The following is a 56833-nucleotide window of genomic DNA, read 5'->3' as shown; positions in this document are numbered from 1 at the left end:
CCTGCGGATTCTACGGCAATCGGCTCGTGGTCTGGCCGGCGCCGCCATCGCGGCCACCTGGCTGGGCGAGTATGCGCGAGCCAGCGAGCTGCTGGCCTCGGCACCGAAGCTGGCCGCCCGCAACGGGCAAGGCTGCGTCCAACAGATGACTCCAGGCACGTCACTGCTGCTGAGCATGATGACCGGCCACTGGGCGGGTCTGCCCGACAGCGCCCGCACACTGCTGGCACAGGCGGATGAGATGCCGCACCCTGCGGGCGACGCCAGACTGGTCCTCGGCCTGCTCGCCCTGGCCAAGGGCGAGTGGTGCCAGGCGGGCACCTGGCTCTCCGGTGCCAGCGTCTCGGGAGACGACGGCACCGTACCGCGAGTAGCGGCGGCCTCGGGCGGCCGCATCAGGCTCGCGATGGCCCGCCAGGACCTGACAGGCGCGGCCCGGGAGGCAACCGAGAGCTGGGCCAGACTGCGGGCCAAGGCCGTGTGGGTATGGGCGGCCGAACTGGCCCCCTGGGCTGTGGAAGCAACCATGCAGACCGGGCAGCTGACGACGGCACGGGAGATGGTCAACGAGTTCGCGGCAGGCATCGAGAGCCGACAGGCACCCGCAGCGGCAGCGGCACTGATGTGGTGCCGAGCGCTACTGGCCGAGGCGGACGGCGAACACTGCGCAGCAGCCGAGCACTACCGACAAGCCCGCACTCACCTCCAAACGCTCCCGCGGCCCTACGAGGCGGCCCTCGCCGCCGAGGCCATCGGACGGTGCACCCTGGCAGGCAGCACGGAGACCGCAGCCGGCATCTCCGAACTGACCACTGCCGCGGACGAACTGGAAACCATCGGCGCGACGTGGGACGTGGCCCGAGTACGGGCGCAGCTACGAGCCCATCCCAGCGCCAGACGACGCCCACCAGGCCGTCCCGGCTACGGTGACCGGCTCTCGCCACGCGAACAAGAGGCGGCAGAACTCGCCGGCGCCGGTATGAGCAACCGCGAAATAGCGTGCACCCTGCACCTGTCCCCACGGACAGTCGAACAGCATGTGGCCCGCGCCATCAAAAAGCTGGGGATCCCCTCCCGGCAAGCCCTGGCCTCGTTGAGACACAACGACCAGCCGGAGAACTGAGTACACGACAGGCCCAGGGACCAGACTGTCTACACGGAACCAGACGGCCCCGACGACCAGGAGGGCAGCAGGCAGATCGCTTACGGCAGCTAGTGCCGTGCCCGCACAGACACCTCAGGCGCTTAACTGTCAAGCGGCAACCGCGAGTTCGGAGAGGAAGGCCGTGTTTCCGTCGAACAGCTGGCGCTTTTGGAGACAGTGATAGAGCTGGCCCAACATGCGGTTGAAAAGGCTACCGGGATCCCGCACCTTCAGGAGCAGCCCTCGCCACCGGCCTCGGACAGCGGCCCTTCGCTCGCTCCTCGATCCCGCTGTCCACGGCGCGCGCCGCGGGCGCGGACCTGGCGGCGAAGACCGGCTGCGGCCCTGGGGGCAGGTCGGTATTGGTGGTGTACCAGGGAGGCGTGCTCGCGGCGGTCGGCGGCGTTGGCGGTGGCCGTGACGCGGCCCGTGTGGTTGCTGTGTCCGTTGCGCCCACCGCGTTCCGTCCTCCTGCCCGACCCGGCGCGATGGCAGGACCGGGCCGGGCTGGCTCCCTGGACGATCAGGGCAATGGGTGGTCGCGGCGCTGCAGCCAGCGGCGGCCGAGGAGGGCGACGGCGAGGTGGGCGGCCAGGCCGGCCGCGGCGACGGCAAGGCCGACCTCGGTGCCGAGCCACAGGTGGATGCCGAGCCCGTCCGCGATGACGGGCAGGGCGGCGATCCGCAGGGCGCGGATGCCGGCGGGCGGGCGGCTCACGAGGCGCGCCCCGGCGCGGCGGGCCTGCGGGCGGTAACGTAGCGGATCCACGGTCGCAGGTCGCCGACCGCCATATCCGTGAATCCGGCATCCCGGACGAGGGTCTCCAGCCGGTCGATCGGGTTGTTCTCCATGGCCGGGCCGGTGGCGGCCCCGACGAGGTGGCGGCCGATCCGGCTCTTCGGAGGCCGGAAGTCGGCGACCATCAGCCGCCCGCCGCGTCGGCAGACCCGGTACATCTCGGCCAGCGCCTGCGGCCGGGCGGGGGGCGGGCGGGCGGGCGGGCGGGCGGGCGGGCGGGCGGGCAGATGGTGGACCATCAGGCTGCTGACCACCACGTCGAACGACGCGTCCGGCGCCTCCAGCTGCTCGGCGATGCCGCGTTCGAAGGTGCAGCCGGGCCGGTCGGCGGCGAGTCGGCGGGCGTGCTCGATGACCTGGTCGGACGGGTCGATGCCCAGGGGGGTCCCGCCCGGTGTGACGGCGGCGGTCATGCGCTGAGTGAGACAGCCGGTGCCGCAAGGTCGAGCACCCGGTCGCCCGGGGCGGGCACCGCTGAGCGCTGCGAGCCGGGTGAAGACCTGGTCGCGGCGGCCGCCGAAGGCGACGGCGCTGAACAGTTCGTAGCTGCGGCCGTGGCCGATGGCCGTCCCGTCGGTGTCGTGTTGGGGATCTCCGCGCAGAAAGCGTCCGAGCGCCGTCTTCGCTCCTAACTCGCCGAGCGCGGCTACCAGCGCGGCAAGGTCTCGGAGGTGGCCGCGCGCGTCGGGGTCACCGAGCCGGTGGTCTTCCAGAACTTCAAGTCCAAGGCCGCGCTGTTCGCCACCGTGGTGGAGCAGGCGGCCGAGCGGATGTGCGCCCAACTGGCCGGTGCCGCCGCCTCGGGCATCTCGGTCTCCGTCCTGCTCACCGGGCTCACCTCGCCCGCTCACCTTGACCAGTTGCACGCTCAGGGTTCGCTCGGCGTGCTGTTCGCCGACTCGGTCGCAGCCACCGCCGAACCGGCCGTCGCCGAGGCGGGCCGGGTGGCGGTGCGTCGTATCGCCCAGGAGCTGGCCGACCTGTTTCAGCAGGGCCAGGCAGCCGGAGAACTCCGCGCGAGCGTCGATGCCGATGCCGCCGCCTGGCTGCTGATCTCCCTGATCTCCGCCAGGCCGCTCCGGCTCGCCGCGCTGCCCAGTGACGCCCGCGAACGCCTCGAACGCGAACTCGCCGCCATGGCTACCGGGCTGCTCACTCCGCCCGAAGGCTAGGAACGTATCTCGGTAACGGGCAAGCGGTCGTTGTCCGTGACCGATGGGATCGAGGGCGTCGGTGGACATGGCCCCCAGCACTCTTCGAGCCTTGATCCGTACCTCGGTCTCGATGACGCGCCCAGGGGCCGGCAACAGCGTGGGCCGTCTGCCAGTGGACGACCGGGCCGCCCTCCGCGGGATCGTCTACGTGCTGTGCAAGGGAGTGAGCTGGGCCGATGTTGGTCCGAGGATCGCTGCCTTCCGGGCACCGTCGCCTTCACCGTGCACAACTCGATCGCGACCTCCGCATCGCCCGCCACCACCGCCGTGGGCTGTGACCCAGCGCGGTGCGCGCCACTTCGGCCCGCGGTGATCTACGGGAGGGCGCCCGTGCTTTGTGCTCCGCCGCGTCAGCGAGCGAACACCTCCACTTCGGCCAGCGACAGAGGCGTGTTGTTCGCTTCCAGTTGGACACGCACGTAGCGACCGCGGCCGTTGAGGCTCACGACGCGCATGTCCCCGGCGGGCCCGTCGATGCGGACCGCGGTCGCCCCCGGGGCGGTGCTGGACTCGGTCAGGTCCCCTGAGGTGAACCCAGTGTCGGATGCCATCACCCAGAAGTTGTTCAGGCGCTCGCTGCAGCACGGGTCGGTCCGGTTCCACAGCCAGACCTGTCCGATATCGGTCGAGGAACCCAGGTCGACCTGCCACCACGCTTCCGTCGCGTCATTGGTGTGCGTGATGGTCCCGGACGACCAGGCACCGTCGGTGTTGCCGTCGACCGCGCGCTCGGGCACCCCGCCGAAGGCGGTCGAGTGCTGCTTCACCGGCTTGCCCGCGGCGAGGTTCCTACCGGGCCTGACGATGTCCCACGAGATGGCCCCGGACGTGACGTCCTCAACGGTCAGCTTCCGGTCGGCGGCGAGCGTGAGGACCAGGTCCGGCCCGGTCCTCGTGAGCTTGCTCAGGTCCAGGAGCAGGTCTCCCTTGTCGTCCTTGATGAACGGCACGGCCCGTTCGTCGGCGAGCGTGGCGACACTCTTCACCGTGGCCTTCAGGGCCGGCAGCCGCAGCGGGAACGGGTGCGTGTCTCCCGTGATGTGCAGGTAGATCGTCCTGTCACGGTAGGTCGCCCCGCCGATGTTACTGGGGTGGTACGGTCCGCCGCGGGTCCCGATGATCGCGCGCTTGTACGTGGCCATCCACCGGCCGACCTCGCCCAGGGTCTGGGTGACCTCGTCCTCCGGGTAACCGGTCCGCGTCGGCGGCACATTGAGGAGCAGGGTGCCGTCTCCGACAGCCGTCGCGACGATGGTCTTGACCACGGTCGTGACGTCTGACGTGTCGTGGTCGGGCTGCCAGGACCAATCCGGCGGCGTGATCGTGATGCAGGATTCCCACGGCCGAGTCGGATCGAACGCACCGACCTGCTGCTCGGGTGTGAAATAGTCCCCGGCCAGGTCGTCCGGCAGTGGTTCGAAGCCCATGGTGTTGTAGCCGCGGTCGTTGATCAGGACGCCCGGTTGCAGCTCCCTTGGGACCGTGAGGAGCTCTGGCGGGCGGAAGTGCGCCATGGGCGCGTAGGGGATGTGGTCGTACCAGAGGAAGTCGATCTTCCCGTACTCGGTGAGCAGCTGCTGGAGGTGCTCCATCATGTAGCCGTAATAGGTGCCGTAGTCGCCCTTGACGTAGTCGGGCTGGGTCCAGTCGCGGGGCGAGTAGTAGAAGCCGACCTTGAGCCCGGCGTCTCTCGCAGCCTTGGAGATCTCGCGGGTGAGGTCCCGGCCCGATCGTCCCATCGACGTGTCGGCGTAGTCGGCGTAGAAGGAGTGGGTGACGTTGCTCGTGCGGAAGTTGGGGTATCCGTCGTGGTGCTTGGTCGTGAAGACCAGGTAGGTCATGCCGGCGTCCTTGGCCGTGGCGGCAAGCCTGCTCGCCCAGTCCCGCTCGGGCAGGAAATCGCGGTAGGCGACGTCGTACACCGGATCGGACACCACCGACGGGTCCGGGTACTGATTCCCCGGGGGCTCACCGGGCCGGTAGGCGTTGCGGCCCCAGCCGATCTCCCGGCCGACCACGGAGGACGGGTTGAAGTGCACGAACATGCCGAACCGAAGCGAGGCGAGGATAGTACCGACGGCCTCCGGGTCCGACCCGTCTGCGGGGGGCTTCTCAGCCTGACCGCCGCTCAACGCCCACACCCGGGAACCGGTCGCGACGATGACGGGCGCACGGCGGCCATACCCGCGAGCAGTCGGCGATGGCCGACCCGCGTGGATCCGCGCTCGTCTGATCTTGTACGGCGCGGCTCTGCTGCTGACATGGGATCGTCCTCTCGACGTGAGTGCGGGTTGCCTGATCGTTTCGACCGGGCCGACGGCGCCGTCGACACAGACCTACTCGGCCTGGTCGTGCACCGAAAAAGCCGAACGGAGGAGCACCTGTGATGACGGGGCGTCAGCCGACGAGCCGGGCGTCGGCAGGTTGATCCACGCCTTCCGCGGCAGTTTCGGCGGGGACCCGCGCTGCCGTCGTGCGCGGATGCGGGCGTGTGCCAGCCGATGCCCGAGTGCCGGGGGCAGCCCGTGCCGCGCAGCCGTGCCGCCCGCTGCGCGGCCCCGTCGCGGCCCCGTTTGAGGAGGGCGAGGGCTTCGGCGAGGATCAACGCGTCCGCGATGCAGCGGTAGTCGACCTGGTCGGCCAGCCACTCGGGCTCGGCGTCGGTGAGGAACCGCCACAGCGGCTTGTCCGCCCGTTTGGCTGCCAGCCGGCCAGCTCGGATCGGCCTTCCCCTGGGTGTTGATGGTGTCGACGCCCTCCTGGATCGCCGTCGGCCGCGGCGAGTTCCAGTTGCCGAAGTTGTATCCCGCGGACCCCGGTCCTCCTGTCCACAGCGTCTTCTCGTTGAACTGCAGCTTCTCCTCGCCCACTCCCCCGGAGACCATGGCGCCCATGGCTCCATTGCCGATCGGCAGCGCTTCCTGCTCCCAGTCGGCGGCCGGTTTGGCGTACCACGGTGTGTTGGGGTCGGCGGCCGCGACCGCGGTTTTGCTGTCAGGCCGAGCTGGGGCCGCGCTCGAGGCTGGGGGGGATGCCCAGCGCCCCCATGACCGCGAGGGGAGTTGACAAGCCCCCACCCCAGCGTTCCGCGTCTTCTACGTCTTCTGCTCATCGCACGTATGTCTCCTCTGCTCGCAGGACCCGAGTCGCCCCGCCGAGGGGCGGGACGACTCGGCTTGCGCTCCCCCGGTGAGGTCCTTCCGCGTCAGTTCGGGTTGAGCTGCTGCTGCGGCACGACCTGCTGGTCCTGGCCGGGGCCGGACCAGAGCAGCTTCATGTGGGCTTCGCCGGTCTGCTCGACATACTCGATCTTGATGGCGTGGTGGCGGCCCGAGGTCAGGTCCACCTGGGCCTGGTCAACCTGCACGTTGTGCGGCTGCCAGTTGTCGATGACCAACTTGCCGTCGATCCAGACCCGTACGTTGTCGTCCGAGACGGTGCTGAGGGTGTAGGTCTCAGTGCGCCGCGGTTCGAGGGTGCCACTCCAGCGGACGCTGAAACCGTCTGCCGGAACGTCCGCATGCGGAGACCCGGTGAACTTCCACGAGTGGTTGACCGTCGGGTCCGTACGCGTGAGCTTCGGCTCGCCCGACAGATCCGGGTTGTCGAAGACCTCCTGCTTCAAGCCGGTGCCGCTGCTTGGCGACGCCGTGGCTCCGGGGTCGACGGTCAGCTCGATGACGGTGGCCATCTCATTGGTGGCCGCGCCGGAAGGCTGGATGTCGTAGCCATCACCGGACTTGGTGACAGACACCGCCTGGCCGGAGCCCAGCACGCGGACCTGCTTCACGGCGAAGCCGGTCCGGGTGGTCAGGTGCAGTGTGCCGCCCGACTGGGGCCACTGGGTGACGGCCGCGTACAGCTTGTCGCCCTTGCGGCTGACCGTGCCCCACTGCGGCTGCTCGACCAGCCCACCGTAGCCGGCACCGTAGACGGCTTCGCCCTGGCCCGCGGTGCGCAGCCAGTCACCCATCTCACCCAGGCGCTGGAGGGAGGGGCCGGGAATACGCCCGCGGGCGTCGGGGCCGACGTTGAGCAGGTAGTTGCCACTCCGTGACGACGTGGCCAGCAGGTTGCGCACCAGGTCGCTGCTCGACTTCCAGTTGTCGTCGTACCGGGCGTATCCCCAGTGGTCGTTGAGGGTCCCGCAGGACTCCCACAGCTGACCTGCGACCGGTGCTTCCGGAATCTCCCGCTCTGGGGTGCTGAAATCGCCGTCGGTCACCCGAAGCTTCCCGACCCGGTTGTTCACGACCAGATCAGGCTTCAGGCCTTGCAGATACGCCTCCAAGCGCTCACCGTCCCCTGCCCTCCAAGGCTCTTCCGCTTCCCCGTCGAACCACAGCAGCGCCGGATCGTAGGTGCTCACCAGCTCCTTGAGCTGGGCGTACATGCGCTTCTCGTACGCAGGGAAGGTGGCCCGGTCCGGGTAGTCCGGGTCGTGCCAGTCTTTGATCGAGTAGTAGAGGCCGAGCTTGATCCCCGAGTCGTCGGCGGCCTTCTTCAGCTCGGCGATGATGTCTCGGTTCTTGTCGAAGGCCGAGTGGTCGCGCAGGTTCCACGAGTTGGTCTTTGTCGGCCACATCGCGTAGCCGTCGTGGTGCTTGGCCGTGATGACGATGTACCGCATCCCCGCGTCCTTGGCCGCGGCGACGACGGCCTTGGCATCGAAGTCGGCGGGGTTGAACGTCGCGGCCTGCTTCTCGTACTCCTCCATCGGTATGCCGCAGTTCCGCACGATCCATTCGGCGTCGCGGCAGACGGTGCCGTCGGGACGGGTGTACTCGCCTTCAAGGTTGGAGTAGGCGCCGAAGTGGATGAACATGCCGAAACGGCCCTGCCGGAACCAACTCGTTCGATCCGCCGTGAACGGATCATCGACAGCGAAATCCGTGCCAGGGCCGGCCGCGCGTGGGGCCGACGCGACGGCAGCTTGCGCGGCGGTGGGCTGCGCGGCGGTCAAGGCTCCGGCGGCGAGCGCGGCGGCAACCAGCAGGGGCAGCGCGGTAGCTCTTCGTGCGGTGCGGACGTGGAGGGTGTGCATCGCGGCTCCTCATTCATCGGATGGCTGGAACGTAGAAGCAGATACATCGGAGGTACATCGGCCTCACACTACGAATCACGCATCAATTGCCTCCCCAGATAGGGCGGCATGACGCGAGGCGGAGGAGGTGTCTCAGCATTGATCCGATGTATAGCGGGACTGACTCAAGACGAGAGCATGTAGGTCCCACCGGCCGTCGTGGTGAAGGTGTAGCGGTCGTTGTTCTGGCTCGTGCCGACCGCTGCTCCGGCCGCATCGGTGACCTTCATGGTCCGGCCGGGCCATGGATTCAGTACGGTCACGGGCCCGCCCACGTTGTCCGCGGTCAGCGAGACGTCGGACACATTGGTGCCGTCGTAGTCAGCGGTGACCAGGAAGCCGCCCTGGGCGCGGAGGCGGCTGAAGTGCGCCTTCTGGCCTGCGGGGTAGTTGGGGAACAGACGTATGGTGCCGTTGGTCGACTGCAGCAGCATCGCGTTGATCGCGTCGGTCGCGGCCACCGACTCAAGGCCGCCGCCTTCCTGTTCCACGCTGAGGTTGGCCCGCATCTTCGAGGCGATGAGCGACTTCAGGCGCGCTTGGAGCGACGCGGCCGGATAGCCGACGCGTGCCGCCACCCCGTAGCTCTTGGCGAGGTTGTTCCCCTGCGCCCAGGAGTTCATCGCGTCGAGCGTGTCGATCGCCGCCTGGCGCCGGGCAGCCGAAGAGTCCAGGTCCAGTTGGTCGAAGGGATGGATGAACTCCAGGTTGCAGATGGTCCTTCCGACCATCGCCGAGAAGTCGGTGTTGGTGTAGTCCCGGTTGTAGACCGTCTTGCCGTTGTAGACCACGGTCGGGAAGTCCGGCAGGCCGGCCAGGATGTCCTTCCACTTCACCCGGTCCGAGTCGTCGACTCCGAGCTGCTCACTGAACTTGACAGCATGGGTGAGGACATACCGGATCGCGGCGAGCCCCAGTGCGTCGTCCTTGGCCCAGTCGCCCTCGAAGGCGGCACCCATGGAGTGGTACTTGCCATCGGCCTCCCTCGGACCGAGGTAGTCCTCCCAGAACTCTGCCAGCTGCCGCAGATACGGATACAGGGCGTCCTTGAGGAACGTGGCGTCCGGCGCGTACTCGTACGTGGACACCAGGGTGACGGAGGCGTACGTCGCGTTGGTCGGCTGATTCCAGAAGTACCACTCGCTGCAGGCCCCCTGGGGACCGATCGCGACCGGGTAGAGGTAGCCGCGGGTCGACGCGGGGACGGCGTCCTTGAATTCCTGGCTCACCCCGGAGCCGACGGCGGCCGTCTGGAGGCGTCCGATGTTGGCCGAGCCCTCGGAGCGGTAGTCGAGGACCGCCTGGTTCAGCGGATCCGCCACGTCGGCGCGGTTGCTGGAGAAGGTTCCGTAGTACGGGGCCTGGACGTTGTAGTTGAGGTGGTAGTCGCCGTTCCACTCCGGGTCGTCCCGGGTGACCCACGGCCCCCACAGGCCAGGCCCGGTCGATCCCCGACGCGCGGCGCTGCCGAGCAGGTACTGGGAGCCGTAGTAGTACTGCTCCAGCGTCGGGTCGTAAACACGGACGTAGGACTTGAGCCAGAACTCCTTCCACCAGGCCCGGTGCTTGGTGCCCAGGTCGGCCACCGATGAGGCAGTCAGTGCGTTCACGGTGGCCACGGCGCGGCTGACGTGGTCGGTGACACCGAGGCCGCCTTCGACGGCCGAGACGATGGTGACGGTCTCGCCGGGCTTGAGGGTGAACACGGCGACGGAGGTGCCAGTGGAGTCCGTGCCTGTGCCGGCCGAGGCTCCGATGATCTTGGTGGCGAGCCCCATGCGCGATACCCACTGACCGGACGAGCCGCTCTCGGTGCTCCGCTCCGCCCAGAGCGTGGAGCCCTCGGTGCCGGACTTCGCCGGGTACCTCGAGTCACCGGACTTCGTCCAGGCGTCCAAGGCGAGCCTGACCTCGGTGGAACCGGTCGTGCTGACCTCGGTGACCACGATGTCCGCCGAGTCCGCGACATAGGTACGAGCCGTGATGGGCGCGCTGTTGATGGTCAGCTCGGTGCGGACTTCGGCGTTGAGGATGTCCTGGGTCATGGCGTAGGCCGTGCCGACGTCCGCACCTGAGACCCTGCGCAGCGTGAGCCCGCCCAACGTGATCGGGTGCGCGCCCTGGGCTCCCGGGCTGGTCCAGAAGTCGTTCTTGCCCAGGTACAGCCTGAGGGTGTTGCGGTCCCCGCCGACGACCACGCCGAGCTCCCCGTTGCCCAGCAGAGCCCCATCGGTCATCTTCCTCGCCAAGTGATCGGGGTCGGTCGTCGCGGGCGGCGAGGTCCAGTGGCCGGCGTAGCCGGCCAGCAGGTTGCTGAGCGTGTCCCAGTCGTCGGCTCCACCGTCCGCTGCTTCGGTGCGGCTGACGATCGCTCCGGTGTCGTCGGCGTGGGCGGAGGCCGTTCCCATGGCGCTTGCGAGTGGCGCGACAGTGATCGCGGTGAGCAGGGTCCTGCGCTTCATGACGAGGGTGTCCATTCCTTGAGCCGGTGACGGAGGGCATGCGTCGGGTCCCGGGGCGAGCCAGGTGTGGCGCGCCCTGGGCCTCTTCATTCGTCTGACGGTTCGGGTCATGCGCCCAGTCGCCACTGCTGGCTGCTGCCACCGTGACAGGCATGGATGATCAACCGCGTGCCGTCGCCGGTGCCACCGCTGTCGACGTCCAAACACTTGTCGAATGCCTTGAGCTGCTTACCGACGGGGTCGTACGTCCACTTCTGGGCCTTGGTGCCGTTGCATTGGTAGAGCTGCACCGGGGTGCCGTCGCTGGTATCGGCCTGCTGGACGTCCATGCACTTGCCGAGCGCTCGGACCTCACCGGTGGCGGAATCGAAGGTGAACTTCTGGGCGGCGGTCTTGTTACAGGTGTGCAGCTGCAGGTCGTTGCCGTCTTCGGCACTGGCCTGCGGCGCGTCTGCGCAACGCTCACTGGCGACCCCGGTGATGGCGTTGGGGTGGGGGTCGATGACGAACCGGTCGATGGTGACCCAACGGCTGCTCTCGGTTGTGATCTTGATGGTGTGGGTGCCGTAGGGCAGCGCGGGGCTGAGGTAGGCCGGAACGTCGACGCTGCGGGCCTCGTCGGCGAGGTTGACGGACGTGGCCGGACCGCCGTCGATGGATACGGTAGCCGTGCCCTGGTCGGGCCCTGTGACGCTGTTCCAGGTGATTCCGGTGCCGGTGAACTTGTACGTGGCGGTGGAGCCTTCCGTGTTGGAGTTGTGGCAGGTGTTGTTGAAGCAGCTGCCGGGGTTGGAGCTGGAGAACCCGTTGTAGGTGATTGCGGAGTCGGAGTCGTCGACGTCAGGCATGGTCGTGGTGTCGACTTCGAAGGCGTCCACGGACACGACGCCCGCCGTTGTCGGGGTGATGGTGATGGTGTGTTTGCCGCGGCTCAGCCCGTAGCGGGCGAAGACGACGTCATTCCCGGTCGGAGGCGAGGAGGCTAGGTCGACGGTCGTCGGGGGGCCGCCATCGATGCGAACCTCTGCCGTGCCCGCGCCCGCCTCGCGTGCGCCGACCCATTTGACGGAGGTGCCGTCGAAGGTGAACGACGCGGAGTTTCCGGTCGCCGTCGAGGTACGGGCCGATCCGCCGAAGTACTGGCTGCCGCTGGCGGTACCCCACGCGCCGTTGTAGTTGATCGAGGAGGAACCGCTGTCGGTTCTTCCGCCGTTGCCGGGGAGGGTGCCGGTAGCTTCGCCGACGGCGGCGAGTTGCGCCATCGACGAGTCGGAGATGCGGCCGCTGGCCCAGTCGTAGCCGACGTCCCAGGTCATCGCGCCACCCTGGCTCGCCGCGCCGACGGCATGGTTCACCAGTGCCTCGGTGCTCATGGACATCGCGGCGTTCGGGGGGTTGCCCCAGTGGCCCTGGATGCGGTTCAGGCCGTGGTTGAGCACCTGAGTTCCGTTGTAGTCGCGCCAGCGGCCGTCCAACGAGAGCTTGTCCTCGCCGGAGACGACATCGGACTTCGCGGCGGCGTTCTTGTTCGTCTCGTATTGCCAGCCGGCCGCGCTGAGCCCGATCAGGCTGTCGGGGTTACCAGTGTGCAGCGCGTCGATGAAGTCCGAGGCGTAGGAGTCGAGGTTCGCGAAGCCGCCGTCCACCCACCAGCCGTCGATGAGCGGGCCCCACTCCTGGGCCCAATACTTGGCGACCTCGAGCCACTTCTTCTGGAAGTCAGCGTTGTGCACGCCGCCGTCGTCGTGGTTGTTGGGGTCGGCGCCGAGCTTCCCGGCGGCGTAGGCGTCGTTCCTTGGCGGGTCGAGGGGGATATACGCCATGAACTTCAGTCCCTTGGCGTGCGCGGCGGTGGCGAGGTCCTTGATCAGGTCACGCTGCGAGATGCGGCTGGGGTGAGCGTCAGTGGCCGGGACGTACTTTTCGTACACCGGGTTCGGCGCGGCCCAGTAGCCGGAGATCTGGCCGACCGGGATCTGGAACCATCCGGCGCCGACGGATTTGACTTGGTTGACGACGCCCTCGACGTCGTAGTTGTCGACCCGGTCGTTCCACTCGGCGACCGTCGGCCACTTCCCAGTGACGTAGGAGCCGACCTGACAACCCGGCGGGCAGCCCTCCGCGAGGTAGTGCACGGAGACGCCCCACTTGCGCTGGTTCATCCAGTCCGTGGCGTGACCACCGGCGGCCGCAGCCCGAGTTGGCCCGACGGCTACGAACAAGCTCACGATCACTACGGCTGCAGAGAGCGCGCTCACCAGAGCACGCAGCCTTCTGCGCAGTTGCATCGTTTCTCCTCTGGGATCAGGGGTTGACGCCGTCCTTGTGCCGACTCATGCGGCAGATCGGCTGGGCTATTGAGCGATGTAGTCGAGGTAGGAACACCCCCACTTGCTGTTGAACAGCGGGTTTCGCGGACCCCACATGCCTGTTCGTTTATCCGCCGGTTCGGGTCAGGCGCTCAGCCGCCACTTCTGGTTGCTGCCGCCGTGACAGGCATGGATGATCAACCGCGCGCCGTCGCCGGTCCCGCCGCCGAAGTCGCTGGCGTCGGCCTGCTGGACGTCCATGCACTTGCCGAGCGCTCGGACCTCGCGGGTCTCCGGGTTGAACGTCCACTTCTGGGCCCTCGTGCCGTTGCAGTCGTACAGCTGCAGGTCAGTGCCATCTGCGGTGCTGGCCCCGGGGACGTCGACACACTTGTTGCTGCCGGCCCCGACGAGTGGAGTGGGGAGCTTGCCCACCGCCTGGCCGACCTTCTTCAGCTGTTCCATGGCCGGGTCGGAGATGTGTCCGTTGGCGCGGTTGTAGCCGACGTCCCAGGTCGCCGCTCCTCCCACACGGTTGACCGACAGCGTGTGGGCGGCGAGCTGCTCGGCGCTGTAGGACATCGGCTGGTCTGCCGGGAAGCCCCAGTCGCCCTGCGCGACACCGAGATACTGAAGCTGCGTCTGCGTGCCACGGTTGTCGACCCAACGGCCGTCGGTGGGGCGGGTCCAGCCACTGACTCCGGTTTCGCCCGCGGAGAAGTCGGACTGAGTGGTCACCGACTTGAGGGGCGTCTGGAAGCCCGCGTTGAAGGCCAGGAGGGCGTTGGGGTTGCCGCTGCGCAGGTTCGCGGCCATCTGGTCGTAGAACGGCTCAAGGTGGTCGTAGTAGGAGCCGTCGACCCAGTAGCCATCGACGTCCGTGCCCCACTGCTGCGACCAGGTCTTTACGACCTTCAGCCAGTTCTCCTGATACGTCGCGTTCGGCGCGCCCCACCACTGGCTGTCCCCGCCGAGCTTCTTACGGGCGTAGTCATCGCGCTGAATGGCATCGTCGGTCATGTAGACGATCAGCTTGATGTCCTCCTTGTGCAAGGCGGGACCCAGCTCCTTGATCAGGTCCCGCTTCGACAGCCGAGACGGACGATCCGCCATGGGCGGCACCACATGGTCGTAGGTGGCGTTCGGCGCGCTGAAGTAGCCGGTGTTCTGGCCGACTGCGATCTGCAGCCAGCCTGCGCCCCCCGACTTGAGCTGCTGAGCGACGCCGTCGACGTCGTAGTGGTTCACACGGTCGTTCCACTCCTCGACCGTCGGCATGTTGTCGGGATAGTCGCTGAGACTGCAGCCGGCAGGACAGCCTTCGGCCAGGTAATGCTGCATGACACCGAACCTGCCGTCATACATCCAGTCGGCGGCAGAACCACCGGAAGCTACTGCCGAAGTCGGTATCGCGACGACGACAGCGGCCGTGGCCACGACGGCGGGCAGGGCCATCCCGACCAACTTGCGTATGAGTCTCTCCGAGTTGTGCACGTGCTCCACTCCTTCGCGTGGTGTGCATACGCGACCGCCCAGTGCGGTGGACGGCTCAGCGCTTGGGCGCGTGCAGTGATCGGCCTAAGGTGACGGTCCCGACCGGTCGATTCCCTACGGCGGGCTGGCTAGGCACCCACTTGCCAAGCTGATTGCCGCGACCATGACAGGTCTGGATGATCGCTCTGGTGCCATTGGCAGTCGACCGCCAAAGGCATCCAGACACTTGCCGAAGGCAATGAGCTGCTTACTCAGGGGGGCGTACGCGCAGTGCGGATAGCTGCGATCGATCCACTCGCGCATCTGCCTCCATAGATTGCCCGTCTCCACCTGGCCGGGGTCGTCCTTGACCAGGGAGAAGGCCATGTCCACACGGAATCCGCTGACGCCTCGGTCGAACCAGAAGGCCATGACGTCCCGCAGAGCCGCCCGGTTGGCCATGGGCCCATCGGCGTCCACGGGCTGCCGCCATGGCTCGGTCTCGTCGGACCTGGCGTAACCGAAGTTCAGCGCGGGCTGGATCGGGAAGAAGTTGGCCCGGTAGAAGCCGCCGCGCGCGCCCTGGTTGGGAATCCATTCGCGCATGGGGGAGGCGATGCGGTCGGACCAGATGTACCGGTGGTCACCGGGGGTGTTGGCCGACTCCTGGAACCAGGGATGCCGGTGCGAGGTGTGCCCCGGCACCAGGTCGAACATGACCCGGATGCCACGGCTGCTTGCGGCGTCGATCAGTTTCGCCGCGTCCTCGTTCGTGCCGTACCGCGGGGCGATGCTCAGGTAGTCCACCACGTCGTAGCCGCCGTCACCGAACTCGGAAGCGAAGCACGGGTTCAGCCAGACAGTGTCGACGCCCAGCCACGCCAGGTAGTCCAAGCGTTCGACGATGCCGGCCAGGTCGCCGATGCCGTCGCCGTCGGAGTCGGCGAACGACTGCGGATAGATCTGATAGAGGACGGCATCGGACAGCCAGGACAGCGCGGTACGGGACTGGGACATCAGGCGGTACGGCCTTTCGCAGGGAGAGCCAACCGGCACCGGCAGAGACGGGGTGTTCCGGTGCGATCGCTTCTGAATTAGTAATGCAGATGGATTTAATATCTCGCCGCAGGCTAGGATGCTGGCACCAGGCGGACGCAGCGTCAAGAGGTCGGAGATGTTTCTATGAATTCGGGTGCCCCCCACCACTGGTACGGGGCGCCATGGACCCGTGCCACGACAGTGGCAGCCCTGCGCGTGCTCCACGCGGACGCCTCGCGCCCGCTCGACGACAGCTCCACCGGCGGCCTCACCCTGACCGAGATCGCCGGACGGGCAGGTGTTTCCCGCCCCATGGCCGAGGACGCCGTGAACGAGCTGACCGAGCGCGAACTGGTCGCCGAGATCGTCCCCGACCCCGACGCACCCCGGCCGGTGGGCCGCCCCGCCAAGCGCTACCGGTTCCGCTCCGAACGCGGATACGTACTCGGTGTCGACATCGGCATCCACAAAATCCTGGCACTCTGCGCCGACCTCTCCGGCACCATCCGCGGCAGCCACCGCATCGAGGTGTCGGCAGACCTCGACAAAGCCGACCGCATCACTGCCGCACGCACCGCACTCAAACGCGCCGCGAGAACGTCCGGGATCCGCCTCGCCGACGTATTGGCCGCAGGCGCCGGAACCACCGGCCCGGTCGACCCGCACACCGGCACGGTGCTCCGGTCCCCGGCCCTGGCCGGGTGGGAAAGTGTCAATCTCAAGGAGGCACTGTCCGGCCTCGGTTCAGGGCCAGTCCTCGCCGGCAACGACGCCAACCTCGGCGCGCTCGCCGAACACTGGCGCGGAACCGCCACCGACGCCCAGGACGTCGTCTACATCCTGGCCGGACATCAGATCTCGGTCGGGCTCCTGATCGACGGGCAAGTACGCCAGGGCAGACACGGGGCGGCAGGCGAGATCGGCATCCTCAGAGCCGCCCGATGGTACGAAGTCCGCGACGCACTGGCCGCCAACAAACCCATCGACACACCGGAGCTCATCAACGACCTGGCCACCGGCATCGCCGCAGCCGCCCTCGTCGTCGACCCGGACAAAGTCGTCATCGGCGGCGGCCTGTCGCAGGCGGGAGATACCCTCCTCGAGCCGCTGCGCCGCCGACTCCACGAACTGTGTCTGTTCCCGATCCCCGTCGAAGCCTCCCACTTCGGCGACCAGAACGTCGCCATGGGCGCGATCCGCCTGGCCCTGGACGAACTGGAGCGCCAACTCTTCCTCGGCACCACGTGAGGCGACGCCACACGGTGGAACGTCCACAGCCGTCCTCGCTCACACGCCGTTACCGAACTCCCCGGGCACCCGCGTCGGGAGCAGGCCCTCGGCGCGCAGTTCGTCCCACAGCGCGGCCGGGATCGGGTGTGTGTACAGCGCGGCGGCATCCCGTGTCCGCGCCGCGGAGCGAGCGCCGACGAGTACGCTCGCCACGGCCGGGGGCCGAACGGGAAGGCCGGCACCGCGGCCCGCAGCGGCACCCCGTGCGCCTCGATCTCGGAGCCGTGGTCGGTCGGGCCGGACATGCAGGTCTTCCCGGGACGGGATGCCGTCGTTGGAGATGATCGCGATCTGGCCCTTGGTGCCGACGGGCTTCAACAGGTGCTTGGCCCGTAGGGAGGCGAGATCGCCCATGAACCTGCTCCCACGAGCACCTGTGGTTCCGCGAGGCCTTGGATGCCGGGCCCACGAGCGCCGCCCGAGCCCGGTTCCACTTTGCCGGCGGGCGCGGCGAGCGCGGGGAGCTGCCGCCCAACAACTGGCGCGCCATGTTCGGCGGACCCGCCCGGACGCGGATCCGGGAAGCCGACGGCCACCCCGGACAGTGGTACCTGCACCTGTTCACCCCGCATCAACCCGACTTCAACTGGCGTCACCCGGGGGTCGCGGATTACTTCGACGACGTGCTGCGCTTCTGGCTGGACCGGGGAGTGGACGGCTTCCGCATCGACGTCGCAGTCGGCCTCTACAAGCACCCGGACCTGCCCGACTCGCCGGACCCCACCGCCGACGAGGATGCCCGCGACGCCATCAACCCGCAGGCCTGGAACCAGCCCGAGGTACACGGCGTTTGGCGCCGCTGGCGGGCGATCTGCGACACCTACAGCGCGCGGGACGGCCGGGAGCGCACCCTCGTGGGAGAGGTGGCCGTTCCCACGCCCGCGGACCAGGCCGAATATCTGCGCCACGACGAACTCCACCAGGCCTTCTACTTCCCCCTGCTGCACACACCCTGGGACGCCGCGGCGTTCCGTGCCCGGATAGACGCCGCCCTGCGAGACATCGCGTCCACCGGTGCACCGGTCACCTGGGGTCTGAACAACCACGACCAGCAACGCACTCCCACCCGATACAGCCGCCGAGCGCTGCCCGGCGAGGAAGCGGATCCTGAGCGCGGCGCGGCCAGGGCCCGCGCGGCGGCACTGCTGATGCTGGCCCTGCCAGGCAGCGCCTACCTCTACCAAGGCGAGGAACTCGGTGGCTTTATCGAGCAGCAGTGACGTCACTTATCGATGGGTTTGGGAGGCGCCCCGATCCACGGGCGGGTGATGTTGATGAGTTTGGGTTCTGGCTCAACTTCTGGATGCTGTTGGTGATCTCCAGGTCGTGAGTCTTTGGCAGATTCGCTGGAAGTGGCTCGTCGGTCGAGGCTCGCGTGAAGTTTCCCCTGATCTTGGACACTCGTTCGTTATGCCGCGAGGGCGTGTTGATGCCGCTGCCTGGTCTCGGCCGGGGTGAGGTAGCCGAAGATCTTGTGCTTGCGCAGGCGGCGGCGGTTGTAGAAGGTCTCGATGAAGTTGAAGACCTCGGCGCGGGCAGTGGCCCGGTCGGGCCAGGTTCGGGTTCCGATCTCCTCCTTGAGCAGGGCCCAGAAGCTCTCCGCCGCGGCGTTGTCGAAACACGATCCGGTGCGTCCGCAGCTCTGCCGTAGCCCCAATTCCCTTATTCAACCCCGCTATTGAGCCGAGGTGTACTCGCTTCCGCGATCGCTGTGGACCACGCAATCGGGCTCCGGCCGGGTCCGGCCGTGGGCCATGTCGAGAGCGTCAACGACGAGTTCGGCGCGGTGGTGGTCGGCCATCGCGTAGCCGACGACCTCGCGGGTGGCCAGGTCGAGCCGGCAGGCGAGGTAGAGCCAGCCCTCGGCGGTGGGCAAGTAGGTGATGTCGCCGACCAGCTTGGTGCCAGGGCGCTCGGCGTGGAAGTCGCGGCCGATCAGGTCCGGGGCCGGCTTCGCCCTCGCATCCTGCCGGGTCAGCGAGCGGTGCTTGCGTCGGGTGACGCTGCGGATATCGCGCTCGCGCATGACGCGGGCGATGCGCTTGCGGTTCACCCGCCGCCCCAGACGCCGCAGCTCAGCGGGGATGCGCGGGACGCCGTAGGTCTTGCGGGAGGCGATGTGCAGCACGGTGATCTCGTGCGCGAGTGCGTTGTCGGCCGCCTGGCGGGCCCGGCGGGCGGCCTCGCCCTCGCGCCAGGCGTAGTAGGAGGAGCGGGCCACGTGCAGCACCCGGCACAGCAGGACGATCGAGTAGTTCGCCTTCTCCGCATGGATCAACCGGTACAACTCCTTCACCGGTCGCTCTCCTTCACGAAGAAGGCCGTCGCTTTTTCAGGATCTCGATCGTCTGCTGCTGTTCGCGGTTCTCCTTGCGCAGCCGCAGCAGTTCCTCGCGCTCGGCGCTGGTCAGCTCGCCGGGCTGCCCCTCGCCCCGGTCTGCCTCGGCCCGACGGTACCAGCCGCGCAGGGACTCCGAGCTGATGCCGAGTTCCCGGGCGATAGCCGTGACCGTCTTATCCGAGGAGTCCACGAGCGCGATCGCGTCCCTCCTGAACTCCTCGGTGTACCGCTTCGTGTACTTACTTCCCACCTGGTGCTACTTCCTCTGGAACCTCAGGCCCCAGTCTCCAGGTGTCCACGATCAAGGGTGAAGCCCCGACGCCTACCGCCGGTGGGCCACGGGCGACAACCGCCAGCACGATGGCCGTCAGCTCGTGAGAGCTGCCTGAACCATCACAGCGAGGGCGAGGCCTCAAACGCCTCCAACGGCGGTTGAGGCCTTCGCCGTGGGCACGGGGCATCGTCGGGCCAGGTTCGTTCTCCTGGGTCAGGCGTTTTTGGGCAGGGCTCAGGCCGTGCTTGCGCAGGACTGTGTTCGCTGCCGCTTTGCCGGTCGTCTTCGTCACGTGGTCCGGCGCTTCGATGGCCGCACCGGTCTCGCGGTTGCCGTGTGTGGGCAGGCGTCGGCTGCTGGAGCGGAAGTCGGTTGGTGGCCCGGCCTTGAGAGGCGTGGAAGAGTGTGCCGGTCACGACGGGGGAACCTGGCCGGCGCCGGACTGTGGGGTGCGGGCTGCCGGCGGTGGCGGTCGCCTTCGCGGCGAAAGGCACCGTGGGGCTTCAGCCGAACGATCTTCCCCACGGGCAATAGACGAGGCCCGGGGACACTGTCCACCGGCCGGCACCCGCGAATACTCCAACCAGCACCTACGCCGGGCCCCGGTGGGCCGACGCGATCGGACACTGTAGTTGATGCGGACCAACCCGTCGCTCTCCTGGCGTTCCTGCGAGTTCGCCCGGGGGATCGGTCTGGACGATGCGCGAGGACTGCGTGCCGAGCTCGGCCGCTGGGTCAACGAGGGCATCCTCCGAGGATCGCTCGCGGCGTCTACGCACTCAACGAGGAGTGGATCACGCCCGAGGCCCAGCACGACGCCCCTTCCACAGCGTTGACAACTGCGATCTCGCCCTGACTACGCGGCCTTGGAAGTACCCGGACGAGCTGCGTGAGCGAGCGGTCCGTGAAGTCCAGTCCTCCGGCCGTCCGGTCGCTCACGTGGCCCGAGACCTGGGCATCCACAAGGAAGCTTTGCGGGGCTGGGTCCGCCAGGCGGAGGCCGGCCAGGGCAGCGGGCCCGACCTGCTGACCACTGACGAGCGCATCGAACTCGCGCAACTGTGTAAGGAAATACGCTGAGTTGCGGCGGGCGAATGAGATCCTCAAGGCCGCCGCCAGCGTGCTTTTTTGTCAAGGGGCTCGACCAGCCCCGCACGAGGCCGACACGGTGATCAACAACCTCCGCGACGAGCAGTCCCGGCTTATTCAGCGCTGCTTCCCGCCTTCCCCGGCGTCTCCCGGGTCGGACCCTCAGCTCCCACCACGCTGCTGCGACAGCCTGGCGAGGAGGTCTTGCACCTCCTTCGATTCACCGCGCCTCACAGCGCACTGGCGCCTCGTGGCGCACCACGGGATGTCGCACATAGTCGCCCGGCGACCGGCGACCGGCGACCGGCGACCGGCGACCGGAACGAACCTGCGGACGCGTCCTGAACAGACGCTCCTACCAGGCCCCGGTGTTCGGAACGCGTTCGGAATGTGTCGGAGCGCCGTCCCAGCGTTGAACCAGTGCTCACCCCACCCCAGACTCGTCACCGTTCATCCCGCCCGCTCACCGGGTCGGGTCCAGACCCCCTCGCCTCCCTACCGGACGTCTCCCTCCGGGACACGAGGGGCCGTCGAAACGAGGAATGGTCATGCTCAACAGGCTCGGAAATCTCGGCACCTCCCTGCTGGAACGGTTCCTCCCATCCGCCGACGCGGACGCACTCATCTGCATCACGCGTTGCAACGCAGAGGGCCGCTGGCAGGACTGGTGCTGCAACAACAGCGGCAGGAACTGCCGCTGGTACGGCGAGCCGTCGGAAAGCCCCTGCTGACGGCGGAGCACCGGTGACCGGGGAGGGCGTACCGCTCGGTGTGCCCTCCCTCCTGTGCACGACGGGACTCCGGCCAGCGGGTCCCGGGCCCTGAGAGAAGGCGGCAATGAACTACTTCGCTTACGGCGTGCGCGGGCTGCTGACCGCCATGTTCCTCATCGCCGTGGCCGGCAAGGTCGGCAGGGCCGGGGCGTTCTCCGCCTTCACCGACTCGTTGCGGCCCCTCGCCGCGGTGTCCGGGTCAGCCGTGCGGGCGGTGGCTCTCGCGGTGGTCGCGGTGGAGGGCGCTGTCTGCCTCGCGCTGATCCTGCCGTACACCCCGGCGACACTGGCGGGTTTGCTGACGGCCACCGCGCTTCTTGCTGTGTTCACCGTGGTCATCGCCCGGTCGGTGGGCAGGGGAACCACCGTGCGCTGCCGGTGCTTCGGCCGCTCGGCCGCGCCGCTGGGCCGGGCGCACGTCATACGGAACGGGCTGCTGGCGTCCGTCGCCGGGGTGGGCGCGGCGGCGGTGGTGACCGGCCCGGCTGGTGGATCGGACCCCGGAATGGTCGCGGTGGCGTGGTGCACGGGCGCGGTTGCCGGCGGCCTGGTCACCGTGGTGGAGGACCTGGTGAGTCTGTTCCGGCCCGTTGCCCCTTCCATGACTGAGTGACTGAGAGGTGCTGGATGGCTGCTCTGACTTCGGCAGTGGTGCTCGTTGGCATCCTGTGCGTATTGGACCTGCTGCTCACCATCGGAGTGATCAAGAAGCTGCGGGAGTACGGTCCGGCCGGGCCCGCGCGGGCGCCGGGCAGGGGGATGACGCCGCTGCGCCCCGGAGAGGAACTGCCCCCCTTCACCGCCGTGTCGGTGGACGGCGCACTGGTTAGCCGCTCCTTGCTGCCGGACGAGGCACTGATCGCCTTCCTCTCCCCGAACTGCGAGCCGTGCCGGGCGAAGCTGCCCGAACTCGTCGCGTACGCGGCCGCCGAGCCCGGCGGCCGGGACCGGACGCTCGCGATCGTCGTCGGCGAACCAGAGGAGTGCGAGCGCTTCGTCCGGGAGCTGAGCTCGGTGGCCCGAGTCGTCGTGGAACCGAGGGGTGGGCCGGTGTGCGCGGCCCTGCGCGTGGACGCGTTCCCCGCGACACTGCGCGTCCGCTCGGACCGGGACCGTACCGTCGTCACCGGTCATATGGTGGACTTGGCGCGGGAGGCGTCCCCGCGATGAATCCGTCTGTGCCCGCACGCCGGGGCGGGCTGCTGCTGGCCGCCAGCCTGGCGGCCGGGGCCGCTCCGGTCGCGTCCATGCTGTACGGCGTGCTGAGTCTGGCCGCCGGTCTGCTGACGGTCGCCGCGGCGTGGCTGACCAAGTCGGTGCTGGACAACCTGGGCTCGGGCGCGGGGATGAGCGCGCTGCTCGCCCCGGCGCTCGGCCTCACGGTCGTCGGTGCCGTCGCCGCCCTGCTGCCGCACGTGTGCCGCTACCTGTCCGCGGAGGTGGACCGGCGTACCGCACTCCGCGCCGACGCCCAGCTCTTCACAAAGGCGGCGGGCTTCCCCGGCCTGAGCCGCTTCGAGGACCCAGCCTTCCTGGACCGGCTACAACTGGCCCGGCAGGGCGGTGGCCGCGTCCCCGCACAGGTGATGGACGCGACACTCGGCCTGGCACGGTCCGCGATCACGGTCACCGGCTTCCTGGGTTCCCTGCTGGTGCTGAACCCGGTACTGACAATCCTGGTGGCCGCCGCCGGGGTGCCGACGCTCTGCGCGGAGATCGCCCTTTCGCGTCGGCGGGCGGGCGTGGCCTGGCGGGTCGGGGCGATGGAGCGGCGGGAGTGGTTCTACGGCGGTCTCCTGGCGGACGCCGAGGCGGCCAAGGAGGTGCGCCTCTTCGCCATCGGCGGCTTCCTGCGGGACCGGATGCTCGCCGAGCGGCGGACGGCCAACGCGGCCCGCCGGGCCGTGGACCGGCGCGAGGTCGCCGTGCAGTCGGGCCTCGGGCTGCTCGCCTCGCTGATGACGGGCGGGAGTCTGCTGTGGGCGGTGCGCGGGACGTACCGGGGCGAGTTGACGGCGGGTGACGTCACGCTCCTCGTCGCCGCCATCGCCGGGACCCAGTCCGCGTTCGCCGCGCTGGCGCACGAGGCGGCCCGTGCCAGCGAGTCGCTGCTGATCTTCAGCCACTACCGGTACGTGATCGAGGCCCCGCCGGACCTGGTACTCGCGCCGGACCCCCGGCCGCTGCCCGCCCTGCGCCGGGGCATCGAGCTGCGCGACGTGTGGTTCCGGTACTCGGAGCGGCACCCGTGGGTCCTCAGGGGCGTCAACCTGACCATTCCCCATGGTAGTTCGCTGGCCCTGGTGGGCCTCAACGGGTCGGGCAAGACGACGCTGGTCAAACTGCTCTGCCGCTTCTACGATCCGACCCAGGGCGCCATCCTGTGGGACGGCGTCGACCTGCGCGAGGTCGATCCGGCGGAGCTGCGCGACCGGATCACCGCGGTATTCCAGGACTTCGTGCAATACGACCTGACGGCGGCTGAGAACATCGCGCTGGGCGACCTGGGCGCGCTCGACGACGAGGAGCAGATCGTGTCGGCTGCCCGGCGGGCCGGGGCGCACGACACCGTCAAGGAGCTACCGAAGGGCTATCAGACACCGCTTACCAGGACGTTCTTTATGGAAGAAGACAGGGACGACCCCGAGTCGGGTGTGCTGCTGTCCGGCGGCCAGAGCCAGCGTCTGGCTCTGGCGCGGGCCTTCCTGCGGGGCACGCGGGACCTGATGATCCTCGACGAACCCTCGGCGCGACTGGACGCCGAGGCCGAGTACGAGATCCACACCTCGATCGCGCGGCACCGCCGGGGCCGGACCAGCGTTCTGATCTCCCACCGGATGGGCTCGCTCCGCAATGCCGACGTCATCGTCGTCCTCTCCGACGGGCGCGTCGTCGAGCGCGGCGACCACGCGCGGCTGCTGGCGGTCGGTGGCGAGTACGCGCGGCTCTTCGCAATCCAGGCCACGGGCTACTTGCCCGACGACGCCGGGCCGTCCGAGGGGGCAGCGCTGACGGAGGTGTCACCGTGACCGGCGGGCGGGACGTCTGGGTTTCGGCGGTGGCGCTGGCCGTCCTCGCGGCCTGCGGGGCGGGCGCCGCCCGCCGTCTGCTCGTCGTCACCGTGCGCGGGACGAGCATGACCCCCACGCACCACCACGGGGACCGGCTGCTGGTGCGCCGTACGCGCACGGTGCGCCGGGGGCAGGTCGTGGTGGTGCTGCGACCCCGGTCACCGGCGATCTGGCGGGAGGACCGGCACAGTCCGCTGATTGTGAAGAGGGTGGCGGCGGTGCCGGGGGAACCGGTGCCGCCCGGGTCGGTCCCCCCGCTCGCGGAGGGCCATGAGGGACGGGTGCCGCCGGGCCGCGTGGTGCTCCTTGGCGACAACGCGGCCGCCAGCGTGGACTCACGCCAGTTGGGCTTCTTCCCGCTGGGCGACGTGCTCGGGGTGGTGACGCGGTCCCTGCCCCAGCCCGAGGGCGCGCACCGGCGGTGAATCCCGCTCGTCCGGTGGTTCTGTTCCGCGACTGCGGCACATGCAGACCTCACGGCTACGCGGAGTCCAGACCGGAACTGCTTGCTTGTGGTGAGTGAGAGGCCCAACCGGGCCGCCGGGCCGTACCCCCATCACAGCGATCAACGAACGGTTCCTAGGAGCCCGTTCAGTGCATGCCCTGGCCGTGGCGTCGCCGTGTGGCCCTGCTGCCGAGCCGTTTGCCGCACCACCAGGAGGTCAGGCAACCGGCGGCGAACACTGTCGCGACGGCGGCGTCGGCCATCTGGTGACGTCCGTCGGCGCCCTCCCCGTCGTTTAGAGCCGGCCCGGGCGCCCCACCCGGGCCGGCCGGCGTCCAAGCAGCCTGGGCGATCCCGCTGCGCGCCCGTAACCAGGCGTCCGTCTCCTCCTTGCCTCCACAGACCCGCACGAACGCCCGTACCACGTCCTCCCGGGGCAAAGTGGTGCGGCCCAGCACGGTCGCGAGCGTGCTGGGCGGCAACACGTCGCCGTTCTGGTGCGCGCGAGCCGCGATCTCCCGGTACGTCAGCCCGGACCACGCTTTGAGCGCACGCATGCGGTCCACGAACGACCGGGGGTCGGAAACGTCGTCGGGGCAGGGCGGACAGTGATGCCTCATCTCGTGGCCTCTCGTAACTGCGGCGGCGGCAGCCGCCGCACGGGGCGCGAGGAGCGCAACCAGCTTGTCGCTGACTGCGGATATCGCAGTGCGCATGATGTTCTCCCTTCAGTGGGCTGTTTGTGTGGTTCTCCGTTGAGGCGGACAGAAAGGCCGCCGAGACCGTCGGCCGCGACTCCCGCGGCTACGACGCGGGCAAGAAGATCAACGGCCGCAAGCGCCACATGGTCGTCGACACCCGCGGCCTGCCCCTGCTGGTCATGGTCACCCCCGCCGACCTGCACGACAGCGCCGCGGCCAGGGAAGTCCTCTTCCGCCTCTGCCTCATGCATCCCAAAATCACCATCGTCTGGGCCGACTCCGCCTATGTCGGCAAGCTCGTGACCTGGGCAAAAAGGCACCTGAATCTGACCAACAAGCCGGTCAGCCGCCCCATGGACGCCTCCGGCTTCGTCGTCCTGCCCCGCCGCTGGGTCGTCGAACAGTCGCTGTGCCTGGATGATGCACGCCCGCCGGCATGCGCCGGACTACGAACGACTCGTCCAGCATTCCGAAACGCTGATCACCTGGGCGGTTATCACTCTCATGACCAGGCGTCTTGCGCGGAAGGGAGCCACCCCAAGCTGGCCGAGGAAACCGACGCCAGGCGGCGGCTGACCGAGCCAGGGATGCAGGGGCAACCGCCGCGGTGGTCCCGGCCCTGCTCAGACAGGCGGGGAGATGGTGAAGTGCCAGGCGAAGTCGCCCTCGCACTGGTACTGCCGGATCGGAACGTTGTTGCTGGGGTCCCGGTTGGCGACCGTCACGCACGAGCGGTGTTCAGCCAGCCTCGGGGCGCCGATCGACCAGTTGAGGCGCCGAACGTCGACATGAGGGGGTTTCCCTGATTCGGCGCGGGCTAGCGTACGGTGACGGGCCGGATGGTGGCTTCGAGCCTCCAGTGGTCGCTGAGTTTGTTGTCCTTGTACGCCCGCGAACTCACGGTGTTCTTGCGGTTGACGACATCACAATCTATGAGTCGCAAGCCGCGGTCGCCGAAGAACATGTAGTCGAACTTGTCGCCCCAGATGTTTGAGCACGATCCGGCGGGCCAGTTCTTGCCGGTGGTGTCGCACTTGTTGCGGCCCCCAGGCGTTTGCATGACGCGTTCAGCGCGTCGAGGACTCCACTATAAGTCAGCGGCTTCATCGACGCCGAGGGCAAGCGTATGAGGTTCGGCATTGAGGATGCCGAGCGCGGCAGCACCCGGCCTTGTCATTCCGCGCAGGGTTGTTGCTGATTCGCGCACGCTGTGGGCGGCAGGTTCCTGTAGTCCCGCAGCGGTATCCCGTACGTGGCCCGGCCTGTGAGGCCGAGCGTCCTCCGTCTGAATCTCAGTGGCAAAGTAACCCCTCCTCCCGGGTTGCCGCCGAGAAAGTCTGCTCGGCGGCGCAACCGGGATTGTCCAGGTGAGCATGCGAGGAGATCGTTGAAACCCGCTCCTGTGTGCGCCGGCGGCCCTCGGACGATGTTGTTGTGCGGGTCGATGCGCCCCTCCTGGTACAGCGACAACGATGCTGCCATCACAGCGCTGAGCAGATACTGAAGGTTGCTGAGGATCTTTCAGGGTGGCTTCAGCAGGGATGCGGGGTGCTGTGAGGTATGCGGATTCTCGTGGTGGAGGACGACCGGCGGCCAGCGGAGTTACTCAGACGGGGGCTGGCCGGTGAAGGTTACGCGGTAGACGTTGCCTTCGACGGGCCCTACGGCCTGGAACTGGCGACGACCAACGCCTACGACGTGGCCGTGCTGGCATTCTCCTTCGTCGCGCTGACGGCCCGCCTGAGGGCCCTGATCCGCCGTGGTCAGCGCGAACGCCCGGCAGCCTTCGAGGTCGGAAACTTGCATATCGATCCGGCCGCACGACGCTGCAGCCGCGGGGAAGCGGTACTGGCACTGACTGCCAGGGAGTTCTCGGTGCTGGAGTATCTCGCCCGCCGCCGCGGCGAGGTAGTCGCCAATACCGAGGTCCTCGAACATGTCTGGGACAACGACTTCGATGGCGACATCAACATCGTTGAGGTCTATATCAGCGCCCTGCGTCGCAAGATCGATGCCCCGTACGGTGTACACACCATTCACACGGTGCGCGGCTGCGGCTACCGCCTCGAGCCCGGTCCCGCTCCCGCATGACCATCCGTGGGAGGACCCGGCGCGGCCGTCTGGGGAGACTGCGGCCGACTACCATCCGGGCCCGCACCGCTCTGCTCGTTGCTCTCCTCGTGGCCGTGCCTCTGACTGGCACCGCCGTCGTAGCTGCTGTTGCTGTACGGGCCAGGCTCCTTAACCAAGCCGCCCCCGCGACCAGGACCTCGACCGAAATCTTGGCCCTCGGATACCACAATTACGACTTCGGTATCAAGCTGGGACCATGCGACAAACCCCTTGTCGTGCATGATGAAGCGGGTGCGCATAGGAGTATCTACCGCTTCTGCCCGGGGACACGATGCCGTCTGACTGAAAGGAGCTCCAGACCGAGCCGAAAGGGGGCGCGCTGTCGTTGTGGCCGTTCAGCGGCGCCACGGCCTACCGGTTCGCGGTGCCTGATAAATCCGAGATCCTGGGCCGGGTACCGGACTGGGTGCTGTTGGCGGAGAATCCGCTGCAGCGGGAGCAGGATCAGTTGCGGACGGTGGTGTGGTCGCTTTCGGGAGCGGTCGCTTTCATCACCACTGTGGCGAGCGCGAGCGCCTGGTACGCGGCCGGGCGGGTGCTGCGGCCGATGGAAGCCATCCGCGCCGAATTCGCCCAACTCAGCACGCACCATCTCGACCGGCACGTCCCTCTACCTCGGACGGACAACGAGATCAGCCGACTGGGTCGCACCCTGAACACCACCCTGGACCGCCTACACACCGCAGTCGAGCAGCAGCAACGGTTCGTCGCCGACGCCTCTCAAAGAACTCCGCACCCCTCTGGCCGCGCTTCGCACCGAACTCGCACTCGCCCTGGTACTGCAACGGTGCTTGCCGTGACTGGTGGCCAGTTGACTCGTTGATGAGGTTATGGGTGGGGACCTTGCTGATGTCAGGTTGTGGGCGGGTGAGCTCGAGGCGGTGCATGAGCGGTTTGTGCACCGGTTCAACAGGTCGGAGCCGCGGGAGTCGGCGTTGGCGTATATGCGGGGGGGCTGGTCGCGCCGCTGGAGCGGAAGAACGGCTGGACGCTGGCGGAAGAGGCCGGTCGTGGCGGTCCCGATCGCATCCACCGGCTGCTGAACCGGATCGAGTGGGATGCCGACGAGGTCCTGGACGACGTGCGTGACTACGTCGTGGAACACCTCGGTGACCGTGAGGCCGTTCTGATCGTCGATGACACCGGCTTTTTGAAGAAGGGTGTCGACGAGGTCGATCCGGACGGAGCACGTTTCCGCCGGACCAGCCACGACGATGTGGCGTTCGTCGGCCAGGTCAGCGAATACCTCGCCTGATCCATTGGATCACGTGGAGAGCCGGATGCTCGGCCAACGGGCACGTCCGGTGTGCGCCGTGAGGCGCTTCGTTGTATCCCCGACCCAATCGGGAGGAACTTGGAGGAATGTTTCTGGGTCACCTGACTTACCTGGACGCGAAAGCGCGAGGGGACAAGAGCATGTCAGGAAAGCGGCGGCCGTCTGGAGACGTTCAGGGCGGGGTGCCGCAAGGCCCGCACGATAAGGCCAAGGCTGGATTGCTTGAAGTTCAATCTCCGGTGGTGAAAGTGCGCACCCGTCGGAATAACGTCTGAAACCGACGTCGCGTCATGCCCGGCCATGAACCGTGAAGCCGAGGCAACCTCCATGGCGCGAAACGCCGCCCAACGAGGGTGGTCAAGGAGATGAGTGAACGGCCTACGTCGTGCTCGATACGTACAGCGAAGACGTACCACGGGATCGCCTACGGGGCGCGAGCCCTATGGCGACGGAGGTGCCGTAGTAGTCGCAGGAGTAACGACCTGCCAAGGAGGCCGGGAAAACCGGGACCACAGGGCGAAGGGCACCAGGTGATCGAGATGTTCGGCGAAGGGAAGCATGCGCAATGCAGAGTGCTGAAACGGTGCTGAGCGTCCTCCGCAAGCGCGGTGAGAGAGGTTTGCCGGTCGAAAGGCTCTACCGGCAGTTATTCAACACGGAGTTGTTTCTGCTGGCCTACGGGCGCATCTATGCCAACAAGGGAGCGATGACTCCCGGGGCCACCAGGGAAACCGTGGATGGCATGTCCCTGGAGAAGATCCAGAGGATCATCGAATCGCTCCGCTGCGAGCGCTATCGATGGTCCCCGGCGAGACGCGTATACATCGAGAAGAAGGGATCAGCCAAGAAGCGTCCGCTAGGACTGCCGACTTGGTCGGACAAGCTCGTGGCCGAGGTAGTGCGCATGCTTCTAGAGGCGTACTACGACGTCCAGTTCTCCGACCGCTCCCACGGCTTCCGTCCCGGCCGGGGCTGTCACACCGCACTGAGTGAGGTGGAACGGTATTGGACGGGAACCCATTGGTTCGTCGAGGGCGATATCTCCGACTGCTTCGGCAGCCTTGACCATAGTGTCATGCTGTCGATCCTGTCGGAGAAAGTCCACGATGGCCGTTTCCTCCGGCTGATCGGGCACATGCTCAAGGCTGGATATCTGGAGGATTGGCGCTGGAATGCGACACTCAGCGGTGCTCCGCAAGGTGGAGTGGCCAGCCCGATCCTGTCGAACATCTACCTTGATCGGCTCGATCAGTTCGTTGAACAGTCGCTGCTGCCCGAATACAACCACGGCCAGCGTCGACAACCGAACCGGGAATACCGGCGGTTGGAGCACTGGATCCAAGGGGCGAGACGGCGCGGTTGCCGAAAATCGGTGCGGGAGCTCGAACCCCGGCGCCGAGCGTTGCCGAGCCAAGACCCCAATGATCCAGACTATCGACGGCTTCGGTATGTCCGCTATGCCGACGACTGGCTGCTGGGATTCGCCGGGCCCAGGCACGAAGCAGAGGAGATCAAGTCAAAGATTCGGGCGTTCCTGCGAGAGGAACTCGAGCTGGAACTTTCTGAGGCCAAGACGTTGATCACGCACGCCACCAGCCAGGCGGCGCACTTCCTCGGCTACGACATCAAATCCCAATACTCCAACGACAAGATCACCCGTAATCGACGGGCAGTCAATGGATCCATTGGGCTGTTTGTGCCCAGGCAGGCGATCAGGCAGCGATGCGCGCTCTACATGAGCAAGGGAAAACCGGCGCTGAGAGGTTCGGTCATGCGTGACGATGACTTCACCATCGTTGCGAAGTACCAGTCCGAGTTTCAAGGTGTCGTCCAGTACTACCTTCTGGCCCAGGACGTCTTTCGCCTGGGCAAGCTCCGATGGGTCATGGAGACTTCGATGCTCAAGACCTTGGCCGGGAAACATCGCAGCACGGTCACGAAGACGGCTCGAAAGTACAAGAGCATGATCGAGACGCCGGAAGGACCGCGCACCTGTTTCCAGGTCACTGTCGAACGCGATCGAGGGAGGAAACCACTGGTCGCCCGATTCGGGGGGATCCCGCTCAAACGACAGCGCACAGCGACCCTCACCGACCTCAAGCCCGTCATGGCCAGCAGCAAGCGCAACGAGCTGATTCATCGACTCCTCGCCGAATGCTGTGAGCTCTGCGAGTCACGGACACACCTGGAAGTGCACCATGTCCGCAAACTCGCCGACCTCAACCGCCCAGGACGGCGCGAGAAACCGGCATGGGTCCGCCTCATGGCGATGCGACGGCGGAAAACCTTGGTGATCTGCCGCCGCTGTCATGAAGACATCCATTCCGGGCGGCCCACTGCGCTCAAACGGACGTGATCACTGGAGAGCGGAATGCGGGGAAACTCGCCCGTTCCGTTCGGGAAGGGGCCGTCGGAAAAGGACCCGAGCCACGGGCACCTCGTCGGCGGCCTACTTCACTCGGCGGGCGGGGACGGGAAGACCGGCACTGGAAACAGTGCACGGCGTCCCGTCCCCGACCCAACACCTCGAACTCGACCGCCGCGGAGCCGAGATGCTGTTCCAGGTTTTGACCGAGCGGGAGGAGAAGAACAGCGTGGCCATCGCCTCGAACGAATCGTTCGGAGGCTGGACCAAGACGTTCACCGACCCCAGGCTCTGCGCGGCCATCGTCGACCGGCTCACCTTCAACGGCACCATCATCGAAACCGGCACCGAGTCCTACCGGCTCGCCCGCACGAAGGCCAAGCAGCAAGAACCGCGCAAGCAGTCATAGCAAGCGAGCACGGGACGAGCCCGGGGAAGCAATGTCAAAACCTGTGGCGGGGAGTCGCACCGTCACACACGAGCCCAGGGCACAACTGCTGATGATCGTCCGGTGGCGTTTGGGTCGATCAAGCGCGGTCGTGGAGCGTGACCTGGTAGCCGTCGGGGTCGGCGAAGGTGAAGGTCCGACCGAAGGGGCCGTCGATCGGTGCGGAGACGATGGTGTGACCGTCGGCGACGAGCGCGTCGTGGATGGCCTGGACGTCGGTGGCGTGGAGCCAGATCGCGGCACCGATGCCGGGCTGAGCGACGGATGCGAGGTCGGTGCCGGGAATGACGTCGCGGAGTGCGAACGCGATCGGCTTCGTCTCGAAGACGACGGCGTGCGGAGGTCCGGCCGGCGAGCGGACGAGGCCCAAGTACTGCTCGTAGAACGCCTGTGAAGCGTCGAGGTCGCGCACTTGGAGCGAGATGAAGTCGGGGCCGGTGGCGGGCATGATGACGCTCCTTGTGGTTTCGTGTCAGTTTTCTGACATGCGCAATCTATGTCAGAATACTGACATGAGTCAAGAAGGTGTCGGCGTCGACCTGGAGACGTCACTGGGCTACCTGCTCAAAGAAGCGTCGAGCGCCCTCCGCGCGGCCATGGAGGAAGTGCTGCGGCCGCTCGGGATGAGCGTGACGCACTACTCCTGCCTCGAGCTGCTGGCGCAACGACCCGGCTTGTCGAACTCCGAGCTCGCGCGGGGCGCGTTCGTGACACGGCAGACGATGAACGTGCTGCTCCAGGCCCTGGAGCGAGACGGCTACGTGACCAGGCCTGCGGAGGCACCCGTCGGGAAGGTGCTTCCCGCGCGGCTCACGCCTCGCGGCCGACGAAGTCTCGAGAAGGCGAGCGCAGCCGTCCGGTCCGTCGAGGCCAGAATGCTGGCCGGCCTGACCGAGACCGAGCAGTCAGGCGCGTTCCGGATCCTGCAGAGCATGATCCATTCCCTGCGTGGTGACAACGAGGGTGCATAGCTCGTTCCGCGGCGCACGTCTCGTCAGGCTCGGACAGGAGTGCAGCCGAGCCTGAAATTCGTGTCGGCGACCTCGGAAACCGACAGGACAGACCCCGACTACACCCTCTACTGCGATGAGCCGGCTATGAGCCGGGGCCGACTTGGCCCGGAAGCCGGGGCCACTTCGAGCCGGAATCTCCGCCCAACCGATCTTCGAGTGGAGCCACTTCACGCCGGAAAAATGGGGCCAACTCAAACCGTTAAAGCCAGACTCCAGCGTCGCAACGATGACGTCTTCGACCTGGTCGAGCAGGATCGAGGCCGGCCGGCCGGATCGCGGTTCGCCCTGCAGGCCGTCGAGGCGATCGGCCACGAAGCGAGCCCGCCAGCGGTCCACGGTGGACTGGTCCACTCCCAGGTCAGCCACAACCTGCTTGTTCGTGACACCCTCCGCGCACCGCAACACGATCCTCGCCCTCAGCACGAGGTACTGGGCAGTCTTGGCCCGTCTCGCCCAGCGCGCCAACTGGGCACGTTCACCCCCGGCCAGAACCAACTCCGCCTTCGGCCGGCCGACACAGCCCTCATCCTCAAGCCCGTCCAGTCGCTGTGCGGCGAACTTCCCACACCACTTGCGCACCGACTTGACGCCGACACCAAGGGCCCGCGCCGCACCCGCATTCGACATCCCATCAGCGCACACGAGGATGATCCAGGCTCGTTCAGCCATACGCCGGTCCGGCAACTCCGCCCGGCGCACGAGCTCGACACGCTCGGCCTCACAGAGCACGATCTCCACAGCAGCAGAGCCTCGATGCACCATGCAAAGGAGGTAGCAACTAAGAACTCGCGCAGACGGGCAGATAGGGCGTCTGCTCATGGGCGCAGGTATGGCGCGCCTTCCAGCGGTGAGTCCTCCATGCTTGGCGGATCGGACTACGTACGGTGATGACGGCGTCGGCGAGGTCGAAGAAGGCGTCAATCACGGTGAGTCGACGCTCGTAGCATCGGGTGAGGCGGTGGAAGGCGTTTTGCCAGGCGTGGGTGCGCTCCACGTGCCACCGTCGACTTTCCTGAATCGGTCCTTTCTCTCCTTTGCGCGCAATCCGGCCGCGCAAGTTGCGGCCGTCGAGCAGGGTGCGGGTTGTGTCGGAGTCGTAGCCGGCGTCCAGATGAACCATCTGTCATGCCGAAGCGTTTCATGCCTTGTTTGCCGCGGTCGACCAGGGAACGCCCGGCCGCCTCGCCGCCGCCGGGGGCTTTGGTGATCGATCCATCGACGGCGATCTGGTCGTGGACGCGATCAACGATTCGGTTTAGGACTCCAGCGCGATCTGCTTCAATCGAGCGAAGACTCCCAGACGGATCCACTCGTTGCGGCGGTTGCGGATCGTGGTGGCCGAGCAGGTCGTATCGGCGGTCGCCAGGTAGGAGCAGCCGAAGCGCAGGAGCTGCAGCAGCTTGTCGAAGACGATCCGGTCGCTGATGCGCGGGCGGTGGCAGCCCAGCGGATGGTCCGGGTGATACGTCGGCCGCTCGGGCAGCAGGGACATGCATTGGTCCCATAGCGGGCCGGTCAGCCACGCAGGCAGCACAGGCACAGGTTCCCCATGAGTGGTGAGCACCGTGAAATTGCTGGTCGCGGCTCAGGTGTGTGAGACAGGAGGACTACTCGCACCGACCGTCGTCTGGTGCCCACGACGACCGGGTCGTGAGCAGGATCCGGTGATCATGCCGCGGGTTCGTTCCTGGTCCGCAGACGCCCCCGGACCGCGAGGCGATCGAGCCGTCGTTGCTCTGCGGCAGCCCAGCGACCTGCCTGCTCGGGGTTGAGGGGTGCGCCATGGCCGACGTGGAGCTTGGTGGGGCTCAGGGCCGGCATCTCGCGCAGGCCGGCGAGGTTGCCGAGCCGGTCGTCGTGGAAGGGCCGGTTGGCGGGTCGCTTGCCGAAGCCCGGGAACGGGGTGGCCACGAGGTCTCCGGCGACCAGATCGCCGTGGTCGGTGAGGGCAGAGACGGACAGCAGCAGGTAGGCGTTGACGGAACGCTTGCCGAGCACGGGGGCGGTGTGACCCGGGGCCGGCATGATGCGGGCCCCGGCACCGGGATCTGACAGGCGTCTGTCACCTCGACCACTTCGGCTCCGCCGCGGAACTCAGCCTGCTCACCGGCGCACCGATCGCCGGCCACATCACCGATCTCAGCATCTGCCGAGCGGGCGGGGCCAGTGACCCGTACCTGCCGATCGGGCTGTTCGGACGCCTCTTCGTCCGCTCCTCGAGGGTGCGCGAGAAGTCACAAGAAGGCGGTCGCCGGGCCCGTCGGGGCGTGAGACGGGGAGGCGACTGGTGCGTGACGGGCGCCGCTCACCGCGTTGCCCCGGACCCCGGGCGGCTGGCTCGGGGAACAGGTCGTCCACGATGCGGTGCCGGCCGCTGTGCGGCCGGCGTACAAGCAGATCTGTCGGGTGCGGTGCAACGCGGCAGGGCCTGTCCCGGCCCTGTGGGCGGGTGATCAGGGGCACAGCCCGTCGTCGGGCCGCGGGGACGGTCAGGCTGCCGGCGCGAATGCGGTGATGGCGTCGACGAGGTCGGCCGGGGCTTCCAGCGGGATCAGGTGACCGGTGTGGGGGACCACCACGAAGTCGGCTTGGGAGAGGTAGGGCACCAGGTTGTCGCGGAGCACGCCGACGGGCTCCACCTGGTCGTGTTCTCCGGCGACGACGAGAGCGGGCACGCTGACCATGCGCGTGTGCTCGGTGATGTCCTGCGCGATGCCGCGCAGCGGCCACTCGGTGCGGGCGGCGTCGGTGACGGTCCGCGAATCGGTCACGATCTGCGCCTTGACCGGAGCGGGCAGCTCGGTCGCGGTGAGGACGTGATCCCGTGCCCCGGCCACGGACTCGGCGGAGTCGTAGGCGTGCGACAGGGCTTCCTGGTACTCGGGAGTGACCTGTGCGGCGGGCTTCGCCGGGCCGGAGCCGACGAGAACGATGCCGCGCAGGCCGGCGGGCCGGGTGGCCGCGACCAGCTGTGCGACCTTACCCCCCATCGAATGCCCCACCAGGACGTAGTCGGTGACCCCCGCATCCGCGAGCACGGCGAGCGTGTCGTCGGCGAGCTGGCCGAGCGTATAGGGACCGGGCAGAGCGCTCGACCGGCTCCACCCGCGGAAGTCGACCGTGAGCACGTCACGGCCCGCCAGACGGTCGACGACGAGGTCCCAGGTGCGGGCAGAACCACCCCAATAGTGCAGGAACACCAGAGTCGGCCCAGTCCCCGGCCGATGGTCGTAAGCGGGCAGAAGCGTCTGCTGCGTCGTGTTCATGATGGCTCTTCCGGTCGATGCTCTGGGCGATTGCCCTGTGTATTCATTGAAACTTTCGGCACCCGGGCGGGGCATCGGCGTGACTGGTCGCCCGATGGTGAAAACTGGACACGTGAACGTGATCCGGCAGATGACCTATCAGCCCGCAGGACGCCGCGCCGCCTCGGTCGAGACGATGACGTTCGGCCGCCTTCGCGAGCTGAACGACGGCGGCACGCAGCGCGCCGACTTCCACGTCCTTGCCGTCATCGACACCGGACCCGGCTCCGTCACGGTCGATTTCCACCTCCACCCGCTCCAAGATCGGTCCGCGGTGTGGATTCCACCCGGCGCGGTGCACCGGTGGGACGACATCGCCGAAGTGGCAGGGCACCTCGTGCTGTTCGTGCCGACCGCGCCGGTCACCCACACCACCCGAGAACTCGTCGCCTCCCCGGACCTGGCCGCGCACTGGAGCATCCCCGACGCCGACTGGCCCTTCGTCGACACGGCGCGCAGCCATCTCCTCCTCGAAGCATCCGCCCCACCCAGTGCCTCCTCGACGGAGCTGCCCGAAATCCTGCTCTCCGCGCTCATCACCCGGCTGCACCCACCGCACGCCGAAGCACGGCTCACACATCCGGTGTTCCGGTTGTTCCGCTCCAGCGTCGAAGCGCACTTCCGGCAACACCACGACGCCGGCTACTACGCCCGTGCGCTGGGATACGCGCCCCGCACCCTCTCACGAGCGGTGCAGCAGGCCACCGGCCGCACCGCGAAGGCATACATCGTCGAACGGATCACCCTGGAAGCCAAACGGCTCCTCGCACACGACCGCCTCACCGCCGCCCGCTGTGCCGACATACTCGGCTTCACCGACGCATCCAACTTCTCGGTGTTCTTCCACAAGGCCACAGGCAAACGCCCGGGCGCGTGGCAGGCGACGCCGGCCGCCGACTGAGAAGGAGCCCACAAGAACACCCACATCTACGACCACGTGGCGTCACAACCCCAAGATCACCGGAACTCCGAGCTCGCCTCTCTGCATCGGTACGCCACCGCGCCCACCCACGCGACCCTTATCCAACCCATCTGCGCATCGCCCTTCCCCATTACGGCCTGGCAGGTGCATGGCTCTGCCCAGGAGCTGACAACCGAAGCGGGCAGGGCCGCGGCAGCTCCCGATCAAAGGTGCGAGTCGAGCACTGGGTTCCAGGCAAACCAGTCCAGTGCCTCAGCTCCCAGTTCGTACGGGGCATTCAGGAGCGCTCTTTCCACCTCAGGCAAGTCATCGCGGATGACATCTGGGGCTCGCTTCAGCAGTTCGGCGAAGTCGATCTGGTAGTCGGTTTTTAAGGAGTTCAACGAACTCGCGGTCCTGTCCACGGATCCGGTCTATGGCGGCGTGCACGCGCGGGCGCCACCCGGGCATCCCGAAGTGGTCGCTGGCGTCGAGGCTGTGGCGCGCAGACAGGACGAGGAACTCCTCCTGAGGGACCTCTCCTTGCAGGTACATGAGGTAGTTGATGTGCTTCTTGGCGTGCTTCTTGATCTCGCCGAGCGCACCGTGCCCAAACTGCGTCAGCGTTCCGGACGTGCCCGGCCAGATGAGCTCGCGGTCCAGGATGCGCTTTTCGAACCGCAGCAGCGCGTACTGCTTGGTGCTGTTCACCGCTTCGAGTGCCTGGTGATAGACCCAGGTGTTGCGTGCGAACATGACACCGTCATGGAGTTTGTTACGCCGCCCCCGCGCCCCTGCGTGAGCGTCTTCGATCGGCCCATTGCGCCAGACGAACTGGGTAATACCGACCGCGGCGGCATTGACCAGGTTCCCGGCCTCAGCACTCACCCCCAGGGCACTCAGGTGCTCTCGCGTGCGCGTGATCGCAGCGGCGTAGTCGAAATCCCCACCTAACTCCCCCATCCAGTCCAGCGGCATCATCCACCGCCTGTGCTCCATCATCGGGTCTGTCAAACGAGCGGTGTAACTGGGGTGGTTGGGTTACTGGCGGGCCACTGAGAGGCGGCCGTCGAAGGTGATGTCGAAGGCGTTCAGCGCGGTCTTCCAGCGCATGGTCCAGCGGGCCTGTCCCTTGCCGGTGGGGTCGAGCGACATGATCGCCACGTAGACGCACTTCAACGCGGCCTGCTCGTTCGGGAAGTGTCCGCGTGCCTTGACCGCTCGCCGGATGCGGGCGTTGACCGACTCGATCGCGTTGGTGGTGCAGACGATCCGGCGGATCTCGGTGTCGAATCGCAGGAACGGGGGAACTCCTCCCAGCCGTTCTCCCAGAGTTTGACGATCGCCGGATACTTTCTGCCCCAGGCCTCGGCGAACTCCGCGAACCGGTCCAGAGCGGCCTCCTCGGCCGGTGCCGTGTAGACGGGCTTGAGGAGCTTGGCGATCTTGTCCCAGTCCTGGCGGGCGGCACAGCGGGAAGGAGTTCCGCAGCAGGTGCACCACGCAGGTCTGCACGATGGTGCGGGGCCAGACCGTCTCGACGGCCTCGGGCAGGCCCTTGAGCCCATCGCAGACCAGCATCAGCACGTCGACCACGCCGCGGTTCTTGATCTCGGTGAGGATGTGCAGCCAGTGCTTGGCTCCCTCGCCGCCGTCACCGGCCCACAGCCCGAGGATCTCGCGCCGGCCGTCGGTCGTGACGGCCAGGGCCATGTAGATGGGCCGGTTGGCGACTGCGCCGTCCCGGATCTTGGTTCTGTCGACGATCTTGTGATCCAGTGGGGATGGCGTCACCGTGCGAGCAGGACGCGTTTGCGGAGGAGATCGAGGCCGGCACGGCCGAACATCTGGCGTTTCAGCATCTTCAGCCGGTTGATGTTGCCTTCAACAGCGCCTGAACTATGCGGCAGGGACAGACCGTTGCAGACGGCGTCGAAGTCGCGGCGGAGGTTGCGGGCGAAGCCCGCAAGCGGAGCCAGGGTGTCGCGCTCGACGCCGGCGATCCACTCCTCGAGCCGGTCGCCGTGGCGTGTGGTCATCATGACGGCGAACTTCCTGACGTGGCCGGTGAGCCGGTCCAGCTCGGGGTCGCGCTCACGCAGGCGGTGCAGCTTGTCGGCATCGCCGTCGCGGAGGTGTTCGGGATGGGTCATGATCCATGAGGTGACCTCGCGGACCGAGGGAGGCTTGGGACCGACGGCGGGTGCGTGTCCGCGCCCGGTGCGGTAGCGCCGCAGATGACGCTGGACGGCCAACTCGCCTCCGGGATAGCCGAGTTCCTGGATCTCCCGGTGGAGCTGTGCGGCATTTCTGATGCCTTCGTTCCATCGTTGGTGCAGGTAGCCGACGTACGGGTCGACGACATGCGCCCGCTGCAGGCTCTTGGCTACGACATCATCAGCGGAGCGGGCGTTGACCAGCTTGCGGACGGTGGCCTGGTGCAGCCCGCGCTTCCGGCCGATCGCCGCCTTCGACATCCCCTGTGCCCACAGCTCGTGGGCGGCGGCATGCTGCTCCCGCAGCCGGGTCACGATCTTCAGCTCCTTCGACGACTGCACCACCTCGGGCTCCGCTCCCAGGTGGCTGGGGCCGTCCTCCGCTGCGGCAAGCGGTTCTGCCAGGCGGGAGCGGTGGGCGTTGACTGTCTTCTCGACCGCCTGGCCGAGGTTGGCCCACAAGTGATATCGGTCCGCGACCTGCTGGGCCTGCGGCGCACCGACCCGCGCGCCCTCCCCGTAGCCACTGGAGCGGTCCCGGCAGATGACCTTCACTTCGGGATGGCCTTGGAGCCAGGCGGCCAGGTCCTCGCCCTCGCGACCGTCATAGAGATGCAGCGGCCGGTGGGTGGCCATGTCGATCAGCACCGTGCCGTAGTGGCGGCCCTTGCGGAAGGCAAAGTCGTCGACACCAAGCACCTCAACTTCGCCGATCTCCGGCTCGGGCAAGGACCGGACCATCCGCAGCAGCGTGTCCCTGCCCACGGTGATGCCGACCGCGGCCGCCAGGCGGGCCCCGGCCCGGCCGGCCAGCGCCAATCCGATCTGCATCAACAGCCCACGCAGCAAAGGGGTATAGCGGCCGTGCGGAGTCGTCAGCCCCGCGATCTGCTCGGCGAACGTCACTGCTGCGCAGGCGGAATTCTCACAGCGGAAGCGACGTATGTGTAACTCGATCACAACACCGAGACCGCCCACAGCGGCATCACGCAGCTTGCGTACATACCCGCCGTGCACCCGCGACGAGCTGTGACCGCAATGGCAGGACCCCGTCGTCGACCGCACTCGTGCCCGCAGTACTACCTTGTCCGGCCCTCGCTCGACCTCCTCGATCAGCAGCGCGGACAGGTACGGAAACAACTCGAGGAGCACATCACGAGAGCACCCGATGCATGATCGCGAACAGTCGGCGCAACCCGCTCAACCGTCCGGATCACAAGATCGTCGACAGAACCCGGATCTTCACGTGGATGGCGTCGATGAAGATCACAGGGTAGACGGCGTCGAGGGGGCGGCTTTGCCATTCGGCCATGCCATCGAGGACCTTGTCGGTGATGGTGGAGATGGTCTGCCGGGAGACCTCGGCGCCGTAGACCTCTGCCAGGTGGGCCTGGACCTCGCCGGTGGTCAGGCCCTTGGCCGTCAGCGAGATGACCATTTCGTCGACGCCGGTCAGGCGCTTCTGCCGCTTCTTGACGATCTTCGGTTCGAAGGAGCCGTCCCGGTCGCGGGGTACGGCTGTCTCCACCGATCCGACATCGGTCAGCACGGTCTTGGAGCGTTTGCCGTTGCGGGAGTTGCCGCCGTCTTTGCCCTCCGGATCGTGCTTGTCATAGCCGAGGTGGTCGGTGATCTCGCCTTCGAGAGCGGACTCCAGCAGCCGCTTGGTCAGCTGCCGCAGCAGCCCGCCCTCACCGGTCAGTTGCAGACCCTCGGCCTGGGCCCGGCTCACCAGCTCGTCGATCAGCTGGTCGTCCACGGCTTTCGCCGACACAGCCGCTGCCGACTCGCCGGCCTCGTGCTCGGCCACGTTGTCACTGGTCATCGATGCATCTTCCATGATCGGGAGTTACACCGAACGATTTACAGTCCCTCGCTCCGGGCCCCTTCTCCTCAGGTGAGACCGTCACGATCGCGGTGGAGCTCTATCGCCACACGACCGGTTGGAAGGCCCGCGCTGTCGGACAGGGCTACGACACCGGCCTCGCGGGCCTGGCCGCCGACTACGGCATCAACGTCGAAGCCTGACGGCCGGAGGGGCCGCAGCATCCCGTGTGCAGGGAGAACGTCCAGCTGAGGACGCTTTTGCCGAACAGCACTGCTGATTCGCCGGGACCATCCGTCTGTCCCCTATTTGAGCCAGCTTGTCTGGAATCCATTCAGGGAGCGGGCTGGGTGACGGGCGCGGGGGTTCGATGGTCGTGGGCGTGGCTGAGCAGGTACAGCGCTGCCTGGAGGATGAGCGCGACGTGGTGCTTGGGTGGGGTGTCGATCAAGCCGTGGCAGATTTTGTTGCGCAGGTTCATGCCGCGGTCGGGGTCGGCGAGGAGGAGTTCCAGGGCTCGGCTCCAATCCGCGGGGAACCCGGCGGCGGGCATGCTGCGGATGAGTGAGCCCAGTTGGTCGACGGTGCCGGGGGTCTGCCCCTTGGGCGCGGACACGATCGGGACCCGGGGACGCAGGAGCTGTCTGAGGATCTGCTCGACCTGGGGCAGGGCGATGCACGCTGCCGCGTCGAGCTCCTCCAGCCAGAAGTAGCGGAAGGCGTGGGCAAGGGTTCGGGCGCGCGGCTGGGGCAACACGGTGTCGTGGGCCAGGGCGGTAATCAGCTCGGCCTCGTCGGGTGCGAAACGCTCGTGGATGTGGTCGAGTTGATGGGCGGTGAGGTGCCCGAGGACGTCCAGCGCGAGGACCTGCAGTTCGACGGCCTGGTTGTCGTCGGCGTCGACGGGCGGGGTGACCTGGACAGGTCCGGCAGTGTTGATGCGCGTGCGCGGAATCCGCAGCAGACCCTCCTGTACGCGCGCGTCGTCGGCCTGCTCGCGCATCGCCTGATGGACGTCTGCCGTGGTTCGCCACAGGGCGTCTCGCAAGTCTGCGGCGGCGTCGATGTGTGCTCGCGCCCCGTTGAACAGCGCACGCGGGAGAGCAAGTCCGCAACGGATGCGGGTCCATCCCAGGGAGTCGGGATCGGTGTTCTGCAGGGCCATCTCGGCACGCACCCGCAGCTCGGACAGCCCCCGGTCCCGTGCTTCGGTCGCGGCCTGGGTCAGCAGCAGGTGGCGACGGAATCCAGCGTTGACGTCGGCATCGGCGGCGTCGAGGAGAGCACTGACGATCTGGATGTCGATGTCGGTTCGGCGGGGCCCGGGTTCCGCCTTCAGCAGCTTGAGGAAGCCGACACGGGCGTGTACATCGCTGGCATAGCGGCGTGCGGCGCGTTCCGCGAAGTCCCTGATGTCGTACCGCTGAACACGCAGTCCTTCCAGAAGGCCGTCCACGATCCCCGGATCGTCCTCGGTATCGGCCAGTACGCGTTCGACCAGGGCGACCATGTCCTCGGTGACGCGCTTGTGCAGGTCCTTCAGGTTGAAGGTCCGGGCGAGGTCTCCGGCCCAGCGTAGGCACTCGGTCGCGCGTCGCAGTCCGGCAAAACGCCTCGGGGCGGCGAGCAGAAGCGGTGCCGCGTCCAGGTATCCGGCGGCCGCGCCCCGGGCGTGATCGTGCTTGCGGCCGTGTCCCGCGGCCAACAGCAGATGATGAAGGCGGCCTCGGACGAACGGGGTGTTCACGGCATCGGCGTAGGCGCTCCAGATCTCCAACTGGTCGGCCGTGCCCTCGGGCAGGCTCGCAGAGCGCCCCTTGAGCGAGTCGCCGGGGAACGTCCCGGTGAAGCCCTGCGCCTTCCCAGTCCCCGATAGCCGAAGTCGCAGCGCAGCGAGCAGCGCGTCACGCTGCTGTGCGGCGGCCGTGGTCGTGCTGATGTCCGCAGCCGCGAGCACGACGGCGATGGCCTCATAGGAAACGGTGTCCTTCGCCGCTTCCATGAGGGCGCCGAGAACACTCGGTTCAACCTGCGGCATGGGAGCCTCACTTCCGTCGTCGCCAGTATCGGCACAGCTCCGGACCGGACCCCACCGATTTTCTCCCGCCTGGTTCTGCTCGGGCACCCGAGACGGCTTCGACAGCGATGGAGGAGCGTCGAGAAGCGCTGATGCCTCTGCTGGACCCCCACGAAGGTGGGGGTCCAGCAGAGGCACCAGGCAGCGATTCGGGCTTGGTCTACAGGGCGGTGCTGAGACGTTCGATCAGGACCCGTGCGGTCTCCTCACCCCCGGTCACGGCCCCGGCCGTGACAGCGCCTGTGGCGATCGGCGCAAGATAGCCCTTGAGGGCAGCCGCAGCACTCCGGATCACGCCACGGTCCGGCTCGGGCTGTACGACCTCGTTGAGGACCTCCTCGCCGACAGCCGAGGCACTTCCAGGTCCTCGTCCGACACGCCAAGAGTCGGAAGCTGCCTCAACGTGTCTACCACGGCCCGGGCGATGGCCTCGAAGCCCGGGGCGACCGGATTGCTCTTGTCCTGATTCTGGCTCACGGAGTTGTTGCCCCGGGCCAGTTGGGAACCGCGGACGTCGCCGTGGATGACCGGACCATTGAAGACTTTGGTGTCGCCGAAGGACACATCCGGGTCAGCCTGCACTCTGGCGGTGACCGGGTGCTTGTCCATCTCCCGCTGGATCTCCCCCATCATCTTCCGGATGCCCTGCCTGTTGATCTTGAATCCGCTGCTTCGAGCCCCGAGGTATCTCCCTTGCTGATCACGCTCCAGGCGAAGTGTCCCAGGGGGCACTGACATTTAGCTTTGTCCGTAGCCCTCCGGGATCTTCGGGGGCTGCGTAGGGTGCGTCGGGTCCGGTTCTTCCGGCACGGCCTGCGGGTTCCCGCGATACCGGGGTCAGGAGCACCCCGGGTGTGAGTAGTTGCGGTACAGGATGTAGCGCTGAGATTGATCATGGTTGTGAGTCGCTTCGAGGGCTCGCAGCATCTGATGGCATGATTCGAGCCTTTCGGGGCAGGCGAGGCCGGTGCCGCTCGTTCATCCCCAGCTCCTTGGACAGGTTCGTCATGCCCTGAAGCTGGCGGGCTTCCATGTCGTCGACCAGGTGGACGACACCACGCCGGGGCTGCGGGTGAGCGAAGCGCCTGCGGGGGTGCTGGTGGGTTGGACGACGTCGCACGGGTTCACTGCGCTAGCGGCAGATCAGCGTGGGGCATCCAGCGACGGGATGTGGGTGGTGGTGCAGGCCGCGGTGGCGGGCCTGCTGGTCCAGCGCGGGCACACGGTGGCCGAGACGCCGGACGGGAACGGCGTCATAGTGCTGGCGGAGGGAACAGCGGCCGGTCCGTGACCGGCGCCCAGATTTCGCCGACAGGGAAGGACCCTTCGACCTCCCGAGGCGTTCAGGACCCTTCCCCGGCCGGCTCCGGATGGCTACCCGCCCGGGGGCTCACGCCGTCACATCTGGCGGCCGGCGGCGTCTCCGCCGGGGTCGTCGGCCAGCACGATCGCTGTGGTGATCCGCTTGCCCACCGGTTCCCGATGGACGGCGAAGCTCTGGCCAACCGCCATCACGATCTCCAGCCCGTGCTGGCCGATCCGGGTCGGGTCGGGCGCGAGGATCGCGGGCGGGGTCGGGTTGCTGTCCCAGACGGCCACCTCGATGGCGCCGCCGTTGATCTCCAGGGTCAGCAGGCACGGGCCGGGCGCGTACTTACGGGCGTTGGTGACCAGTTCGCTCACCACGAGCTGCACCATGCCCATCGCGCGTCCGGACACCGGCAGCCCGTGCACGGCCTGCACGTCGGTGAGGAAGCCGCGGGCCAGTTCGCGGGCGACGGCGATGTCCTCACTGCCCTCGAACGCGCCGGACACCGAGATGACGTCCCCCAGCAGCGATTGCCCGTCCTCGTCGCCTGCTGTCTGTTCCATACCGGTCCGCCCCGCCCCCGTGTCCAAACGTGTCTCGCTCGTTTACCCCCGAACCTTCACATCATGCGTGGGCGGGTCGGGCCGGACGGTGGTGGCCGGGCCGTCTGTGCGGGCCTCGGGGTCGTCGTCCTCGTCCGGGGCGGGCCGCCTGCCGAAGGGGCCGTCCTGGCCGGGCAGAGCCCCGAGAGCTGGGGCGCCTTTCGTACGGTGAATGCCGTAGATCATGCGTTCACGCTCCCCGCCATCTGACCCGGAATGCTCCCGGCGCTCTGGAGGGCGGCGAAGTCGGCGTGCGCCTGTTGGACGGCTTCCGGATACGCCTGCTGTTTCTCGTACTCGGCTAGCTAGCGCCCGGTAGATGCTGGACAGGCTCGGGGTCTGTCCCTTGCGGCGGCCGGTGGGGATGATCAGGTCGGGCTGGATCTGTTCGAATGTCTCGCCGCCCGCGCGGCGGCGCAGGACGGTGTGGAGCATGTCGTCGGTGATGACCGGCGGCCGGCCGCCGTGCTTGCCCTTGCGGGCCGCGGCGTCGAGCCCTTCGAGCGTGGACTCGCGGATGTTCTCCCGCTCGGTCTCCGCCATCGCGGCGAAGAAGGCGAACAGCAGCCGCCCGTGCCCGGTGGGGTCGTAGATCCCGGCCAGGGGCCCGGCGAGCATCTCCAGGACCAGGCCGTGGGCGGCGAGGTGGTCGGCGAGCGCGGTCAGCTCGGCGGCGTCGCGGCCGAGGCGCTTCATCTCGTACACCGTGAAGATCACCCGGCGGTGCGGGGCGTGCGCCTTGATCTCCCGGGCGGCTGCCAGCGCCTGCTCGAACTTCGGACGGACCCGCCCCCGGGTGCTGATCTTCTCCACGAAGATCTTGTCCCGGGGGATGTTCTTCGCGGCGAGCGCGTCCAGCTGGCTGTCGAGTTCCTGGCCGAGGGTCGAGCAGCGGGCGTAGCCGATGCGGATGTCCGCGCTCGGGGCCTCCGGGTCGACCGGCGCCGGGATCGGAGTGCCGGGCCGCCACGGCTGGCCGGGGCCACGGTCGGCCGGGGTCGGCACGCGCAACAGCTTGGCGAGGCGGGGTACCTTCGTGAAGCGGCCGGTGTGGTAGGTGCTGGCGACCGCTCCGGAACGCGAGCGGCAGGGTGAGCCTGGCTGAGCGTGACAGCGCGGGCAGGGGTGGCGCTCGACGTCGTTCGCGTCGCTCACGTGTGCGGTGTGAGGGCCCGTCATGACCTTGGATCGTGTCACAAACCATTCCGAGAACATGTCCCGTTCCACTTTTGAGTGAGAACGAGTTCTGACAGCGAATCGGCGGCCGGGGGTGCCCGCGCGGACTATTTCCGGTCTTGCTCCGGGAAAGGTTCGTTTCTGACAGTGACGCTGCGTGCGGCCGTGGCTTTGGATCGGCCGGAGGGCGCGGGTGGACTTCTCCGGCGGCCGGTTCCCGGCCAGGAGCATCTGGTCAGTCGGACCGGTCGGGGCGGATCCGCAGTTGCTGCCAGCAGCGCTGTACGTGTTCCTCGGCGTCCTTCACGGCTGCCTCTGCTGCTTCGTCCGGCGCGGGAGGCGACGTCGTATCCGGTGCGGGTGCGGTACGGCGCCACGGGGGACGGGCGGCACTGGCGCCATGGCGATTTCGAGCGCGGGTGGCGGCCCACCGGGCGACCAGGATGATGCCGATGGCGGCCGCGGCGGTCAGGGAGGGCATCGCGTGCGAAGCTGACACGGCCGAGGGACCTTTTTCGTGCGGGGGAAGAACCTCTTGAGCAGGGGGTGCCGGTATCCACGTCACACCGGCACCCCCGTCTCGCCACGGATGTCAGCCGGGCCACGTGCCGGTCAGGCGGCGTGTGGTGGCGGCGCCAGCTCGGTCGACGGCGGCTTTGACCCCGGCGAAGATCGCACCCTGCAGGGTGGCGGCGAGCAGCACCTCGGTCCAGGCGCGCTCCTCGTCGGTGGCGTCGGGCGCGTCCTCGTCGTGGCCGAGCATCTTCCACGCCTGCTTGAACACGGCTCCGGCGAGCATGCCGCTGACGGTTCCCAGGGCGAGACCGACCGGCTTGTAGGCGATCTTCGAGGCCTTCAATTCGCTCACCCCTTCCTGCGGCGGCAGGCCAGCCACACCACAACGGCCACACCGGCTGCCGTCAGCAGCAAGTGGCGGTTGTCCCGCGCCACCTGTGCCCCCTGGGCGGTCTTCTGCCGCACCGGCTCGGGCGCCTTCTCCTGCCACAGCTGACCGGCCTGGGCCGCCTTCGCCTTGGCCTGCCCGGCGGCTTGAGCGGCCTTGTCCTTGACCGGATCGGGCAGCCTGTCCTGCGCCTGGTGGGCCAGGCCGGTTGCCTTCGCCTTCACTTCCCCGGCCTTGGCTACGGCCTGCTCCTTCAGATCGCCGGCCTTCGCGGCGGCCTGTTCCTTGACCTCGGCGGCCTTCTCCTGGGCGCGGGCCTTGACGTCGGTCTTGGCCGCCAGCGCCTCGACCGTCTGCCCGAGCTCCTCGCGGGTCTGCTCGACCTGCTCGCGCAGTTCCTCGGGGCTGGAGGCGGTGGGCTCGTCGTGGGGAGGCTGGGTCATCGCTGTGCACTCTCCTTGATCTCGGCCACGTCGGCCTTCACGCTCTGAACCGTCTGCTCGGGCGTGGGCGGTGCGCCTTCCTTGATCTGCTTCTTTCCACTCATGGCCATGACCGCGGCGATCACACCGAGCACCGCGGTGACGATCAGCGCCGCGGCCCACACCGGCAACGGCACCGCCAGCGCGGCGATCGCGGTGGCCACCAGGGCCTGCGCCATCAGGAAGCCGACCACCCCGGCGCCGCCGAACAGGCCGCCGCCTTTGCCGTAGCGCTTGCCCTTCTCCTTCATCTCCGCCTGCGCCAGCTTCATCTCGCCGCGCACCAGCTCCGTCAGCTGCTGCGACGCACGCTGCACCAGCTCGCTCACCGGCTCGTCGCCGCCGTGCGTACTACTGCGGCCGGCAGGGGGTGGCTGCATGGTCGACACGACGATCACCTCCCGTCTTCTAGTGCCGCATCAGGCAACGTTTGCCCTGTTGACGACTGCGCGTGGGCGCTCCTCCAGGGCGTGCCCGGCCGGTGCACGCTAGGTCACAACTGCCAGTGGCAGCCGGACTGCGGGGGGCAGCGGCGGCCTGACCGGCTCGGTCTGCATGCCCTGTATTAGCAGCGCGGCGAAGCGTCGAGAGGCGGCCACCGCAGCGGCTGGCGATGTGGTTCGGATGCCGCCGTTGGCCATGAGCACCATGATCAGGTCGTCCAGGACGAAGTCCGGGCGCAGTTTGCCCGCCGCCTTGGCCCGGCGGGCGAGCTCGGCGACCTTGCGCAGTGCCCGCTCCCGGGCTGCAGCGAAGTCGATCGCGCGTGGGAAAGCCGAGACGAACGCAGCGGTGAAGCCCCGGTCCTGTGCGTGCAGTTCACACACTTTCTCAATCACCCGGCAGAAGCCGCGCCATGGGTCCGGATCGGCCAGCCCCTCGTCGACGATGGCGGTGCAGGCCGCCATCTGCTCGGTGAAGACCTCGGTGACCAGCGCCTCTTTGGTCGGAAAGTGCCGGTAGAGGGTCGCGGGGCCGATTTCGGCACGCCGCGCGATCTCGCGCATCGCCACGTCCAGCCCCTCCGCAGCGAATACGGTGCGAGTCACAGCGAGGATGCGCTCGCGGTTGTCCCGGGCATCGGCGCGCAGGGAGTGAGGCAATCGGTTCGTCACCGCTCTCACTTTAGCTAAACGGACGGGGTGCTCCGATAGCGTCCGGCGCCATGAGAGCACTGCAATTCTCCGAGTACGGTCCCGCAAGCGTCCTCGAGGTCGCCGACATGCCGGAACCGCTCGCGGGACCAGGCCGCATCCGGGTGGCCGTAAAGGCCTCTGGCGTCACTCCCGCCGACTGCTACCTCCGCTCAGGCCGGTTCCGCGACATGATGCCGCTGCGCCTGCCCCACGTCCTCGGCGTGGACGCTGCGGGTGTGGTCGACGAGGTCGGCCCAGGCGTCACCGGTGTCCGGCCGGGCGACGAGGTCTTCGGCATCGTCGATCTCGCCGAGCGCGGCGGTGCGAACGCCGAGTACGCCGTCCTGGCAGCCTGGGCGCCGAAGCCGGACGCGCTGAGCTGGGAGCAGGCCGGCGCCGCCGCGAACATCGAAACCGCCACGCGCGCCCTCGACCGGCTGAAGGTCACCGCCGGCACGACCCTGCTGATCGAGGGCGCCGCGGGCGGGGTCGGCACTGTCGCCATCCAGCTCGCGGCGGACCGCGGCGCGCACGTCTTCGGTACGGCCAGCGCACGCAACCATGCGTTCGTCGCGGGACTGGGGGCGACACCGACCACCTACGGCCCCGGATTGGGCGAACGGGTCACCGCCCTGGCACCGGACGGAGTCGACGTCGTCCTGGACTGCGCCGGATCCGGCTCGCTGCCCGATCTGGTGGACCTCGCAGGAAGCCCGGACCGGGTGATAACGGTCGCCGACCTGAACGCGGCGAAGTACGGGGTCCACCTGTCACGCTCGGCGGGCCCCGGCGCGGACCCGCAGGCCGTCGAAGGACTCGCCGCGGCCGCCGCTCTCGCCCAGCAGGGCCGCTTCACTGTGCCGGTAGCGGCCGCCTTCACCCTCGAGAACGCGGCTGCAGCACACCAGTTGAGCGAGACCGGCCACGCCCGGGGAAAGATCGTACTTACCCTCTAGTGCCGCATCAGAGCACCTTTGCACTGTGGTGATGTGACGCGCCGTTCGGATGCTGGTCCGGACGGCGCGGTGTCGCCAGGCTGTGTGAGTGGCAGAACGAGTGCGTGTCCGCGAGATCGATGACGACGAGGGAAGGCGCCTGCTGCGGATCATCCGCAGAGGCACGGGGCCGGTGGTGACCTGGCGGCGGGCCCAGATGGTGCTGCTGTCCGCTCAGGGCATGTACGTGGCGAAGATCGCCGAGGTGACGTTTACCAGCGCGGACCGGGTCCGGGACGTGATCCACAACTTCAATGCCGACGGCTTCGACTCCCTCTACCCGAAGTACAAGGGCGGCCGGCCCAAGACCTTCACCCTTCCCGAACGCCGCGAGATCAAGAAGGTCGCCAAGTCCAAGCCGGCCGAGCACGGCCTGCCGTTTTCGACCTGGAGCCTGGCCAAGCTGGCCGACTTCCTGGTCGCCGAGGGGGTGGTCGACGACATCAGCCATGAGGGCCTTCGGGTCCTGCTCCGCGAGGAGGGCGTGTCGTTTCAACGCATAAAGACCTGGAAGACCTCCCGCGACCCCGACTACGCGGCCAGGAAGGCCCGGGTCAAACACCTCTACGCGCTCGCCGACGGCGAGGTCATACCCGAGGAAAGCGAACCTGAAGTCGTCTTATGCCTGGACGAGTTCGGGCCGCTCAACCTCCAGCCCCATCCTGGGCGGCAGTGGGCCGAGCGCGGCGGGAAGCACAAGGACCCCGACCGCGAGCCCCGGCCCCGCCGACGGGCGACCTACACCCGCCCGCACGGGGTCCGGCACCTGTTCGCCGCCTACGACCTGGGCAAAGACAAGCTCTACGGCCACATCAAGCCGAGGAAGAACCGCACGAGGTTCCTGGAGTTCTGCCGCTACCTGCGAAGCCTCTACCCGGCCGAGATCCGCATCGCGATCGTGCTCGACAACTTCTCCCCCCACCTGACCACCAAGAAGGACACCCGCGTCGGCGACTGGGCCGCAGCCAACAACGTCGAATTCGCCTACACGCCGACCAACAGCTCCTGGCTCAACCGCATCGAGGCCCAGTTCACCGCCCTGCGCTACTTCGCCCTGGACGGCACCGACCACGCCAGTCACAAGGAGCAGGGCAGCATGCTCCGCCGCTACATCATCTGGCGGAACAAGCACGCCGCAGACGAACACCTGCGCAAAGTTGTCGACAGGGCAAACGTTGCCTGATGCGGCACTAGTAGATTGTCGCTGCTTAGTTGTGGCATGTCTGGTTGGGAGGTTAGTGTCTGGCAGATTCCTTTCCCTCTGTCAGACGGGACTGTTGTCATGGGTTCGCAGAAGAAGCGGCCGGTGAGGTTGACCGCGCAGGATCGCGAGGGGTTGGTGCGGGTGACCACGACGGGTGTTCGCCCAGCTTCGATGATCATGCGGGCCCGGGTGCTGCTCGCGCTGGACACCTCGGTGGGTGAGGTGGATTCCAAGGAGGTGATCGCGGCCCGGCTCGGCGTTTCCGGTGAGACGTTGCGGCTGGTCGCCAAGCGTTTCGCCGAGACCGGTGGCGATGTGCACGCCACGATCGCGCGGAAGAAGCGCGACCTGCCGCCGGTGCCCTCGCCGGTGACTGGTGAGGTCGAAGCCAGGCTGATCGCGATGGCGTGCTCACAGCCGCCCCAGGGCCATACCCGGTGGTCGCTGCGGCTGCTGGAGAAGCACGTCGCGCTGGCCGAGGACATCCCCGATCTGGACCACTCCACCATCGGGCGGGTCTTAAAAAAACGGAACTGCGCCCTCACCTGAGAAAGTGCTGGACCATCCCGCCACGAGCGAACGCGGAGTTCGCGGCCCGGATGGAAGACGTGCTGGCCGTCTATGCCCGGCCCTATGACCCGGCGCGTCCGGTGGTGTGCATGGACGAGAAGCCCTACCAGCTCCTCGATCATGTCCGCGACCCGCTCCCGGCCCGCCCCGGTCACGACGCCCGCCAGGACAGCGAGTACATCCGCTGCGGCACGTGCTCGATCTTCGTGTGGACCGAACCCCTGCGCGGGTGGCGCCGTGTTCAGGCACTGTCCCAGCGGACCCGGACCGACTGGGCCGGCCAGGTCAAGCAGTTACTGAGCGTGGACTACCCCGACACCGAGACCGTGGTGCTGGTGATGGACAACCTCAACACCCACAGCATCGCCTCGCTGTACGAGGCATTCGAACCACAAGAGGCATTCGCCCTGGCCCAACGCCTCAAGATCCACCACGCGCCCAGGCACGGGTCATGGCTCAACATCGCCGAGATCGAACTCTCCGCGCTGACCCGGCAATGCCTCGACCGCCGGATCAGCGACCTCGGCATCCTCAACACCGAACTCTCAGCCTGGCAGAACGCCACCAACACCGACCAACGTCAAGTGAACTGGCAGTTCACCACCCACGACGCACGCATCAAACTGCGCCACCTCTATCCCAAAAATTAGCCGCGACAATCTACTAGCTTGGTCCATGACGGCGGGCCGCGCAGTGGCCCGCCGCGTGAGCACACGAGTACCCCGAACGGACCAGATCAGGACACCGGCCCGGCGCGGTACTCGGGCGAGGGGTTGAGCCGCGGCGCTCGGGATACCCGCACGGTTGCGGCCTTGGTGCGTCGCGGCGGCGGCCTGGCCGGCTTGTCCGCGTGTGTCCGGCAGTTGGGGCTGGCGGGCACACAAGCGCCGGCCCGCTCGAGCAGGTTCCGAGCGGGCCGGCGCGTGCAGGCGAAAGGCAGACTTTCGGTTACCGGTCGGGCCGGTCGTCATCGACGCCTTCGGTGTCGATCTGCTCCTTGCGGACCTGGCCGCGCACCGTCTCCTCTTCCGTGTGCTCGTCGGTCGTCATCCGCACCCGCTCCACCGGCACCGGCTCGGTCTGGGTCACGGGGCGTTCTTCGTGCAGGGTGACCTCGTGCTCGGCCTCGCTGATGTCGGGACCGGACAGGGCGGCATCCCGGTTCTCGTCCATGATCGGCTCGCGCTCGACGCGGACTTCTTCCCGGCGCACCGGACGGTCTGCTGCACCTCTTCGGTGACGACGTACTTGCGCAGCCGCGCCCGGCCCGTCTCGCGGCGCTCGGTGCCGACGTGCATGCGTTCCTCCGAGCGCGTCATGGCGCCATCGCCGCGCACGCCCATGTCCGCGGAGGACGGCATGCCGGGCCTCTCGCCGGTGCCGGTGTGGGCCCAGCCGGCCGCGCCGGGCTGGTTGGCCTGCTGCCAGGCAGCGTCCCAGCCGATGCCGTAGTGCTCGTACAGGCGGTGTTCCTCGTCCTCGGAGAGGTGGCCGCCTGCGTCGACGCCGGATCAGGACAGCGATGGCGCCCGCGGTTTGTTGAGGCGGCCGCGCTGTCACCGCTTCCGGGTCTCCCTTTCGCGCACGGGCACACAGCTTGCACGGCCCGTTTTGCGTCGACTCGCCCTGACAGCGTCGGCGGTTCTCGCCCCGGCTCGCGGCTCTATGGCCGAAGCCAGTGGCGCAGGATCAGGTGTGGGGCGCGGCGGGTGAGCCAGGCGCTGGCCATGCCGATGGCGGCGCCGGCGGCGACGTCGCTGGGGTAGTTGGGCGCCGCTTTGCACGCGTTCGACGGCCACCATGGCGGCCGGCACCCCGCACAGCACTCCGGCCAGCGGCCATGAGGGGGCAACGGCGGTGGTGAAGGCGACCGCGGCGGCGGTGTGCCCGGAGGGGAAGGAGGAGGAGTCGGGACGGTCCTCCACCTCGTCGTGCGGGAACCACTCCTTCGGCGGCCGGGGACGGTCGGCCAGCTGCTTGCACACGCCGTTGGACACCAGCTGCGCCGCCGTCACAGCGGCCAGGCCCGCGATGGCGGACCTGCGGCCGCGCCGGCCGCCCATCAAGGCCATCACCGCAGCCGCGCCGCACCACAGCTTGCTTCCCTCCGCCGTCTCCTCCACCGTCGACAGCGCCCGGTGAAGGCCGGGTGAGGCACTGGCAGCGAGCCGCTTGGCCAGAGTCCGGTCCGTCTCACGAATCCCCGTCGGCAAGCTCATGGCCTGCGGGTATCCCACAGATCACCAACCATGCCCGGCGCCGGAGCTCACGTCGGCGCGGCGCTGCGGCGCGCTCAGGTCTCGTCCAGGCGGCGCACGTCCTCCTCGTCCCATTTCCGCGTGTCGCGGGGCTGGGTGTACGGCTCGGCCTCGGGCGGATGCCCGCCGGCGACGGCGCGCTGCCGTACGGTCTCCGCGTCGAACTCCAGGCCCAGCAGGATCGCCAGGTTGGATATCCACAGCCAGATGAGGAAGACGATGACCCCGGCCATCGAGCCGTAGGTCTTGTTGTAGGAGGCGAAGTTGGCGACGTAGAACGCGAACCCGGCAGAAGCGACCAGCCAGATGACCAGGGCCAGGAAGCTGCCCGGGGTGACCCAGCGGAAGCCCTTCACCTTCGCGTTCGGGCTCGCCCAGTACAAGATCGCGATCATCACGGTGACCAGGACAACCAGCACCGGCCACTTGGCGATCGACCACACGGTCAGCGCGGTGTCCCCGATCCCGAGCGCCTGCCCCACCTGGCGGGCCAGGGAGCCGGTGAAGACCACGATCAGCGCGCTGATCACGGCCAGCACCATCAGCACCACGGTCACGCCCAGCCGCACCGGCAGGATCTTCCACACCGGGCGGCCCTCGGGCATGTCGTAGACGGCGTTGGAGGTGCGGATGAACGCCGCCACGTAGCCGGACGCCGCCCAGATCGCCAGCGCCAAGCCGACGATGGCCATGATCGACCCGATCCCGGCGTTGCCCTGCAGTTGCTCCACGGCGCCGGTGATGATGTTGCGGGCCGAGCCGGGGGCGAACTGCTTGAGGTTGTCCAGCACCGCGTCGGTCGCGGACTTCCCGGCGAGGCCGAGCAGCGACACCAGCGCCAGCAGCGCCGGGAACAGCGACAGGATTCCGTAGTACGTCAACGCTGCGGCGCGGTCGGTCAGCTCGTCGTCCTTGAACTCCTTCAGCGTGCCCTTGAGGACCTTGCCCCACGACCCCTTGGGCAGCTTCGTCGGGGCATCAGGTGCCCGCCGCTCGACCTCCGGTCCCGGACCCGCCTCCTCCGGCGCCGGCACCTCGTCCTCGCGGTGAGACTCTTTTCGCCCTGGAAGATGCAGCTTCGCCATACCCGCCGAGTAACCCCACGCCAGGTCCTTAACACACCAACCGCCAGACGATCGCGCCGTGCAAGGACGCCATCAGCCCTCGTCCTCGGAGTCCTCGCCGGCGTCCGGATCGCGCAGCGGGCGCAGGCCGCCGCCAGCCGGGACGGTGGAGCGGAAGCTGTAGCGGCCCAGCACGTTCAGGTTCGCGTGGCGCAGCGGGGACAGCCGGGCGACGTCGGCATCCAGGACGTCGTGCTCGCGCTCCTCGGCGGGCAGCGCCCGAAGCCCCTCGACCGCGGCGTCCAGGTAGGGGTCGTCCACAGCACCGCGGCGTTCAGGACCAGGCCGAGCGCGCCGAGCTGGTCCTCCTGGCCCTCGCGGTACGCCTGCATGATCTGCCCACGCTTGCCGTGGCAGATGTCCCGGGCGAGCTTGTGCCTCGACTCCTGCACGGTGAGCTGCCGGTTCATCTGCCGCCGGTAGGTGTCGTCCACCGGGTCGACCACCCGCAGCAGGTGCAGGGTCTTGGCGATCCGCCCGTACTCGGCGAACGCCTGCCCCAGCGGGGTCGGCCGCCCTTCACGCCCGAACATCCGCAGCAGGTCGTACGCGCGGACCTGTCGCGTCACCAGGGAGCCGGCCACCCGCAGCATGTCCGGCCAGTGCGTGATCACCTTGTGCAGGTTGACTGAGCTGACCCCGGATTCGTGGAGTCCCTGAAGCCAGGCTTATGATCCTGGGCCGAAGGAGAACCACGAGCAGTGCCAGCACCACGTAAATACCCGGACGAGCTCCGCGAGCGGGCCGTCCGCGAGGTCCGCACCACGGGCCGGCCGATCGCGCATGTCGCCAAAGACCTGGGCATCCACAAGGAAGCCCTGCGTGGCTGGGGTCGCCAGGCCGAGGCGGACGCCGACGAACGCGACGACCGGCTGACCACCGCCGAGCACGAGGAACTGAAGCAACTCCGCGAAGAAATAGCGGAGTTGAGGCGGGCGAATGAGATCCTCAAAGCCGCGAGCGCATTTTTGCGGCCGAACTCGACCGTCCCCGGACGAGGCCGACCAGGTGATCGAGCACCTCAAGGACAAGGGTCTCGGGGTCGGGTTCGCCTGCCGGGTGCTGGGGCTGTCGGAGTCGGCGTACTACGCGCGCAAGAAGCGGCCGAAGTCGAACCCGCCGACTGCGCGACGAGCAGCTGATGCCGCTGATCGAACAGGTCCATGCTGCAGGTCCATGCTGAGTCCGGCGGCACCTATGGTGTCCGCCGGATCACCCGCGCGCTGCGACGCAAGGGCGTTCTTGTGGCACGCTGCACCGTCGAGCGGCTGATGCGTGAGCTGGGCCTGGAGGGCGTGATCCGCGGGCAGCGTCGCCGCACCACGGTGCCGGAGCCGTCGGCACCCAGGCCGCCGGACCTGGTCGACCGCGACTTCACGGCCTCGCGGCCGGATCAGCTGTGGGTGGCGGACATGACGTAGGTGCGCACCTGGTCCGGCTGGGCGTACGTGGCGTTCGTCCTGGACGTGTACTCGCGGATGATTGTCGGCTGGCAGGTCGCGAGCCACATGCGGACCGAACTGCCGTTGGACGCACTGGAGATGGCGTTGTGGAGACGCCGGATCAAGAAGGACTCCGGCCTCATTCATCACAGCGACCGCAGGTCGCAATACGTATCAATTCGGTATACCGAGAGGCTGTCCGAGATCGGGGCTTCAGCCTCGGTCGGCTCGGTCGCGGACAGCTACGACAACGCGATGGCCGAGGCGCTGAACGGCACCTTCAAGGCCGAGCTGATCGAGATGCAAGGACCGTGGCGGGACGTTGACCAGGTCGAGCGGGCGATCTTCCAGTGGGTCACGTGGTACAACGAGGAACGGCTCCACTCCGCCCTCGACTACGCACCGCCCGCCGAGTACGAACGCGAGTGGTGGCGACAACAGGAAGCCACCCCGCAGTCCGCCTGAAACAAGATCACCGGACTCTACGAAACTCGGGGCAGCTCAGTGTGTTCTGATGGGCAGGGGTTGGTGGCAGGTGGTGCAGATGCCGGTCCAGCAGTTCAGCA

Annotated in this window: 50 protein-coding genes and 14 pseudogenes (2 of these 64 running past the window's edge); 26 read left to right on the top strand and 38 right to left on the bottom strand. The window is 67.9% G+C overall.

Annotation, left to right across the window (positions count from 1 at the left end; all coding sequences use genetic code 11):
- On the top strand, positions 1 to 1123 hold the 3' portion of the coding sequence (locus KHP12_RS05160; protein ID WP_211831538.1) for a LuxR C-terminal-related transcriptional regulator. The gene continues 1718 nt to the left of window position 1, outside the view; 1123 of the gene's 2841 nt are visible here — the last part of the coding sequence; its start codon lies off the left edge, out of view; it ends in the stop codon at positions 1121 to 1123.
- Positions 1124 to 1667: 544 nt separating this feature from the next.
- Here KHP12_RS05160 and KHP12_RS05155 read toward each other — a convergent pair.
- Together KHP12_RS05155 and KHP12_RS05150 are read right to left on the bottom strand one after the other, a co-directional pair.
- Positions 1668 to 1862, bottom strand: a complete 195-nt coding sequence (locus KHP12_RS05155) for a hypothetical protein (RefSeq protein WP_143677982.1) — start codon at positions 1860 to 1862, stop codon at positions 1668 to 1670.
- Positions 1859 to 2482: a class I SAM-dependent methyltransferase gene (locus KHP12_RS05150; protein WP_281429928.1), complete on the bottom strand. Its 624-nt coding sequence runs from the start codon at positions 2480 to 2482 to the stop codon at positions 1859 to 1861. Before KHP12_RS05150 ends, KHP12_RS05155 begins: the two co-directional genes overlap by 4 nt.
- Positions 2483 to 2587: 105 nt before the next feature.
- On the opposite strand from KHP12_RS05150, the pseudogene KHP12_RS05145 reads away from it, so the two are divergent.
- A pseudogene (locus tag KHP12_RS05145) lies at positions 2588 to 3115 on the top strand (TetR/AcrR family transcriptional regulator); the annotation flags it as partial.
- Positions 3116 to 3507: 392 nt separating this feature from the next.
- On the opposite strand, the gene KHP12_RS05140 reads toward KHP12_RS05145, so the two are convergent.
- From KHP12_RS05140 to KHP12_RS05110, 7 genes and pseudogenes are all read right to left on the bottom strand, one after another.
- Entirely contained in the window at positions 3508 to 5298 is a 1791-nt protein-coding gene (locus KHP12_RS05140; RefSeq protein ID WP_308036069.1) for an alpha-L-fucosidase, read from the bottom strand.
- A 195-nt stretch (positions 5299 to 5493) separates the two neighbouring features.
- Positions 5494 to 6234 carry a glycoside hydrolase N-terminal domain-containing protein gene (locus KHP12_RS53235; protein WP_372455160.1) on the bottom strand — a complete coding sequence of 247 codons (741 nt, stop codon included), beginning with the start codon at positions 6232 to 6234 and terminating at the stop codon, positions 5494 to 5496.
- Between the two features lie 128 nt (positions 6235 to 6362).
- On the bottom strand, positions 6363 to 8201 hold the full coding sequence (locus tag KHP12_RS05130; RefSeq protein ID WP_086881604.1) for an alpha-L-fucosidase: 1839 nt from the start codon (positions 8199 to 8201) through the stop codon (positions 6363 to 6365).
- A gap of 164 nt (positions 8202 to 8365) precedes the next feature.
- On the bottom strand, positions 8366 to 10702 hold the full coding sequence (locus KHP12_RS05125; RefSeq protein WP_211831536.1) for a glycosyl hydrolase family 95 catalytic domain-containing protein: 2337 nt from the start codon (positions 10700 to 10702) through the stop codon (positions 8366 to 8368).
- 107 nt (positions 10703 to 10809) lie between these two features.
- On the bottom strand, positions 10810 to 12864 hold the full coding sequence (locus tag KHP12_RS05120; protein ID WP_167442475.1) for a ricin-type beta-trefoil lectin domain protein: 2055 nt from the start codon (positions 12862 to 12864) through the stop codon (positions 10810 to 10812).
- Positions 12865 to 13155: 291 nt separating this feature from the next.
- On the bottom strand, positions 13156 to 14505 hold the full coding sequence (locus KHP12_RS05115) for a ricin-type beta-trefoil lectin domain protein (protein WP_211831535.1): 1350 nt from the start codon (positions 14503 to 14505) through the stop codon (positions 13156 to 13158).
- Between the two features lie 273 nt (positions 14506 to 14778).
- Positions 14779 to 15501, bottom strand: a pseudogene (locus KHP12_RS05110) (alpha-amylase family glycosyl hydrolase); the annotation flags it as partial.
- Positions 15502 to 15723: 222 nt separating this feature from the next.
- Here KHP12_RS05110 and KHP12_RS05105 point away from each other — a divergent pair.
- Positions 15724 to 16770, top strand: coding sequence for an ROK family protein (locus tag KHP12_RS05105; protein WP_211831295.1), 1047 nt, complete (start codon positions 15724 to 15726; stop codon positions 16768 to 16770).
- 39 nt (positions 16771 to 16809) lie between these two features.
- Here KHP12_RS05105 and KHP12_RS05100 read toward each other — a convergent pair whose 3' ends face one another.
- Positions 16810 to 17166, bottom strand: a complete 357-nt coding sequence (locus KHP12_RS05100) for a hypothetical protein (protein WP_208652910.1) — start codon at positions 17164 to 17166, stop codon at positions 16810 to 16812.
- 5 nt (positions 17167 to 17171) lie between these two features.
- On the opposite strand from KHP12_RS05100, the pseudogene KHP12_RS05095 reads away from it, so the two are divergent.
- Positions 17172 to 18011: pseudogene (locus KHP12_RS05095) on the top strand (alpha-amylase family glycosyl hydrolase); the annotation flags it as partial.
- 209 nt (positions 18012 to 18220) lie between these two features.
- Here KHP12_RS05095 and KHP12_RS05090 read toward each other — a convergent pair.
- Genes KHP12_RS05090 through KHP12_RS05080 form a run of 3 tightly spaced genes read right to left on the bottom strand, consistent with a single transcriptional unit; the run spans position 18221 to position 19403 of the window.
- Entirely contained in the window at positions 18221 to 18469 is a 249-nt protein-coding gene (locus KHP12_RS05090; RefSeq protein WP_167442418.1) for an integrase core domain-containing protein, read from the bottom strand.
- A gap of 18 nt (positions 18470 to 18487) precedes the next feature.
- Positions 18488 to 19108 (bottom strand): IS3 family transposase, encoded by a 621-nt coding sequence (locus KHP12_RS05085; RefSeq protein WP_107471695.1) that lies wholly within the window; start codon positions 19106 to 19108, stop codon positions 18488 to 18490.
- 13 nt (positions 19109 to 19121) lie between these two features.
- On the bottom strand, positions 19122 to 19403 hold the full coding sequence (locus KHP12_RS05080) for a transposase (RefSeq protein ID WP_086880678.1): 282 nt from the start codon (positions 19401 to 19403) through the stop codon (positions 19122 to 19124).
- A gap of 632 nt (positions 19404 to 20035) precedes the next feature.
- Between KHP12_RS05080 and KHP12_RS05075 the strand changes: the two are divergent.
- The 7 genes and pseudogenes from KHP12_RS05075 to KHP12_RS05045 all read left to right on the top strand — a co-directional run.
- Positions 20036 to 20283 (top strand): annotated as a pseudogene (locus tag KHP12_RS05075) (type IV toxin-antitoxin system AbiEi family antitoxin domain-containing protein); the annotation flags it as partial.
- Positions 20217 to 20507: a transposase gene (locus KHP12_RS05070; RefSeq protein ID WP_211831533.1), complete on the top strand. Its 291-nt coding sequence runs from the start codon at positions 20217 to 20219 to the stop codon at positions 20505 to 20507. The pseudogene KHP12_RS05075 and the gene KHP12_RS05070, both read left to right, overlap by 67 nt.
- Before the next feature lie 557 nt (positions 20508 to 21064).
- Complete coding sequence (locus KHP12_RS05065) at positions 21065 to 21247, top strand: hypothetical protein (RefSeq protein WP_143677922.1); 183 nt, start codon at positions 21065 to 21067, stop codon at positions 21245 to 21247.
- 106 nt (positions 21248 to 21353) lie between these two features.
- Positions 21354 to 21902 (top strand): MauE/DoxX family redox-associated membrane protein, encoded by a 549-nt coding sequence (locus tag KHP12_RS05060; RefSeq protein ID WP_211831532.1) that lies wholly within the window; start codon positions 21354 to 21356, stop codon positions 21900 to 21902.
- 14 nt (positions 21903 to 21916) lie between these two features.
- Positions 21917 to 22459 (top strand): TlpA family protein disulfide reductase, encoded by a 543-nt coding sequence (locus KHP12_RS05055; protein WP_143677923.1) that lies wholly within the window; start codon positions 21917 to 21919, stop codon positions 22457 to 22459.
- Entirely contained in the window at positions 22456 to 24318 is a 1863-nt protein-coding gene (locus KHP12_RS05050) for an ABC transporter ATP-binding protein (protein ID WP_244202638.1), read from the top strand. The genes KHP12_RS05055 and KHP12_RS05050 overlap by 4 nt, the downstream gene beginning before the upstream one ends.
- The gene (locus KHP12_RS05045) at positions 24315 to 24785 is read left to right on the top strand and encodes a S26 family signal peptidase (protein WP_244202639.1); all 471 of its coding nucleotides are present in this window, start codon (positions 24315 to 24317) and stop codon (positions 24783 to 24785) included. The genes KHP12_RS05050 and KHP12_RS05045 overlap by 4 nt, the downstream gene beginning before the upstream one ends.
- 166 nt (positions 24786 to 24951) lie before the next feature.
- Here KHP12_RS05045 and KHP12_RS05040 read toward each other — a convergent pair whose 3' ends face one another.
- A complete protein-coding gene (locus KHP12_RS05040) occupies positions 24952 to 25362 on the bottom strand; it encodes a helix-turn-helix domain-containing protein (RefSeq protein WP_143677924.1) in 411 nt (136 codons plus the stop codon).
- A gap of 212 nt (positions 25363 to 25574) precedes the next feature.
- On the opposite strand from KHP12_RS05040, the pseudogene KHP12_RS05035 reads away from it, so the two are divergent.
- Positions 25575 to 26064, top strand: a pseudogene (locus KHP12_RS05035) (transposase); the annotation flags it as partial.
- Positions 26065 to 26323: 259 nt separating this feature from the next.
- Here KHP12_RS05035 and KHP12_RS05030 read toward each other — a convergent pair.
- Positions 26324 to 26566 carry a hypothetical protein gene (locus tag KHP12_RS05030; RefSeq protein ID WP_086880684.1) on the bottom strand — a complete coding sequence of 81 codons (243 nt, stop codon included), beginning with the start codon at positions 26564 to 26566 and terminating at the stop codon, positions 26324 to 26326.
- Positions 26567 to 27066: 500 nt separating this feature from the next.
- On the opposite strand from KHP12_RS05030, the gene KHP12_RS05025 reads away from it, so the two are divergent.
- The 5 genes and pseudogenes from KHP12_RS05025 to KHP12_RS05005 form a co-directional block, all read left to right on the top strand.
- A complete protein-coding gene (locus KHP12_RS05025; RefSeq protein ID WP_211831530.1) occupies positions 27067 to 27597 on the top strand; it encodes a winged helix-turn-helix domain-containing protein in 531 nt (176 codons plus the stop codon).
- A 367-nt stretch (positions 27598 to 27964) separates the two neighbouring features.
- Positions 27965 to 28462, top strand: coding sequence for a HAMP domain-containing protein (locus tag KHP12_RS05020; protein WP_211831529.1), 498 nt, complete (start codon positions 27965 to 27967; stop codon positions 28460 to 28462).
- A gap of 7 nt (positions 28463 to 28469) precedes the next feature.
- Positions 28470 to 28804 (top strand): annotated as a pseudogene (locus tag KHP12_RS05015) (transposase); the annotation flags it as partial.
- Between the two features lie 676 nt (positions 28805 to 29480).
- Complete coding sequence (locus tag KHP12_RS05010; RefSeq protein WP_086882058.1) at positions 29481 to 31271, top strand: reverse transcriptase/maturase family protein; 1791 nt, start codon at positions 29481 to 29483, stop codon at positions 31269 to 31271.
- Positions 31272 to 31437: 166 nt separating this feature from the next.
- A pseudogene (locus KHP12_RS05005) lies at positions 31438 to 31689 on the top strand (ATP-binding protein); the annotation flags it as partial.
- 118 nt (positions 31690 to 31807) lie between these two features.
- On the opposite strand, the gene KHP12_RS05000 reads toward KHP12_RS05005, so the two are convergent.
- Positions 31808 to 32176: a VOC family protein gene (locus KHP12_RS05000; protein WP_168512773.1), complete on the bottom strand. Its 369-nt coding sequence runs from the start codon at positions 32174 to 32176 to the stop codon at positions 31808 to 31810.
- A gap of 64 nt (positions 32177 to 32240) precedes the next feature.
- Here KHP12_RS05000 and KHP12_RS04995 point away from each other — a divergent pair, with 64 nt between their 5' ends.
- The gene (locus KHP12_RS04995) at positions 32241 to 32699 is read left to right on the top strand and encodes a MarR family winged helix-turn-helix transcriptional regulator (RefSeq protein ID WP_086880703.1); all 459 of its coding nucleotides are present in this window, start codon (positions 32241 to 32243) and stop codon (positions 32697 to 32699) included.
- On the opposite strand, the gene KHP12_RS52780 is transcribed toward KHP12_RS04995, so the two are convergent.
- From KHP12_RS52780 to KHP12_RS04975, 4 genes and pseudogenes are all read right to left on the bottom strand, one after another.
- The gene (locus KHP12_RS52780; RefSeq protein WP_308016591.1) at positions 32634 to 33479 is read right to left on the bottom strand and encodes a helix-turn-helix domain-containing protein; all 846 of its coding nucleotides are present in this window, start codon (positions 33477 to 33479) and stop codon (positions 32634 to 32636) included. The genes KHP12_RS04995 and KHP12_RS52780 overlap by 66 nt on opposite strands.
- Before the next feature lie 40 nt (positions 33480 to 33519).
- Positions 33520 to 34281 (bottom strand): annotated as a pseudogene (locus KHP12_RS04985) (transposase).
- A gap of 128 nt (positions 34282 to 34409) precedes the next feature.
- A complete protein-coding gene (locus KHP12_RS04980) occupies positions 34410 to 34739 on the bottom strand; it encodes a hypothetical protein (protein ID WP_143677925.1) in 330 nt (109 codons plus the stop codon).
- Between the two features lie 491 nt (positions 34740 to 35230).
- Entirely contained in the window at positions 35231 to 36007 is a 777-nt protein-coding gene (locus tag KHP12_RS04975; RefSeq protein ID WP_086880688.1) for an alpha/beta fold hydrolase, read from the bottom strand.
- Between the two features lie 112 nt (positions 36008 to 36119).
- On the opposite strand from KHP12_RS04975, the gene KHP12_RS04970 reads away from it, so the two are divergent.
- Positions 36120 to 36947, top strand: coding sequence for a helix-turn-helix domain-containing protein (locus KHP12_RS04970; RefSeq protein ID WP_167442420.1), 828 nt, complete (start codon positions 36120 to 36122; stop codon positions 36945 to 36947).
- Positions 36948 to 37274: 327 nt separating this feature from the next.
- Here KHP12_RS04970 and KHP12_RS04965 read toward each other — a convergent pair whose 3' ends face one another.
- The 4 genes and pseudogenes from KHP12_RS04965 to KHP12_RS04950 all read right to left on the bottom strand — a co-directional run.
- The gene (locus KHP12_RS04965; protein ID WP_244202641.1) at positions 37275 to 37928 is read right to left on the bottom strand and encodes a hypothetical protein; all 654 of its coding nucleotides are present in this window, start codon (positions 37926 to 37928) and stop codon (positions 37275 to 37277) included.
- 60 nt (positions 37929 to 37988) lie between these two features.
- Positions 37989 to 38762 (bottom strand): annotated as a pseudogene (locus KHP12_RS04960) (IS256 family transposase); the annotation flags it as partial.
- Positions 38738 to 40228: an ISL3 family transposase gene (locus KHP12_RS04955; protein ID WP_308016596.1), complete on the bottom strand. Its 1491-nt coding sequence runs from the start codon at positions 40226 to 40228 to the stop codon at positions 38738 to 38740. The gene KHP12_RS04955 and the pseudogene KHP12_RS04960, both read right to left, overlap by 25 nt.
- Positions 40229 to 40397: 169 nt before the next feature.
- A pseudogene (locus tag KHP12_RS04950) lies at positions 40398 to 40988 on the bottom strand (transposase); the annotation flags it as partial.
- A gap of 80 nt (positions 40989 to 41068) precedes the next feature.
- Between KHP12_RS04950 and KHP12_RS50585 the strand changes: the two are divergent.
- Positions 41069 to 41191: pseudogene (locus KHP12_RS50585) on the top strand (TerD family protein); the annotation flags it as partial.
- 131 nt (positions 41192 to 41322) lie between these two features.
- Here the strand turns inward: KHP12_RS50585 and KHP12_RS04940 are convergent.
- Complete coding sequence (locus tag KHP12_RS04940; protein ID WP_211831528.1) at positions 41323 to 42990, bottom strand: DUF4209 domain-containing protein; 1668 nt, start codon at positions 42988 to 42990, stop codon at positions 41323 to 41325.
- A gap of 366 nt (positions 42991 to 43356) precedes the next feature.
- Positions 43357 to 43803 carry a hypothetical protein gene (locus tag KHP12_RS04935; RefSeq protein ID WP_143677927.1) on the bottom strand — a complete coding sequence of 149 codons (447 nt, stop codon included), beginning with the start codon at positions 43801 to 43803 and terminating at the stop codon, positions 43357 to 43359.
- Between the two features lie 229 nt (positions 43804 to 44032).
- Between KHP12_RS04935 and KHP12_RS04930 the strand changes: the two genes are divergently transcribed.
- Positions 44033 to 44356, top strand: a complete 324-nt coding sequence (locus tag KHP12_RS04930) for a hypothetical protein (protein WP_086880693.1) — start codon at positions 44033 to 44035, stop codon at positions 44354 to 44356.
- Between the two features lie 107 nt (positions 44357 to 44463).
- Here the strand turns inward: KHP12_RS04930 and KHP12_RS04925 are convergent, their stop codons facing one another.
- The 7 genes from KHP12_RS04925 to KHP12_RS04890 form a co-directional block, all read right to left on the bottom strand.
- The gene (locus KHP12_RS04925; protein ID WP_086880694.1) at positions 44464 to 44937 is read right to left on the bottom strand and encodes an ATP-binding protein; all 474 of its coding nucleotides are present in this window, start codon (positions 44935 to 44937) and stop codon (positions 44464 to 44466) included.
- Positions 44938 to 44979: 42 nt separating this feature from the next.
- Positions 44980 to 46131 carry a recombinase family protein gene (locus KHP12_RS04915; RefSeq protein ID WP_308016593.1) on the bottom strand — a complete coding sequence of 384 codons (1152 nt, stop codon included), beginning with the start codon at positions 46129 to 46131 and terminating at the stop codon, positions 44980 to 44982.
- A gap of 256 nt (positions 46132 to 46387) precedes the next feature.
- Positions 46388 to 46651, bottom strand: a complete 264-nt coding sequence (locus KHP12_RS04910; RefSeq protein WP_143677928.1) for a hypothetical protein — start codon at positions 46649 to 46651, stop codon at positions 46388 to 46390.
- 93 nt (positions 46652 to 46744) lie between these two features.
- Positions 46745 to 47011 carry a DUF4235 domain-containing protein gene (locus KHP12_RS04905; RefSeq protein ID WP_086880696.1) on the bottom strand — a complete coding sequence of 89 codons (267 nt, stop codon included), beginning with the start codon at positions 47009 to 47011 and terminating at the stop codon, positions 46745 to 46747.
- A gap of 5 nt (positions 47012 to 47016) precedes the next feature.
- The gene (locus tag KHP12_RS04900) at positions 47017 to 47499 is read right to left on the bottom strand and encodes a DUF3618 domain-containing protein (RefSeq protein WP_086880697.1); all 483 of its coding nucleotides are present in this window, start codon (positions 47497 to 47499) and stop codon (positions 47017 to 47019) included.
- Entirely contained in the window at positions 47496 to 47918 is a 423-nt protein-coding gene (locus tag KHP12_RS04895) for a phage holin family protein (RefSeq protein ID WP_208652909.1), read from the bottom strand. Before KHP12_RS04895 ends, KHP12_RS04900 begins: the two co-directional genes overlap by 4 nt.
- Positions 47919 to 48026: 108 nt before the next feature.
- Positions 48027 to 48653: a TetR/AcrR family transcriptional regulator gene (locus KHP12_RS04890; protein ID WP_062013267.1), complete on the bottom strand. Its 627-nt coding sequence runs from the start codon at positions 48651 to 48653 to the stop codon at positions 48027 to 48029.
- A gap of 50 nt (positions 48654 to 48703) precedes the next feature.
- On the opposite strand from KHP12_RS04890, the gene KHP12_RS04885 reads away from it, so the two are divergent.
- The 4 genes from KHP12_RS04885 to KHP12_RS04870 all read left to right on the top strand — a co-directional run bounded on the left by KHP12_RS04885 (position 48704) and on the right by KHP12_RS04870 (position 52093).
- Positions 48704 to 49630 (top strand): NADP-dependent oxidoreductase, encoded by a 927-nt coding sequence (locus KHP12_RS04885; RefSeq protein ID WP_086882590.1) that lies wholly within the window; start codon positions 48704 to 48706, stop codon positions 49628 to 49630.
- A gap of 88 nt (positions 49631 to 49718) precedes the next feature.
- Complete coding sequence (locus KHP12_RS04880; RefSeq protein WP_211831527.1) at positions 49719 to 50852, top strand: IS630 family transposase; 1134 nt, start codon at positions 49719 to 49721, stop codon at positions 50850 to 50852.
- 123 nt (positions 50853 to 50975) lie between these two features.
- Positions 50976 to 51422: a helix-turn-helix domain-containing protein gene (locus KHP12_RS04875; protein WP_208652908.1), complete on the top strand. Its 447-nt coding sequence runs from the start codon at positions 50976 to 50978 to the stop codon at positions 51420 to 51422.
- Positions 51311 to 52093 (top strand): IS630 family transposase, encoded by a 783-nt coding sequence (locus tag KHP12_RS04870; RefSeq protein WP_211831526.1) that lies wholly within the window; start codon positions 51311 to 51313, stop codon positions 52091 to 52093. Before KHP12_RS04875 ends, KHP12_RS04870 begins: the two co-directional genes overlap by 112 nt.
- Before the next feature lie 298 nt (positions 52094 to 52391).
- On the opposite strand, the pseudogene KHP12_RS04865 reads toward KHP12_RS04870, so the two are convergent.
- The 4 genes and pseudogenes from KHP12_RS04865 to KHP12_RS04850 all read right to left on the bottom strand — a co-directional run.
- Positions 52392 to 52948, bottom strand: a pseudogene (locus KHP12_RS04865) (YsnF/AvaK domain-containing protein); the annotation flags it as partial.
- Between the two features lie 51 nt (positions 52949 to 52999).
- The gene (locus tag KHP12_RS04860; RefSeq protein WP_246643346.1) at positions 53000 to 53506 is read right to left on the bottom strand and encodes a phosphatase PAP2 family protein; all 507 of its coding nucleotides are present in this window, start codon (positions 53504 to 53506) and stop codon (positions 53000 to 53002) included.
- A 230-nt stretch (positions 53507 to 53736) separates the two neighbouring features.
- Entirely contained in the window at positions 53737 to 54786 is a 1050-nt protein-coding gene (locus KHP12_RS04855) for a YihY/virulence factor BrkB family protein (protein WP_086882592.1), read from the bottom strand.
- 72 nt (positions 54787 to 54858) lie between these two features.
- A pseudogene (locus KHP12_RS04850) lies at positions 54859 to 55460 on the bottom strand (Tn3 family transposase); the annotation flags it as partial.
- Positions 55461 to 55526: 66 nt separating this feature from the next.
- Between KHP12_RS04850 and KHP12_RS04845 the strand changes: the two are divergent.
- Positions 55527 to 56732 (top strand): annotated as a pseudogene (locus KHP12_RS04845) (IS3 family transposase).
- 95 nt (positions 56733 to 56827) lie between these two features.
- Here the strand turns inward: KHP12_RS04845 and KHP12_RS04840 are convergent.
- Positions 56828 to 56833, bottom strand: partial view of an IS701 family transposase gene (locus tag KHP12_RS04840; RefSeq protein WP_211831525.1) — the final stretch only. Its footprint extends 1272 nt past the window's final position; only the last 6 of its 1278 coding nucleotides appear in the window; its start codon lies off the right edge, out of view; its stop codon occupies positions 56828 to 56830.

This window comes from Streptomyces asiaticus (assembly GCF_018138715.1).
GTDB lineage: Bacteria > Actinomycetota > Actinomycetes > Streptomycetales > Streptomycetaceae > Streptomyces > Streptomyces asiaticus.
Note: the sequence above shows the minus strand (reverse complement) of the source record. Positions and strands in the feature narration are given on the sequence as shown.

Coding starts and splice junctions, on each gene's coding strand:
- KHP12_RS05130 (WP_086881604.1), bottom strand. CDS start 8,201: ATGCACACCCTCCACGTCCGCACCGCACGAAGAGCTACCGCGCTGCCC.
- KHP12_RS05125 (WP_211831536.1), bottom strand. CDS start 10,702: ATGAAGCGCAGGACCCTGCTCACCGCGATCACTGTCGCGCCACTCGCA.
- KHP12_RS05120 (WP_167442475.1), bottom strand. CDS start 12,864: ATGAACCAGCGCAAGTGGGGCGTCTCCGTGCACTACCTCGCGGAGGGC.
- KHP12_RS05100 (WP_208652910.1), bottom strand. CDS start 17,166: ATGGGCGATCTCGCCTCCCTACGGGCCAAGCACCTGTTGAAGCCCGTC.
- KHP12_RS05065 (WP_143677922.1), top strand. CDS start 21,065: ATGCTCAACAGGCTCGGAAATCTCGGCACCTCCCTGCTGGAACGGTTC.
- KHP12_RS05060 (WP_211831532.1), top strand. CDS start 21,354: ATGAACTACTTCGCTTACGGCGTGCGCGGGCTGCTGACCGCCATGTTC.
- KHP12_RS05055 (WP_143677923.1), top strand. CDS start 21,917: ATGGCTGCTCTGACTTCGGCAGTGGTGCTCGTTGGCATCCTGTGCGTA.
- KHP12_RS05050 (WP_244202638.1), top strand. CDS start 22,456: ATGAATCCGTCTGTGCCCGCACGCCGGGGCGGGCTGCTGCTGGCCGCC.
- KHP12_RS05040 (WP_143677924.1), bottom strand. CDS start 25,362: ATGCGTGCGCTCAAAGCGTGGTCCGGGCTGACGTACCGGGAGATCGCG.
- KHP12_RS05030 (WP_086880684.1), bottom strand. CDS start 26,566: ATGCAAACGCCTGGGGGCCGCAACAAGTGCGACACCACCGGCAAGAAC.
- KHP12_RS05025 (WP_211831530.1), top strand. CDS start 27,067: ATGCGGATTCTCGTGGTGGAGGACGACCGGCGGCCAGCGGAGTTACTC.
- KHP12_RS05010 (WP_086882058.1), top strand. CDS start 29,481: ATGCAGAGTGCTGAAACGGTGCTGAGCGTCCTCCGCAAGCGCGGTGAG.
- KHP12_RS05000 (WP_168512773.1), bottom strand. CDS start 32,176: ATGCCCGCCACCGGCCCCGACTTCATCTCGCTCCAAGTGCGCGACCTC.
- KHP12_RS04995 (WP_086880703.1), top strand. CDS start 32,241: ATGAGTCAAGAAGGTGTCGGCGTCGACCTGGAGACGTCACTGGGCTAC.
- KHP12_RS04975 (WP_086880688.1), bottom strand. CDS start 36,007: ATGAACACGACGCAGCAGACGCTTCTGCCCGCTTACGACCATCGGCCG.
- KHP12_RS04965 (WP_244202641.1), bottom strand. CDS start 37,928: ATGATGCCGCTGGACTGGATGGGGGAGTTAGGTGGGGATTTCGACTAC.
- KHP12_RS04940 (WP_211831528.1), bottom strand. CDS start 42,990: ATGGAAGCGGCGAAGGACACCGTTTCCTATGAGGCCATCGCCGTCGTG.
- KHP12_RS04935 (WP_143677927.1), bottom strand. CDS start 43,803: ATGTCAGTGCCCCCTGGGACACTTCGCCTGGAGCGTGATCAGCAAGGG.
- KHP12_RS04925 (WP_086880694.1), bottom strand. CDS start 44,937: ATGGAACAGACAGCAGGCGACGAGGACGGGCAATCGCTGCTGGGGGAC.
- KHP12_RS04900 (WP_086880697.1), bottom strand. CDS start 47,499: ATGACCCAGCCTCCCCACGACGAGCCCACCGCCTCCAGCCCCGAGGAA.
- KHP12_RS04895 (WP_208652909.1), bottom strand. CDS start 47,918: ATGCAGCCACCCCCTGCCGGCCGCAGTAGTACGCACGGCGGCGACGAG.
- KHP12_RS04885 (WP_086882590.1), top strand. CDS start 48,704: ATGAGAGCACTGCAATTCTCCGAGTACGGTCCCGCAAGCGTCCTCGAG.
- KHP12_RS04860 (WP_246643346.1), bottom strand. CDS start 53,506: ATGGGCGGCCGGCGCGGCCGCAGGTCCGCCATCGCGGGCCTGGCCGCT.
- KHP12_RS04855 (WP_086882592.1), bottom strand. CDS start 54,786: ATGGCGAAGCTGCATCTTCCAGGGCGAAAAGAGTCTCACCGCGAGGAC.